The sequence below is a fragment of the Vibrio sp. Isolate25 genome (genome assembly GCF_022398025.1).
GTDB classification, from domain to species: Bacteria; Pseudomonadota; Gammaproteobacteria; order Enterobacterales; family Vibrionaceae; genus Vibrio; species Vibrio coralliilyticus_A.
On record NZ_JAKEUT010000016.1, the window covers coordinates 1 to 57671 of the forward strand.

A 57671-nucleotide genomic window follows, 5' to 3' on the forward strand; every position below is an offset into this window, starting at 1 on the left:
ATTTGCGAGCAAATTGATAAAGAATTTGCTTGGCGACCATAGCGTTGTGGACCCACCTGATTCCATGCCGAACTCAGAAGTGAAACGCAATAGCGCCGATGGTAGTGTGGGGCTTCCCCATGTGAGAGTAGGACATCGCCAGGCTTTAAATTTTGGAAACTTGCATTAGCGAGTGTGCCACTGCGGAGTGGTAGTTCAGTTGGTTAGAATACCGGCCTGTCACGCCGGGGGTCGCGGGTTCGAGTCCCGTCCACTCCGCCACTTATTAGAGAGTCGTCTCATTAAACACGAGATAGGGGTGTAGCTCCAATTGGCAGAGCAGCGGATTCCAAATCCGCGTGTTGGGAGTTCGAATCTCTCCACCCCTGCCATATTTAAGGCTCTAGTCGAAAGACTAGAGCCTTTTTCATTTCTCGTTTGTCTTCAGTCTAACCAATAGCCACCTTTACCAATGATGGATTTATATCTATCACAAAACAATTTCCTGTGAATCTACTACCTAAAGCTCTTACTTTACTGTGTTAGCATGGTAGCAGGATTGGATGATATGAGAGGGAATGGATCACTTGCAAAGGGTTAGACAGCTTCAACTCTATTTAGAGGAGAACTGCTCTGAGCGACTTAATTTAGATAAGGCCTCAAAGGTCACCAATCTCTCACCTTTCCTCTTATACCTGTTGATAAGTGTCGAACAGATATCGCTTTGCAAGTACCTGAAGGTACGGCTGGTGGGAGTGGCGTTGCTATCGAGGTGATCCCAGCGGGGAGCTATGCAGTATTACGTAAAACTGTTGAAGATAAACAGCAATATGAAAAATACTGGAATCAGTTGATTGAGGAAATCATTGTGAAAGAGTTTGAGCTGGATCAGCGCCCATGTTTCGAACTGTATCATTCTTATGATGAGAAAACGGGTAAGGCTGATGTGAGTTTTTGTGAAGCTATCAAAATCTAATTAAACAAAAAGCCCACTCGTTGTAGAGTGGGCTAAGAATTTCAGCTGTGACGGAGCTTTTGGTTATTTTAGGAGTGCTTCATTGCCATTTTCACGGATGTGCTTAAGAATACCTTTTACACCACGTGCACTTGAAGCAACAAGGTTACCAGATTTTATATAATCCGTACCACCAGCGAAGTCGGTGACAATAGCGCCAGCTTCGCGAGCAATCAATTCACCTGCAGCGATGTCCCAAGGCTTTAGGCCAAGTTCGAAGAATCCATCAACACGCCCAGCTGCTAAATAACATAAGTCTAGGGCGGCAGAGCCCGTACGACGGAAGTCTGAACAATCAACAAAGAGTGAAGACATGATCTTGAAGTAAGACTCAGAGTGTTGCTTCTGTTTGAATGGGAAACCTGTCGCTAGAACAGTGCCTTGAAGATCTTTTAGTTGCTTAACACGAATGCGAGCATTGTTAAGTTGAGCCCCTGAACCACGTTGAGCCGTGAAGAGCTCGTTGAGCATAGGGTCATAAACACAAGCGACTTCTGTTTTGCCCTTGATGCGTACAGCAATCGATACAGAAAAATGAGGCAGACCTTTTACAAAGTTTGTTGTGCCATCCAGTGGGTCGATGATCCATTGCACTTCGTCATCTTTACCTTGAATAAGGCCTGATTCTTCACCAACAACAGTGTGATCAGGGTAAGACGCTTTGATCGTATCGATGATGATAGCTTCTGCTTCTTTGTCTACGTTAGTAACAAAGTCATTGATGCCTTTTTGAGTCGATTCAATCTTCTCAGCATTTTCTAAAGATTTAGCAATATGATTGCCTGCTTTTCGTGCAGCACGAATAGCAATATTAAGCATTGGATGCATACTAATTTCCCAACGGATGTTAAAGAACAGAAAAACGGGCAGCAGTATACCAGATAAACCTCCAAATGGAAGTGGTTAATTTTTGCACTTTTGAGTTAATTCCGTGAAAGGGTCTGACCATTTTACTCAGGTATATGATAATATCGCGCAGTTCAAAATTCTGTCTTGGAAAACACCAATGCTAAACAATGTCAAAGTAGTACTGGTTGGCACATCTCACTCAGGAAATATCGGCTCTGCAGCTCGTGCTATGAAGGTGATGGGATTGTCTAACCTAGTTCTGGTTGAACCTCAATGTGAGATCGATGATCAGGCTATTGCACTCGCGGCTGGGGCTGCTGACATTGTACAGCAGGCTACTATTGCAGAGACTTTGAATGATGCCGTTGCGGATTGCAGTTTGGTCGTTGGCTCCAGCGCACGTTCGCGCACCTTAGAATGGCCAATGCTAGAGCCTCGTGAATGCGGTAAGAAATTCGTGGAACAAGGCTCTGTGGCTCCTGTTGCCTTGGTATTTGGTCGTGAACGAACAGGGTTAACGAATGAGGAATTACAGACTTGTCATTATCACGTATGTATTCCAGCCAACCCCGAATACAGTTCGTTGAACTTAGCGATGGCAGTACAAACACTTAGCTACGAAGTTCGTATGGCTTACTTAGATAAAGAACAAAGCCAATATCAACCCGTTACGACTGAGGAATACCCTAGGCACAAAGAACTCGAATTGTTTTTCCTGCACCTTGAAAAAGTGGCTAAGTTAACCCAATTCATTAGTGATGATCATCCAGGTAAGGTTATGAACAAGCTACGTCGTTTGTTCAATCGGGCCCGACCTGAAGCTCAAGAACTGAATATTCTGCGCGGGATTTTGACCTCTGTTGAGAAGAAAATGAGTCGTTGATTTATCCTCCTTTTATGTGGGGTTGAATACTTGAGTAAAATAGTCAATTATATACTTGACCAAATTACTCAAGTATGAAAAACTCTATACCACATAAACGATGTGGATATGGTGTTATATGAGACTTACATCTAAAGGAAGATACGCAGTTACAGCCATGTTAGATGTGGCTCTGCACTCACAGCAAAACCCAGTACCGTTGGCGGACATTTCTGAACGTCAAGGTATCTCGCTTTCTTATCTGGAGCAGTTGTTTTCCAAGCTACGTAAAGCGGGGTTAGTCTCCAGCGTTCGTGGTCCTGGTGGTGGTTACCGATTGGGAGCTGAAGCGAATACCATTGCTATCGGCACCGTTATCGCTGCTGTTGATGAGTCTGTGGATGCAACTAAGTGTCACGGTAAAGCCGACTGTCAAGGTGGAACGCGCTGCCTGACGCACACTCTTTGGCGTGATTTGAGCTCACGCATTAGTGACTTCTTAAACAACATCACCTTGGGTGAGTTGATGACGGATAATGAAGTCCTTGAAATTTCAGACCGACAAGACCTAGATCTTGCGGTAAATCATGGGTTTTCTAACAAGAATTCTAACACCGCGCCCATCGGTGTAAATGTCCGCTCTTAAGCGGTTTGCCTGTTACATTGGAGTAGAGAATGAAACTGCCTATTTATCTAGATTATTCAGCGACTTGTCCTGTAGACCCTCGTGTGGCTGAAAAAATGGTTCAGTACATGACAATGGACGGTACGTTTGGTAACCCAGCATCTCGTTCACATCGATACGGCTGGCAGGCAGAAGAAGCGGTTGATACTGCTCGTGAGCAAATTGCTGATCTACTGAATGCCGACCCTCGCGAAATTGTTTTCACTTCTGGCGCGACAGAATCAGATAACCTTGCAATCAAAGGTGCAGCTCATTTCTATTCGAAGAAAGGTAAACACGTTATCACGTGCAAAACTGAGCACAAAGCTGTCCTAGATCCTTGTCGTCAATTAGAACGCGAAGGCTTCGAGGTGACATACCTTGAGCCAGAATCGAATGGTTTGATCGATCTTAAAAAGCTTGAATCAGCGATGCGTGAAGACACGGTATTGGTTTCTATCATGCATGTGAATAACGAAATCGGTGTTATCCAAGATATCGCTTCAATTGGCGAATTATGCCGTGAGCGCAAAGTTGTTTTCCATGTGGATGCAGCGCAATCAGCTGGTAAGCTTCCAATTGATGTGCAAGAAATGAAAGTCGATTTGATTTCACTATCTGCGCACAAGGCATACGGTCCTAAGGGTATTGGCGCATTGTATGTACGTCGTAAGCCTCGTATCCGTCTAGAAGCTCAGATGCACGGTGGTGGTCATGAACGTGGTTTCCGTTCTGGCACATTGGCGACACACCAAATTGTTGGTATGGGTGAAGCTTTCCGCATTGCTAAAGAAGATATGCAGAAAGATTATGACCATGCAATGGCACTGCGTAATCGCCTTTATGATGGAGTTAAGGATCTTGAAGCCGTTACTGTAAACGGTTCATTTGAACAGCGCGTACCGCATAACCTAAACATTAGCTTTGCTTTCGTAGAAGGTGAATCACTGCTGATGTCTCTTAAAGATCTTGCCGTCTCTTCTGGCAGTGCATGTACATCTGCAAGTCTAGAGCCTTCGTATGTTCTTCGCGCTCTAGGTTTAGATGATGAGCTGGCACACAGTTCTGTACGTTTCTCTTTCGGTCGCTTTACTACTGAAGAAGAAGTGGATTACGCAATTGAACAAATCCGCGTAGCCGTTACTAAGCTGCGCGACATGTCTCCTCTATGGGATATGTACAAAGAGGGAGTGGATTTAAGTACTGTTGAGTGGGCACACCACTAATCAGTAACTAAAGCTCCAAGGATAGTAATAGAGGATTCGAGGTAAATAACATGGCATATAGCGAAAAAGTAATTGATCACTACGAGAACCCACGCAACGTTGGTTCATTCGATAAAGAAGACCCAGCGGTAGGTAGCGGCATGGTAGGAGCCCCTGCTTGTGGTGACGTAATGAAACTTCAAATCAAGGTAACACCGGAAGGTATTATTGAAGATGCAAAGTTTAAGACGTACGGTTGCGGTAGCGCGATTGCATCAAGTTCACTGGTAACTGAGTGGGTTAAAGGTAAGAGTATTGATGAAGCAGCAGCGATTAAGAATGCTGAAATTGCTGAAGAACTTGAATTACCGCCAGTAAAAGTACACTGCTCAATTCTTGCAGAGGATGCAATCAAAGCAGCTGTTGCTGACTATAAGAAAAAACACCAAGACTAAGTAATCAGTATATAATGGGAGCCTAAAGCTCCCATTCCGTTCGCAAATCAACACACAAGGTGCAGTATGGCCATCACAATGACAGAAACCGCGGCAAGTCGCGTTAGAACATTCTTAGAAAACCGAGGAAAAGGTATCGGTTTACGCTTAGGTGTCAAGACGACTGGCTGTTCTGGTATGGCTTATGTGCTTGAATTTGTTGATGAACTTAACGAAGAAGACTCGGTATTCGAACACGAAGGTGTTAAGGTCATTATCGATCAAAAGAGCCTAGTGTACTTAGATGGTACAGAGCTTGACTATGTTAAAGAAGGGTTGAATGAAGGCTTTGAATTCAATAACCCGAATGCTAAAAGTGAATGTGGTTGTGGTGAAAGCTTCAACGTATAATTGATAGCACCTGCAAGCCTCACTTGCAGGTTGATTACCAAGGGCCGAATTCTCCATGAATTACTTTGAATTATTTGGGCTACCAAGTCAGTTTCAGCTGGATGGTAGCCTTCTTTCTTCACAATTCCGTGATCTTCAAAAACGCTTCCATCCAGACAACTTTGCCAATGGATCCGAGCGTGATCGCCTAATGGCGGTGCAAAAAGCATCAGAGATTAACGATGCTTATCAAGTCTTAAAAAGCCCTCTCTCTCGTGCAGAGTACATTCTTGCTGAAAATGGTGTGGATATTCGTGGCGAACAGCAAACGATGAGTGATCCCATGTTTCTAATGGAGCAAATGGAGCTGCGTGAAGAGCTTGAAGCGATCTCGACTCAGTCTGATCCAGAAGACGCGCTATTCGACTTTGATAGCAAGGTGAGCAAAATGTACAAGCAGCATCTTCAGTCTGTTGAGCAGGAACTGAATGATGGTCTTTGGCTGCAAGCCGCTGAGCGTGTACGTAAGCTAAAATTTATCGCCAAATTAAAAAATGAAATCGAGCTAGTGGAAGAGAAACTCCTCGGCTAGTTATAGATAAGGAACCACCATGGCATTACTTCAAATCGCAGAACCGGGTCAAAGCTCGGCGCCACATGAGCATAAACTGGCTGCGGGCATCGATCTTGGCACGACAAATTCACTTGTTGCGTCTGTTCGCAGCGGCGATGCTGCAACGCTAAAAGATAAGCAAGGGCGTAGCATCCTGCCATCAATCGTCCACTATGATGGTGAGCAAACTGAAGTAGGTTATGACGCGAAAGCGCAAGCCGAAGTTGACCCACAGAACACTGTGATTTCAGTGAAGCGGTTAATTGGCCGCTCACTTGAAGATATTCAGGCTCGCTATCCAAATCTACCTTATCAATTTAAAGCGAGTGATAACGGTCTTCCTGTTCTTCAGACCGCATCCGGCGATAAAAACCCAATTGAAGTCTCAGCCGATATTTTGAAAGCGTTAGGACAGCGTGCTGAGGAAACGCTCGGGGGAGATTTAGCGGGTGTAGTGATTACTGTACCAGCATATTTTGATGATGCTCAGCGAGCCGGAACTAAGGATGCAGCTAAACTTGCGGGCCTTCATGTGCTTCGTCTTTTGAACGAGCCTACGGCGGCGGCGATCGCATATGGTCTAGACTCTGGTCAGGAAGGCATTATTGCTGTGTATGACCTCGGTGGTGGTACGTTTGATATCTCAATACTTCGTTTATCAAAAGGTGTATTCGAAGTACTGGCTACTGGTGGCGACTCAGCATTAGGTGGCGACGACTTTGATCATCTCCTCGCTGAATTCTTGATTGAAAAGGCTGGAGTTCACACCGCACTTACGGCCGAGCAAAACCGCAAGGTGCTCAATATCGCGACGGAAACAAAAATTGCATTTTCTGAGCAAGATAGTGTCGACGTTGACATCCTTGGTTGGAAAGGTTGTGTGACGCGAGAGGAATTTGAATCTTTAATTCAGCCTCTTGTAAAGAAAACCCTGATGTCTTGTCGCCGAGCACTGAAAGATGCAGACGTTGATGCGGATGATGTACTTGAAGTTGTCATGGTTGGCGGCTCAACTCGTACACTACTTGTCCGCGAAATGGTTGGCGACTTTTTTGGCAGAACGCCGCTCACTAGCATCAACCCTGATGAAGTGGTTGCCATTGGTGCAGGTATTCAAGCGGATATTTTAGTGGGTAACAAGCCTGACTCAGAAATGCTGCTACTCGATGTTATTCCACTTTCGCTCGGTATTGAAACCATGGGTGGGTTGGTTGAGAAAATTATCCCACGCAACACCACGATTCCAGTTGCACGAGCACAAGAATTTACCACGTTTAAGGATGGTCAGACGGCCATGAGTGTTCATATTGTGCAAGGTGAACGTGAAATGGTGGATGATTGCCGCTCGCTCGCTCGCTTTTCACTCAAAGGTATTCCGCCGATGGCTGCGGGCGCCGCACATATCCGAGTGACATACCAAGTGGATGCGGACGGTTTACTCTCTGTGACTGCGATGGAAAAGAGCACGGGTGTTCAGTCTGAAATTCAAGTGAAGCCTTCTTATGGCTTGAGTGATGACGAAGTCGCAAACATGCTTCGAGAGTCGATGACTTATGCGAAAGAAGATATGAAGGCGCGAGCTTTGGCAGAGCAACGTGTTGAGGCTGACCGAGTGATTGAAGGTTTGCTAGCTGCAATGCAAGCTGATGGTGACGAGTTACTGTCTACAGCTGAAAGAGAAGTGTTGATTAAAGCTATTGAGTCTTTGATTGAACTTCGTAATGGTGAAAATGCAGAGGCTATTGAGCAGGGAATCAAGGATACAGACAAAGCAAGCCAAGAATTTGCTTCACGCCGTATGGATAAATCGATTCGAGCTGCACTGTCAGGTCAATCGGTAGATGATATTTAAGAGATAAGAAGTTATGCCTAAAATTATAGTATTACCACACGAAGATTTATGCCCAGAAGGTGCTGTACTGGAAGCAAATACGGGTGAAACTGTACTGGATGTGGCTCTGAAAAATGGTATTGGTATTGAGCATGCGTGTGAAAAATCGTGTGCCTGTACGACTTGTCATGTTGTTATCCGCGAAGGGTTTGATTCCTTGGAAGAGAGCGATGAACTTGAAGATGACATGCTAGATAAAGCATGGGGCTTAGAGCCTGAGTCTCGTTTGGGCTGCCAAGCGAGAGTTTCTGACGAAGACCTAGTAGTTGAAATCCCTAAGTACACATTAAACCACGCATCAGAAGATCACTAATCTACGTATCATCATATAGGACGTGTAATCATGAAATGGACAGACTCCCGCGACATTGCGATTGAATTGTGCGATAAATTTCCAGAAGTGGATCCAAAGACAGTACGTTTTACCGATCTACACCAATGGATCATGGAACTGGATGACTTTGATGACGAGCCTAATCGTTCAAATGAGAAGATTCTTGAAGCTGTGATCCTATGTTGGATGGATGAAATGGATTGATACTGCTGAAAAAGTCTTTCCAGTTAACAAATTTTACTAAAAATAACGGGCCTCAGTGCCCGTTTTTTTATCGAATTGACATTTTAACCCTACAAAATGCTAACATCCGAACGTTAAGCAAAATGGCGTAGGCAACGCTAATAAAAGGACAAGGAGAAACCATGTCTACACAGATGTCAGTATTTTTGAGTCAAGAGCCCGCTGCACCGCACTGGGGGGAAAAAGCGATCCTTTCTTTCACTGAGAATGGTGCCACCATTCACCTCGGTGAAGGCCATGATCTTGGCGCTGTCCAACGCGCAGCGCGTAAATTGGATTCACAAGGTATTGCGGCTGTCTCTCTAGAAGGCGCAGGTTGGGACCTAGAAAGTGTATGGGCATTTCACCAAGGCTATCGTGGACCAAAGAAAAACAACACATTAGCTTTACCTGAGTTAGTGGAAGCAGCTCAGAGTGAGTTGGAAGCGCGCATTAAAGCGACCGAATTTACTCGAGACATTATTAACAAGCCTGCTGAAGAAGTGGCACCACGTCAGCTCGCGACCATGGCTGCTGAGTTTATCAAGTCGGTCGCGCCAGAAGGTATGGTTAAAGCTCGAATCGTGAAAGATAAAGACTTGCTAGCGGAAGGCTGGGAAGGCATCTATGCGGTAGGTCGAGGCTCTGAACGTACATCGGCGATGCTCCAATTAGACTTTAACCCAACTGGTGACGAAGACGCACCAGTGTGGGCATGTTTGGTCGGTAAAGGTATTACCTTCGACTCCGGTGGTTACAGCATTAAACCATCTGGCTTTATGACGGCGATGAAAGCGGATATGGGCGGCTCAGGTACTATTACTGGCGGCTTAGGTCTCGCGATTATGCGTGGGTTGAACAAGCGTGTGAAACTGATCCTTTGCTGTGCAGAGAATATGATTTCTGGGCGTGCACTTAAGCTGGGTGACATCATTACCTATAAAAATGGCAAAACCGTTGAGATCATGAATACCGATGCGGAAGGCCGCCTTGTTCTTGCCGATGGCCTTATTTATGCGAGTGAACAAAACCCTGAGCTGATCATTGATTGCGCGACTCTAACGGGCGCAGCCAAAAATGCATTGGGTAACGATTACCACGCACTGATGAGTTTTGATGAAGAGCTCTCTCAACAAGCGCAATCGGCAGCAAGAGAAGAAAAGGAAGGCCTTTGGCCTCTACCTTTAGCGGATTTCCATCGTGGGATGTTACCGTCAAACTTTGCGGACTTATCCAACATCAGCAGCGGTGATTATTCTCCAGGTGCAAGTACCGCTGCCGCTTTCCTCTCTTACTTTGTGGAAGACTATAAGAAAGGTTGGTTACATTTCGACTGTGCTGCAACTTACCGTAAGTCTGCCACCGACAAGTGGGCAGCTGGTGCGACAGGTGTTGGCGTGCGTACTCTTGCAGGCCTACTCATTCAGCAAGCAAACAAATAAATCCAAGAAACAGCTAGCTGTTTCTTGAAGTAAAACAAAGAAAATAAAAGGATACCCTATGGCTCTAGAAAGAACCTTTTCGATCATTAAGCCCGATGCAGTAGAACGCAACCTCATCGGTGAGATCTATCATCGTATTGAAAAAGCGGGTTTACAGATTATTGCAGCGAAAATGGTACGTTTGACTGAAGCGCAAGCGAGCGGATTTTACGCTGAACATGAAGGCAAGCCATTCTTTGAAGATCTCAAAGCATTTATGACTTCAGGCCCTATTATGGTTCAGGTTCTTGAAGGCGAAAATGCTATTGCTCGCTATCGGGAGCTAATGGGTAAAACCAACCCGGAAGAAGCGGCATGTGGTACGATTCGCGCTGATTACGCACTCAGCATGCGCCATAACTCTGTTCATGGCTCAGATAGCCCAGAGTCCGCAGCGCGTGAAATTGAGTTCTTCTTCCCTCAAGCTGAAATCTGCCCACGCGGATAAGCCGTGGCTTAAGTAACACAAAGGTGCTGCGAATAATGATATGAGCAGCCCTTTTTCTCTATATAAGCTCGTATAACGGGCTTAGATTGATCATAAAAACTCATCATTTACTGCTAGTATTGGTGAGAAAAGTTTTTTTTATTCACATAGGCACGCAAAGCTATCAGTCTTGACAGATTGTGATATACTCTGCGCGCAATTTATACCTTATTAACAGAGTAAGACAATGGCAGATTTATCAAAGTACAGAAACATTGGTATTTTCGCGCACGTTGATGCGGGTAAAACTACCACCACTGAGCGTATCCTTAAGCTTACTGGTAAAATCCACAAAACTGGTGAAGTACATGACGGTGAGTCTACAACTGACTTCATGGAGCAGGAAGCTGAGCGTGGTATCACAATCCAGTCTGCTGCCGTAACTTGTGAGTGGAATGGCCACCGCCTGAACGTTATCGATACTCCAGGACACGTTGACTTTACAGTAGAAGTTTACCGTTCACTTAAAGTTCTTGACGGTGGTATCGGTGTATTCTGTGGTTCTGGTGGTGTTGAGCCTCAGTCAGAAACTAACTGGCGCTACGCGAACGATTCAGAAGTATCTCGTCTGATCTTCGTAAACAAACTAGACCGTATGGGTGCAGACTTCTTCCGCGTTGTTGACCAAGTGAAGAACGTTCTAGGTGCAAACCCACTAGTAATGACTCTGCCTATCGGTCGTGAAGACGATTTCGTTGGTGTTGTAGACGTACTGACTCGTAAAGCGTACGTATGGGATGACTCAGGTCTTCCAGAAAACTACGAAGTTCAAGACGTTCCAGCTGACATGGTTGACGATCTAGAACAGTACCGTGAAGAGCTAGTTGAGACTGCTGTAGAGCAAGACGACGACCTAATGGAAGCTTACATGGAAGGTGAAGAGCCTTCTATTGAAGACCTTAAGCGTTGTATCCGTAAAGGTACACGTGACCTAGCATTCTTCCCAACATTCTGTGGTTCTGCGTTCAAGAACAAGGGTGTTCAGCTAGTACTAGACGCTGTTGTAGATTACCTACCAGCGCCAACTGAAGTTGATCCTCAGCCTCTAACTGATCCAGAAACTGGCGAGCCAACTGGTGAAGTTGCAACTGTATCAGCAGACGAGCCATTAAAAGCGCTAGCATTTAAGATCATGGACGACCGTTTCGGTGCACTAACGTTCATCCGTATCTACTCTGGTCGCATGAAGAAGGGTGACACTATCCTTAACTCTGCAACTGGTAAGACTGAGCGTATCGGTCGTATGTGTGAGATGCAAGCAGACGAGCGTAACGAACTTACTGAAGCACAAGCGGGTGACATCATCGCTGTAGTAGGTATGAAGAACGTTCAAACTGGTCACACTCTATGTGATCCTAAGCACGAATGTACTCTTGAAGCTATGATCTTCCCAGAACCAGTAATCTCTATCGCTGTTTCTCCGAAGGACAAAGGTTCTACTGAGAAAATGGGTATCGCGATCGGTAAGATGGTTGCAGAAGATCCATCTTTCCAAGTTGAGACTGATGAAGATTCAGGTGAGACTATCCTGAAAGGTATGGGTGAACTTCACCTAGACATCAAGGTAGACATCCTTAAGCGTACTTACGGCGTTGAGCTAGAAGTAGGTGCTCCACAGGTAGCTTACCGTGAAACTATCACTCAACCAGTTGAAGATAGCTACACGCACAAGAAGCAGTCTGGTGGTTCTGGTCAGTTCGCGAAAATCGACTACCGCATCAAACCAGGTGAGCCAAACTCTGGCTTTACGTTCTCTTCAACAGTTGTTGGTGGTAACGTACCTAAAGAATTCTGGCCTGCAGTTGAGAAAGGCTTCCAAGGCATGATGGAAACTGGTGTTCTAGCTGGCTTCCCAACTCTAGACGTAGAAGTTGAACTATTCGACGGTGGTTTCCACGCAGTTGACTCTTCAGCTATCGCTTACGAAATCGCTGCTAAAGGCGCATTCCGTCAGTCTATGCCTAAAGCGGGTGCACAACTTCTAGAGCCAATCATGAACGTTGACGTATTCACTCCAGAAGACAACGTTGGTGACGTAATCGGTGACCTTAACCGTCGTCGTGGTATGATCAAAGACCAACAAGCTGGTACTACAGGCGTTCGTATTAAAGCAGACGTTCCTCTATCAGAAATGTTTGGCTACATCGGTCACCTACGTACTATCACTTCTGGTCGTGGTCAGTTCTCTATGGAGTTCGCACACTACGCACCTTGTCCAGCAAACGTTGCTGAGCAAGTAATCGCAGAAGTTAAAGAGCGTAACGAGAAGAAGTAATTCTTTACGTTAGCTAGATAGCTTTAAAACCCCTGAAGTGAAAGCTTCAGGGGTTTTCTTTTGGGCCGTAAAGGGGCTGTTTTGAAGTACGAGTGGGACTGAACATGGCTCGCTGTATTTCTGGCTATCATTACGTTCACTATAGGCTTCGAGTATCAATAATCTCCAAACCACTAGGGTGTTCCTTTCTACACTCTTCAACTTGACCGAAAATCCAATCGCAGAATTGTTGAATTTTTTCACGTCTAAAATAGGCACTCGGAGCACAAAGGAAGTAATTGTAATCCGTTCTTTGTGCTAAATTGCCAATGCGCACCAATTTCCCTTCTTCAATGTATCTTTGTGCTAACGTATGTTTTGCTAGGGCAACGCCTTGCACCGCTAGAGCGCCTTCCAAAACAAAATGTGAGCCATTGTATTTTAAACTTGGCTTTGAAGCTTTATGGCCGACATTGCTGAGCCAAACTCCCCAATCTATGTCTCGCCAGTAATCTTCAATTAAATCTGCGCCTGTCAGATCGCTCAACTCGTAAATACTATGCTGTTTTTGATAGATAGGGTGACAAACCGGATAAAGCAGCTCCTCCATCAGTAACTCTGAGGCGATATTGGGGTAATTTCCGGGACCATAGCGAATACATAAGTCGAGACTGGAGGTCTGAAAATTGGCTAGCTCGCTAGTGGGTTCAATCATGAGCTCAAGATCGGGGTTTTGTTGCCTGAAATGACCAATTCTAGGCACCAGCCAGTGCTGTGCGAAAGAAGGTAAGGTTGAGATGGATAGCTGATTAGGATTCGGGTCTTGGTTGATTTGTCTAATACCACGATGAAGATGTTCAAACCCTCGCTGGGCTTGGTCGAATAGTATCTCACCTTCCATCGTTAAAGTGACTTTACGATGCTGTCGTAGGAAAAGCTCGGTACCCAAAAAGTCTTCCAATTGCCGAATCTGTTGGCTGATTGCAGCAGCCGTTACGTAGAGTTCTTGAGCCGCAAGTTTGAAACTGCCGAGTTTTGCTGCGGTGTAGAAGTAATAAATACCTTGTAAAGGAGGTAGTCGATCTTTCACTTTAGTTTTCCTTAACTGATGGTCAATCTGTATCGTTTGAGGAAGGTATCAATATAGTTAATTATTTACTCAGTAAAGACAATATCGGAGAGTAAATATGGAAACTTCAGAATATGGCTATAAGCAAAGAATATCTGACACTTTGGTTTGGGACAAAAAAATCTTAACTAAAATTACACGCTGGTGGCGTAATCATACAACACGTAAACAACTGGAACATCTGCCAGATCACCTGCTTGATGATCTAGGTTTAACAAAAGAGCAATCGCATGGAGAAAGCATTCGACGATTCTGGGATGAGTAATCCGTAAAAGGGTTACTCTGCAATTTCACTGTGCAGCCAGTTGGTAAATGCAGCGATGCGTTGTCGGCGAGGGGATTCCTTGTCATAAAAGAGGTTGAACTGAATGCCCGGCGTCATACCAATATCAAAAGGCTTAATGAGTAAGCCTCGCTCAACATAATCATTGGCCAGTGAATCAGAGGCGAGACAAGCCCCGTGTCCAGACATCACCGCTTTCATGGCATGATCGAATGTGCTGACTTCCATCCAGCGAACAGAGTTCTTGCTCATTCGGACACCTGCTTGAGCAAACCATGACTCCCAAGGATAACCGCCGGATTCATAATGGATTAACCAACAAGCTTGAAGCTGAGAAGGTTTTTTTAAATTAATGGATTTTGCTAGGTGAGGAGAGCAAAAAGGGTAAATGGTCTCTTCGAACAGGAACTCTTTGTGGAAAGCTTTATTATTTTCTATATCGAGCTGCTCGCCTTGCCAAATCGCTAGATCGGCATCACCTTGTTTTAAGTTTGGTGCGTCGCAACTGGTTAGGATACGAATAGGGATGTTGGGATGCTGAATTGAGAACTTCCAAAGCCGAGGGAGTAGCCACCTAGATGCAAACGAAGGGGTTGAATTGACACAAAGTAAGCCTTCAACCGGTTCGCTCTGAATTTGGTTTAGGCCAGTGATGATGTTTTCAAGCCCCAAAGAGACATGCTTGAAAAGGATTTTCCCTTGTTCCGTAAGGCGCATTTCTCGCCCGTCTCGGATAAAGAGTTTACAGCCTAATCCGTCCTCGAGTTGACGTATCTTTTGACTCACCGCGGCTTGGCTGACAAACAGCTCTTCTGCCGCTCGGCTATAGCTGTTCAGCCTAGCGGCGACTTCAAAATAGCGTAAACCAGGTAGATGATGCAGTCTTGCATCCATAGAGATTCCCTTCAATAAGCTCCATTGTGGCTATGCATCATAATGACAAATGATAAAAAAGCAAAAAGGAGAGCTTTCGCTCTCCTTGGTTTAGTCTTCCCAGACGACAAGCTGTCCTTTCGGCCAGTTGTGGCCGATGTCATGATATTTCTGTTCTAGGACATGACGTTTGATCTTTAACGTCGGAGTAAGAATGCCATTCTCAATACTCCATGGCTCTTTTATCATCAGAACACCTTTGATTTGCTCATGAGATTCCAGCTCCGCGTTCATTCTCTTGATCACTTTGTTTGTTGTTCTTTCATAGCGCTCACGATCAAAATTAGGGAAGTCATGCGGTACAACCAATAGGATTGGTGCCGGTAATCCAAGGCCAATCAAGCACATCATTTCTACACGACTGTACTCAAAGAGTTTTTTCTCGATAGGGACTGGCGCAACAAACTTCCCTTTTGCGGTCTTGAAGGTATCTTTTTTGCGGCCCTGAATGGTTAAGTAGCCGTCACTGTCAATGGAGCCAATATCACCAGTGTGCAGCCAACCTTCAGAGTCAAACGACTCCTGTGTCGCAATGTCGTTCTTGTAATAGCCGGAGAAAAGGCCCTTACCGCGCACCATGATCTCATCATCATCAGCGATTTTTAGCTCGATACCAGGCCCTGCATTACCGACAGAGCCAATCTTGTCGGCTCTAAATGGGTAGTTAAGCGTGCTGTAAGCGAATGATTCCGTCATTCCCCAAGCTTCTGTGATGTTGAGTCCGACGCTGTGATACCAGTTAAGTAGTGCTGGTGAGACTGGAGCAGAACCACAGCCCAGAACACGAGCTTGATCTAGGCCAAGGCCATCAGCCAGTTTCTTCTTAATCAATGAGTTAATGAAAGGTATTTTGAGCAGGATATTGAGTTTCTTCTGAGGTAGCTTGTCTTGAATTCGCTGCTGGAACAGTGTCCATAAACGTGGAACTGAGATGAACAGCGTTGGCCTTTGCATTTTTACATCTTCAATGAAGGTGTCTAGCGATTCTGGGAAAGCGGTTGGAACGCCACCCATGATAGAAGAACCAAAGATATATACTCGCTCAGTAATGTGGGCGAGTGGTAAATAAGAGAATAGGCGGTCATTTTCTTGGATACCAATATGATCGATCAATTGTTGTACTGACCAGCTAAAGGCTCCGTAGGTGAGCATCGCACCTTTTGGTAAACCTGATGTACCTGATGTATAAACCAGCGACATTAACTTATCATCGTAATGCTCAGGTCTTGCCGTACTGGGCTGAGACTGAGCGATTAAATCATTAAAGCTGTGCTGACACTTTGGAGCGGTATCGTAGGGAAGTGCAATACTGATCAGGTTTGGCATTGAATCCAGCACTTGCTGGGTTGCTGCTGCGTCATCGAGCTTGCCTCCTATCAAGGCTTTACTTTCGCTATGAGTGACACAGTACTCAATTGTGTCCGCGCCTGCTGTTGGAAAAATCGGTACACTGACAAAATCACCAAGCATCATCGCTAAATCACAAATAAACCATTCAGCGCAGTTTTTCGAGACTAAAGCAACTTTGTCCCGAGGCTGCAAGCCTAATTCCTGCAACGCAGAAACCAGCTTAAGCGCTTTATCGGCAACTTCTGCGTAGGTAAATTCAACGAATTGACGGTTAATTATTTGTTTTAGATACACTTCATTCGGGCGTTCCTCTGCCCAGCGAAGGATCATTTCATTTGGTGGTGGGAGAGCACAAGTTGTTTTGCTTAACTCGTTAGGCTGAATCATTTTCTAACTCCATGTTATTGGCAAAGTTATGATATTTTTATTGTTAACAGCTTGTTAACTTTAGCACGCAGGGTGAAAGAGAGGGAAGCATAAGAGGATAGTTGAACAGGAACTTGTGACCGTGATGTGAAAACTAGTGAAGTTGCCGATAAATAGCCGGACTGAAGCCCGTTTTCTTTTTAAAAATACGCGCAAAGTAAGACACATCATTGTAGCCACATTGAAAGGCGATGAAGGAAATTTTCTCTTTTCGCTTTTCACTAAGCAGTTGCTTTGCAAGGCTTATTCTTTTTAGTGTTAAATAGTCTCTGAAGCTGACTCCTATCGACTTATGAAAGAACTTAGAAAAATAGGTTACTGAGTAATGACAGTATTCAGCTATATCTTCTTCGCGAATGGTGCGTGATAGGTTTTTATCAATGTATCTAAGAATCTCAACCAGATCTTTACTGATTTTCTTTTGTTCTGCTATAGCGGGAAGTTTATGGATCTCTAAGATCTCTTGGTGCTTGTTAAACTGATAGTGAACTTGCTTACTTAGCTCTTCGACCCAAGGTTTGATTGACTTATCGTTAAGATCGAGTGTTGAAAAGACAACTTCTAATTGCTCGACTTCGGGATCCAAGTGATCGCGATATAACAGAACAAGGTGTTTGTGTAGGTTTTGACAGATCTTTGCTGTAGTCAGAAACAGCGACTCAAAATTCTCTTCGTAGAAAAAAAAACAAAAATCGATGTCTGGCTCACTCAATACTGAAACGTCATAACCATAGTCAAGAAGGTGAAAAAATCTCTCTAATTCTCTCACCGTATCTTTATGAACGTAACTTATTGATTGGCCAAGCCAATATCCCTTATGCAATACATCCACTGAAAGTGCATTCCTAGGTTGTTGTTTTGTGTTCTGTTAATAAGATTAGGTGAGGTCCTGATAATCTCAACTAAGACTTTCCTATCATTTTCACCCTTAACACTATGCCCATTGAGTGTCTTTATTGAGTCTTGTGTATTTTGTTTTTGGGTTTTATGGGATCTGGATCTCCATTTTGTTTTTGTTGGATCTTGTCAAGTATCAAAGTTGATACATGGAAAAAATAAATTTCTGCTCTCGTTTGGGTTTTATCTCTATGGAAAAATTAACTTTATAAAACAATATATTGTGAGGTGTTTTTTTAAATTTATATTAGGGTAAATAATCTAAATTATGACCTAAGTATTATTTTTATTCGCTTTTATTGCTTTTTATTAAGCAAATTTATAGCAAAAAAGTAACAAAGATGAATAAAAAAATCCTAACTCTTATTCGATCAAGTATCTAAATTAAAGATTAAGCGAGGCAGCTTACATGTACTTTTAGAAAGGAGACTGGTCATGAATAAAGTACTAACCAATATCAAAGCATTTCTTAAGGATGAAGAAGGTTTAACGGTCGTTGAATACGTTGTCGGTGCAGGCCTTCTTGTTGCGGGTTTAACGGGGATTTTTACCACCTTTAGTGACACGCTAACAACTCAGCTTGGCACTATCTTTACTGCAGAAGAATAGTCTGAGCATATTGATGATTACGACCCATGGCTTTAGCCGTGGGTTATTTGTGCGTTTGTCGAAGGAGAATGGCATCGTGAACAATATAAAACGCTTTTTAGAAGATGAAGAAGGCCTGACTGTGGTGGAATATGTGGTTGGGGCTGGCCTTATTGTGGTGGGATTTGCTGGTTTGTTTGTTGCATTTAGAGGAATACTTACCACTGAGTTTGCGTCACTATTTAGTTAGTGGATGAGATCGCAGGAGCGGTTAAATGAATTTACTTATATGGATTGTATTATTTGCTGTAGCCGTCTCCGATGCGAAAGAACATCGTATACCTAATGCTTTGTTATTAGCTATTATTGGCTTGGTTTTTATCAACAAAGCTTTTTTCCTTCAAGATATTTCCCTTCTATTTTGGTCATTTATTACTGGTATTACTTGCTTTACTTGTGCGCTACTTCTTTACTTTTTAAAAGTGATGGCGCCTGGAGATGTAAAACTTTTGGGTGTGGTTGGTTTCTGGTTAGGAAGCGAACATATTACTCAGGCGATATTTTGGATTGCAGTGTCAAGCGTAGTGGTGGGTGCTTTCTATGCGTTATTGCGAATAGCGGAATCCCCAGAAAAAGCGAAGGCCATATTTAATAAATACTCTCTTCTTGCTATGTATGGTGAATCTGGTTCGAAAGTTGTAGGTGGCTCGTTCAAAAGGAAGATGAGCGACCATTACAGAATGCCATTTGCTCCAGTCGTTGTGTTAGGAATTGCAATTTATTTTTATTTTTTGAATTAATGACAAGGAGTCATTATGGTTCAGGTTACGTCTCCAATACGACATAGAACTGAGCTCACTCCGCAAGCTCCGGAGCCTCCGGTCCCAACCACTTTCGACGACTTGGGAATACCTAAAGCTGTGGTCGAAAACCTTGTTATCAAGCATATCGCTGCCTACCCCAAATCAGACATTCTTCAACTCACGAAACTCCTGTGTATCAACAGTCATTTGATTGAAGATATGATCGCATCTCTGAGAGCGAAATCTTTGGTTGAAGTGTTTCAGGCAGCCTCTAGCTCTTTTTCGGTTCAGACCAGTGGTCATGTGCGCTATGGCTTATCCGAAGCGGGGATGCAAGAAGCAGATACCGCTTTCGTTAAGGACGCATACTTGGGGCCGGTTCCAGTATCGCTGAATGCATACAGTGAGATGGTCACTGCCCAGGATGTAAGAGCGCAGATGGTCAATCGGGATGATGTCGAATACGCGCTATCCGATGTGCTGGGTGCTCACCGAATGGTTGGAGTATTAGGCCCAGCGATCAATTCTGGTCGTGCACTGCTTCTCTATGGCAGTGCGGGTTCTGGTAAAACGTTTGTCGCGACGAAGATTCTCAACTCTTTGAATACCTCTATTTATGTACCTTACTCGGTGTTTGCTGCAGGTAACATCATCAAAGTATTCTCGCCGCAACATCACAAACGCGTTCGCAGTGATGAAATTCATTCCATTACTTTCAAAGAGCATTTTGATCGCCGTTGGGCATTGTGTGAGAGGCCAAGTATCCAAGTCGGTGGTGAACTGACCATGGATATGCTGGAGGTCAATCACAGTGAACACAACAAAGTTTGGATGGCACCATTACAAATGATGGCAAACAACGGCATCTTTATTATCGATGATTTAGGTCGCCAGCCTATGCCTGTTGATACCTTGCTCAACCGTTGGATCGTGCCAATGGAATATTTTTATGACTACCTCAATCTTCCTAATGGTCAGCAGATCAGTATTCCATTTATCCTCACTCTGGCATTTTCTACGAACTTGGATCCGGAAAAGATCAGTGACCCGGCATTTTTACGTCGCTTAGGGTACAAAATCCAATTTGGGCCGTTATTAGAAGAGGAATACAGAGAGCTGTGGGGAATCATTTCTAAATCGAAAGATCTGTCCATTGGGGATGGATGCTTTGACACATTATTTGACTTACATCGTCAGCATAACGTGGGCTTTTATCCTTGTTTGCCCAAGGACATAGTCGGTATCAGCCGAGATATCATCATTTTTGAAGAAGTAGAACCCGTTATCTCCCCTGAAATAGTAAGCCGCGCGTGGGAAGTGTATTTCACTGCTGATGGCAAGGGAGGAGGTGATCGATGAGTCGCAATCAGGTGATTTTACTTTTTTTACTCTCTATTGCATTTGGTTTAGGCGCCGTATTTTTTGCTAAACAGTGGATGGATAGACAAATGCAACCTCAGACAGAAGTCGAGGTGGTGGAAAGGGAGCCGGTGATTGTCAGTACGCAGGAAATTTTAGCGGGGAGTGTGATTGAAGAACAACACATCACCACCAAGCTGCTTGAGAAAGCATGGCGTGATGAGTTCCAGTTTTCTAACGCAGAAGATTTAGTTGGCCAAGTGGTGGCCACCAATATCTACCCGGGAGAGATTGTAACTACTCACCGTTTGGCTAGGCCTGGAGAAGGGTCAACCTTAGCGTCGTTAATCCCAGAGAATAAACGAGCCGTGACCATTCGAGTGAATGATGTTATCGGTGTGGCTGGGTTCCTACTGCCAGGGAATAAAGTCGATGTACTGAACACGATCAAATACAGTTCGACATCGGCCTCGACGGTGACGGTTCTGAAAGAGATTAAGGTGTTGGCTGTTGACCAGACAGCAAAAACCAAAGAGAACAAGCCGATTATTGTTCGCGCGGTGACGTTAGAAGTGTCACCAAGAGAAGCAGAGAAACTACTCTCTGCTCAGAGTAAAGGCGAAATTCAGCTTGCTCTACGTAATCCTCACGAAGAAGAAAAAGTCGTCAAACGCTACGTTGCACCCAGTGTCACCATTATCAAAGGCACCGAATCTCGCAACATCAGAGTCAAGGACTGAGGTGAACCATGCGAAATCTAATAATTCTAATCTCCTTATTGTGTTTTAGTGCAGCTGGTACCCATGCGGCAACCCAGTCAAGTAAGGCTGTTCTAGTTCCGCATCATAAATCTACTCACGTGACGTTAGCCGGAAAAGCTAAGCGAGTGTCGTTGGGTGATCCGGAAGTACTGGATATCGTGATGCTGAAATCTGATGAAGTGTTCTTGATTGGTAAAAAGCTCGGCTCAACCAACTTAATGGCTTGGGATAGCCGAGGACGGTTGATCGAATCGATTAATATTGAGGTGACGCATGATCTCAATAGCTTGAAAGCGAAGCTGTTTGAGTTTTTACCGGATGAAGAGATCAAAGTGCACAGTGCTCAAAACCGTCTGATCTTAAGTGGGCAAATCAGCAATCAAGCGGCAATGAACATTGCATTGAGAGTGGCGGAAACTTACGCTGCGGGTGAAGAAGTTGACAAACAGACGGTCTCATTAAGCAAACAAGTGGATAAAACGGGTGTCATCAACCTAATGACTATTGGTGGTGCTCAGCAAGTCATGCTGGAAGTCACCGTCGCTGAAGTTCAAAGAAGCTTAGTACGTAAGTTTGATGCGAATTTTCACTTCTTTCAACAAAGCGGTGACTTCGGTTGGGGAGGAACCTCTGCTGGTGGGAGTATTGGTGATACTGGCAGCGGCGTGATTGGTCCCATTCTGAATAACCCCGCAATCGATAGTACGGGTTTATTGGGCACTTTCATTGATGGCAATACCTTATTCACTTTTGCCCTTGATATTGCCAAGCAAAACGGGACGGCGAAAGTGTTAGCTGAACCAAACTTGACTGCATTAAGTGGTGCTAAAGCCGAGTTCCTAGCGGGGGGAGAGTTCCCAATCCCTGTACCAGATGATGATGGTATTACTATTGAATACAAAGAGTATGGGGTTGGGCTGAAGTTTATTCCGACCGTACTCACAGACAAGAAAATTAACCTCAACCTTGCTATTGATGTCAGCGAAATTGCTAATACATCCTCGTTAACACTCAGCCCAGACCTGACTAATACCACCTACGTTATTCCTCCGATTACGAGACGAAGCGCCTCTTCGACACTGGAATTAGCGGATGGTCAAACCATAGGTATTGCAGGCCTTATTAGTGAAAACGTCAGAGATATTGTCGGAGAAATGCCCGGCTTTAGTGATATTCCCATCCTAGGCCAAATGTTTAACAGTCAAGAGTATATTTCGGGTGAAACTGAACTGGTTATTTTAGTCACCCCAAGGCTGGCAAGGCCGGTGGACCGTAATAAAGTGTCGCTACCCACAGACTCCTTTGTGGAGCCGAACGACTTTGAGTATTACTTGCTAGGTCGCGGTGCATATATTTCTCCAGATAGCCCTCACCAGACCCACCAAGTCAATGATGAAAGTTTTATTGATCACTCAAAAGGTGGCACTGAAGGCATATTTGGTCACAGCTTATAGGGACGATTAGCATGAATAATAATCTATTAATCATTAGTGTTTTTTGCTCATCATTATTGCTCTTAGGTTGTGTTAATAATGCTGAAAGGTTAGGGGCTCATGTTGCGAAATTGCAAACGGAGCAAACCTATAATTTGAATGCCACCCGAGACAACTTGGGTGTGATTCCAACGGGCAGTGGTGAACGAATGGAAGGTGCCTATCAGGTTTATACCGGTAAGCAGGATATGGATCTGGAAGGTACCGACAGTCAATTTGTTGAAGAAGGGCAAAGTAAGTAGCCCTTGAGGAAACCACTATGAATTTGGCAAGGCGATGCCGGGGAACGCCAAACCGGCAAAGAGGCTTAGTATTAGTCATGGTGACTGTTGCAATGCTCGCTTTGATGGGAGTTGCAGCTTTATCTATAGATGTGAACCACGCGATTCTAAACAAGACACGCTTACAAAATAGTGTTGACGCAGCAGCGCTGGCCGCCGCAATTGTGATGGATAGCGAAGGGACTAACGCCGATGCCACATCAGCTGCGAATACTACTCTGAGTAATATGGCTGGAGCGACCGGTAACGATGAGATGGATTTCTCCTCTGCCAGTGTTTCGATTGAATATTCTAATGATCCCGCTATTTTTCCTCAGGCAAGCTACAACGCTAACTTAGATACCTATGTCCGTGTCACAATCAGCACTTACCCACTCGACAACTTTTTTGCCAGTATTTTTGGGGTTAATAAGCAACTCGGAGCGAGCGCGGTTGCAGGACCTAGCCCAGGAGCAGATGCTGTCAATGTTGTGCCTATGGCGGTATGTGAAGGTGATGATGGCGGCTCATCGGGCTATACGTCAGGAGATTTGTATGCTCTCAAGTTGGCTGATCAAAAACTAAGCTCCATGGGGAGTGGTAATTATCAACTTTTGGACTTTGGTTCAGGTGCAAGCACAGTAAGAGAAGGATTAGCTGGAAAGTATGTGGGAAGCGTTGCCATCGGCGATACTGTGACAACCAAGCCGGGTAATTCTGTCGGGCCTGTCGGGCAAGGTTTGAATACGCGTTTGGGGATTTATAGTGGGGGGGGTGTTTCTTCAAGTGATTACCCACCTGATATATATGTCAGAGAGCCAGCAACACCAGCAACTGCAGACAGTGATGGCAATATTACTTATACCGATACCAGCGGCGCAGGCGGGACGCCATGGGGCTATGAGGATTATCAAGATGCTCTTCCTGACTGTACAGGGGATGCTGACTGTCGAATCGCGTCTGGAGGTCAGCATGACAGAAGAATACTGGTTGTTCCTATAGTTGACTGCTCTTCTGCAAGTGGTGGTACAAGCTCATTTACGGTCACTGCCCTTGGGTGCTTTTTTATGCTTCAAGAAGCACCATCAAACAATGGTAGTAAACAGCCAGTGATTGGTGAATATCTTGAAGACTGTTCTGCCAGAGGAGGCAATCCAGGTCAGAACTCTAGTAGTGATGGGCCTTACCTCATTGTGTTGTATAAAGATCCGAGTGGGGAGGAGTCATGATGCATCCCAACTACTCGACGAAAAAACTGAGACAAAGGGGCTTAGCAGCCGTCGAGATGCTGATTGCCGTCCCTGTCTTGATGATGGTCTTAATGTCGATTACCGAGTTCGGTAACGCATTTATCCAATACGCAACGCTAAATAAGATGGCGCAGAGTGGCGTTCGCTATGCAACAGCAGGAGTGACTGGGACGGCGACCTACGACCAAATCGCTGATGTTGATGAGATAAAAAATATGGTCGTGTACGGCCATACAGGAACGGGTTCCATATCGTTGATGTCTGGTATCAGCACGTCAGATGTTGTCGTTAATCACTCTAGTGGTTATGTCACTATTACGATCAATCATACCTATACCCCGATTATCTCTGGCTTTAGTTCCACCATTAACTTTAATGTGCCGCTTAATGCCTCAGCCATGATGAGGACGGCGCCATGAAGCTGCAAAAAGGGGTCACCATCATAGAGTTTACCTTAGTGTCGACGACGTTATTACTGCTCATTTTTGCTGTAATTGAAGTCGGGCGCTATGTCTATTCACTACAAGTGATGAATGATATGACTCGGGTCGCGGCGAGACTGGCAGTGGTATGCCGAGTTCAAGACCAAAATGATATTCCAGCTTTAGCTTTATCTGACAATGCCCCTGTGGGGTTCACCGCCGCTAACTTAACGGTGGAGTATCTTGATGCTTCGGGAAATGTCGTGACAGGAACTCTGACAGATAACGATGTGTTTTCTACAATTGAATATGTAAGAGCAAGAGTTGTCGATTTTGATTATCAATTTACGGGCTTGCTGAGCTTTGTCAGCTTAACGGGGTTGTTAGCCGTACCAGAATTCGAGACAACACGTCCAAGAGAAAACTTAGGTCATCATCGAGAGACGCCGACAAATCCAACCAATAGCACGGATTGTTAGGAGAGGCTTATATGGGAGAGGCGGTTAAGCTAACACCGAATGGAGATAGTCCAATCCGATTAAAAACGAGCTTAACAGTTTGGGTATTTTATTCGTCTGATGCTTTTCATCTACACATCAGTCACGAGCTATCAAAATGCCAAAGCATCAGTTTCGAAATGATTTCATTTCATGGGTTGGTGGTGAGCAATTTGTCTCATTTTGCACCGCCGGACCTTATTTTTGTCGAGACTGGGCCTAACTGGGCGCAGAAAATTGTTGAGCTACAGCAGTTTGAAGCACCTGAATCCCATGATACTGGGCATGATGCATCGCTGATCGTTTTTGGTAATGAGAGTGACAATGGAGCCTTGAAAATCGCTTTGCGAATAGGCGCCACAGACTTTATGTCTGACAAAGCCACGCTTGAAGAACTTGTACCGCTTTTAAAAAATATCGCTGAAGAAAAAGTGGCCAGCCGCCACTTAGGTGAATTACTGGTGTTTATGAATACCAAAGGGGGCGCTGGTGCCTCTATGCTGGCACTCAATACGGCGATTACGATAGCGAAAAGGCACCCAGATGAAGTGTTACTACTCGATCTTGATATGCAGTTTGGTGTGATTGAAGATTACCTGAATGTTAATAGCACTTATGGCCTCGCTGATGCCATCGCCAATGTGTCTGACTTGGATGAAGTCTCCTTAGGTAGCTTAGTCACCAAGCATGAATCTGGTTTGCATGTAATTGGTTTCAAAAGAGAAAGTAGTCACGATAATTTTGAAAAAGCCCATCATATGAATAAGCTCATTCCGCTATTGAGAGAGCGTTATCCTTATGTGATTGTGGATTTATCTCGAGGTTTAGACCGATTGTTTGCTTCGGTGATCTCCCCAGCAACAAAGATATTTTTGATTACCCAGCAAAATTTAGTCGCGATTAAAAATACCACTCAAATTCTGAAATTACTGACATTCGAATTTGGTGTATCCAAGGAACAGATGGAAGTAGTAGTTAATCGATATGAGAAGCGTCAGTCAATCAAACTCAAAGATGTTAAAGATACCGTAGGTAATATAGAAGTTCATACCGTACCTAATGAGTTTAAGGTGGCTATCGAAAGTGCCAATCTTGGTCGCCCATTTATTCAAGCTAAGAAAAGCAGCTCAATCGCTAAGTCTGTCAGAAAATTCGCCAACACCTTATTACCCGACCAAGACGTCAAAAAAGGTTGGTTTAAAAAGCTATTTTCATAGTTGGCATTGTGCATAAAAGGGACGCTTTATGTTTTTTAAAAGAAAAAATATAAACCCAGAACTACAGCAAAAAGTTGCCGAAGCAGAAGAAACGCAGAAACCACTGCAACAAGAACTTACCCCAACGGTCACTGTAGACGTTCAGGTAAATACGGAAGTGGCCGAAACCTTTCAAGAAAGACGAAAGTTAGAAGCTGAAGCGAAAGAACATGCTGTTGAAGAGGCGAAGAAGCAACTTGAGCAAGAATTAGCGGTTAAGCACTATTATCATCAAAGGTTGCTTGAAACTCTCGACTTAGGACTATTGGCAAGCCTTGAAAAAGACAGAGCCAGAAGAGAGCTCCACGATGCCATTGTTCAGTTAATGGCGGACGATCAAACGCATGCTTTAAGTGCCGAAGGCCGTAAGCGTGTGATACAGCAAATTGAAGATGAGGTGTTTGGTTTGGGTCCTTTGGAGCCACTGCTCAAGGATCCAACCGTTTCCGATATTTTGGTCAATGGCCCTAAACATGTCTTTGTTGAACGAAGGGGTAAGCTTGAGTTAACGCCCTATACGTTTCTCGATGAGCGTCATTTGAGAAACATCATTGACCGAGTAGTCAGTCAGGTTGGTCGACGTATCGATGAAGCTTCCCCTATGGTCGATGCTCGTTTAATTGATGGCTCTCGTGTGAATGCCATTATCCCGCCATTAGCGCTTGACGGTTCATCCGTCTCCATACGCCGCTTTGCGGTGGAAAAGCTCAATATGGACAACCTGCTGAACTTTAATTCTCTATCACCGGAAATGGCCAAATTTGTCGAAGCCGCTGTCCGAGGGGCGATGAATGTACTCATCTCAGGTGGTACCGGTTCAGGAAAAACCACCACACTAAACATCTTCTCTAATTTCATTCCATCTGATGACCGTATTGTGACTATTGAAGATTCCGCGGAGCTACAGCTTCAACAGCCACATGTGGTGCGGTTAGAAACGCGACCTGCCAACCTGGAAGGTAAAGGTGAGATTACTCAGCGAGATTTGGTAAAAAACTCCTTACGTATGAGACCAGATAGAATTGTGCTTGGGGAGGTGCGGGGAGCGGAAGCGGTAGACATGCTAGCGGCCATGAATACTGGTCACGATGGCTCTTTGGCAACCATTCACGCTAACACTCCTCGCGATGCCCTTTCTCGGGTTGAAAATATGTTTGCGATGGCAGGCTGGAATATGTCTGCCAAGAACCTCAGATCTCAGATTGCTTCTGCGATTCATCTTGTCGTTCAAATGGAGCGTCAGGAGGATGGTAAACGTCGTATGGTCAGTATTTGTGAAATCAATGGCATGGAAGGCGAGATTATTACCATGTCTGAAATCTTTAAATTCCAGCGAAAAGGGATGGACGAAGAAGGCAACGTCATTGGTTACTTTACGGCCACTGGCGTTGTTCCTCAATGCCACGACCAATTGGCTAAAAAAGGGATGCACTTGCCGTTTGATATTTTTAATGAGTCTTACTCATAAGGAGGGGAGTCATGACGCAGGATGCCACGTTATTTTTCATACTATTATTCTTTGCGGTTGTTTTCATATCGCAGGCACTGATCCTTCCCGCTGCGGGGAGTAAGGCGAAACATAAGGAACTTTCAGACCGACTGAGGGAATCGCAGTCAAAGCTGGATGAAGAAGCACGTTCCTTACTTCAGGAGCACTATCTCAAGAGTTTGACCCCACTTGATAGAAAGCTCGTTAAAGTCGAAGTGTTTTCCTCGCTTAAGAAGATGATTGAGCTTTCAGGCTATGACTGGAGTTTAACTCAAACCTTAATGGTGACGTCGATTTTGTCGGTGTGTGCTTTTTTTATCGTCTTGCTAATTGGTCAGCCCATTTACGTTGGTGCCGCGGCAATTGTGGGGGTTTGGGTGTGTCTTTACTTTTGGCTCAACAAGAAGATTTCAGATCGACTCGCTGCGTTTGAGGAGCAACTCCCTGAAGCTCTAGATATTATGAGGCGTATGTTGCAAGCCGGTCAGCCCGTGACGCAGGCATTCAGTGAGGTTGGGAACGAGATGCCAGCCCCGATTGGTATTGAGTTTAAGAATACCTTTAACCTTCTTAATTATGGCTATGACATGCGTATGGCGATCATGCAGATGGCAGAACGGACACCTACGGTTTCCATGTTGGCATTTTCCAGTGCGGTGTTATTACAGAAGGAAACTGGGGGGAACCTGTCGGAAAACCTTGAAAAAGTATCCAAAGTGCTACGTTCTCGGTTTAAATTGCAGCGAAAAATTAAAACTTTGTCAGCAGAAAGCCGACTGTCTGCTTGGATTTTGGTGTTGTCTCCCTTTGTGTTGTTTATCTTTCTTAGCTTTATCAACCCGGGGTATGTCGAGCCTTTATACACTGATCCAAGAGGCATGACTTTAGTAAGCGGTGGCGTTGTCAGTTTGTTTTTTGGTTCTTTATGGATCCGCAACATCATTAATTTTGAGGTGTAGCATGGAGAACATTTTTGAACAATTCACCACTTATAATCTGGATGAACAAACGGTATTTCTTGGCCTTATTCTTCTTGCGACCATATTGATAGTATTCACTTTGTCTCTGCTGCTTGTAGGGTCTAAATCACCACTGAGAGCCAAGTTAGAGCAGCTCAGAGATTCTACTCGTGCCGACAAACTGAAAAAAGGACGCAAGTTTGATAACACGCTTGAGTCGTTAGCCCCGATGATGAAGCCTTCTAACTCGAAAGAGAGTGAAAGTATTCGTCAAAAGCTGATGCATGCGGGGTATCACGATGCCAACGCACTCACCATTTTTTATGCTTTTAAAGGGATGTCCTTGGTGGTTGGCCTTGGGATGGCGGCTGGTTTTTATTTCCTCGCTCCTGATATGTCGATGTTGAATCTAGCAATGGCGATTAGCGTAGGGGTGGGGTTGTATGCACCCAATATGGCGCTCAACTACAAAGTGGAAAAGCGGCAGAAAAGAATTCGTGGCGGTATCGCTGATGCGCTGGATTTGCTGGTGGTATGTACGGAGTCTGGGCTAGGTTTTAATTCTGCACTGAGAAGAGTCGCTGACGAACTCACTATCTCTCATCCAGACTTTGCCGATGAATTGGATACCGTATGCGTCAAGATCAATGCGGGGATTGAAATGTCAGATGCGTTTGAAGACCTGATTGAACGCACTGGTCTGACTGAAATTGCAGGCTTGGTCACTATGTTGGCTCACGCTTCACGTATCGGTGGTAGCTTGTCGCAAACATTACGTGAATATACGGAAGACTATCGAGATAAAAGAAATCAGGAAGTCGAAGAAATTGCAGCGAAAATCCCAACAAAAATGATTTTCCCATTATTGCTATTTATCTGGCCATGCTTCTTTATTGTTGCGATTGGTCCATCTATGTTGCTGTTCACGTCGACTTTAGGTAACGGGTAATTAAGGAACCAGTTATGAAAGGACTTCATTTTATAATGCTCATTCTGTCTATGATGTTTTTGACCGCTTGTGCATCCAATGAACCAGGTATCGATACCTCGTTATACGAAGGTAAACCGATTGATACGTTATCCTCAGATGAGCCACCAAAAACGGAGCAAGAAGCAATTACGCGCGGTGATACGGCGTTAAGTGCGGGGAACAGTGACTTGGCCCTCTACGAATACATTCGCTCATTATCTTTCGAAAATGGCCAGTATAAGGACAGATCGCTATACAATATCGGCCGAATTCATCAGTCGAGAGGCAATCTGCCTTTAGCGGAAAAAGCATTCTTACTCGCAATCAATGAAAACCCGAATAATATCGAAGTGTTGGAGCAACTTGGCACCATCTACAGCAAGTCGGGTGACTTAGAGTTGGGTAAGAGTTATTTCCTTCGCTCAATTAACGCGGATCAGATCCGCTTCAAGAGCAATAAAACACTGAATGAAAAAGATTTGGTTAAGCCTCAGGAAGTGATTGAGCTTAACGTTGACCAATACTCTCCGGAATACGCTTATATGGGGCTTGGAGTGATTGCGGATTTAGATGCGGAACACAAACTCGCTCAGGCGTTTTATAAACAAGCATTGAGTATAAAGCCAGACTCGATTAAGACGTTGATTAATGTCAGTTACTCTTTTTATATGTCGGGAGATTATCGTAAAGCTCAGCGCTTCGTATTACAGGCATTAAAGCAAGACTCAAGTAACGAGAAAGCATTGAATAACCTCGCACTGATTTATTTGGGGAAAGGGGAGATCACTCGTGCCGTCAATGTATTCTCCAAGCATATGGACAAACCGGAAGCTCTCAACAATGTCGGTTATTTTCTGATCTTACAGGGTAAGCCTGACCAAGCCATTCCCTACTTACAACAAGCCATAGACAGCAAAACCTCCTATTACAAGGTAGCTAATGAAAACCTTGAACGGGCGTTGGCTATGGTCAGAGAAGAAAAGGCGGCAGAAGGGCTTGCTGCGTCAGAATAGTCATAGGGAGAGTTTTCTCTCCCTACTTGGTAAACGAGTGAGCTGGTTTTAAGTGAGGTATCCGCCAGCTACACCCACAATCATGAAGAAGATGACCATCCAAACAATAGGCAGTTTCATCTGCTTGAGTAGATAAAAGCCAACCAGAACCAGTGAAATATCCAGAGGGCTCATAACCGCGCTGGTAAAGACGGGCTGATAGAGAGCAGCGATCAGCAAGCCCACAACGGCAGCATTGACACCGCTTACCGCACCAGACACCTTCGGCATTTGCGATAGCGATTGCCAGTTTTTTAGCACGCCAAGTAGCAGCAAGAAGCCTGGTAAAAATACCCCCAGAGTGGCAATTAATGCGCCTGCCACTGGTGTTTTTGGTAACAACTCATAACCAATGTAGGTTGCAAAGGTAAACATCGGCCCCGGTACGGCTTGAGCAGCAGCGTAGCCTGTAAGGAAAGCATCTTGAGTGATCTGGTCTCCTACCATATTTTGTAGTAAGGGTAAGACAACATGGCCGCCGCCAAATACCAAACTCCCTGCTTGGAAAAAATCGTTGAAGAGCGCGAGGGCTGGCATAATGTGGGTGATGAAAGGCAAGCCCATAAGCAAAGCCACAAAGAGAGCCAGAGGAAGGACAGATGGTTCAAAGCGCTTTGGGACTGTTTGATCTTGTTTTCTGAGGCACATCATACCAATCAATGCGGCAACAAGCAGAATCAATACTTGGGTTGCAATACCGGGTAAGAGTAAAAGGGAAATTGCAGTCACTAAACAGAGGGTTACCGAGACTCTTTCTTTACAGAAGTTTTTGTACATTCCCCATGTCGCATCCGCGACGACAACCACTGCTAAAAGCTTCAGGCCATGAACGATATTTTGGAATAAGGTTGTCTCAGTTAACTGGCTGCTGAGTAGCGCTAGAGTCAGCATGATAAGCACCGATGGTAGCGTAAACCCCAGAAACGCCAAACAGGCGCCGCTCAAGCCACCACGTTTGTAACCGAGAGCAAAGCCAACTTGACTGGAGCCCGGGCCTGGAAGAAATTGACTCAATGCGACAATTTGTGCGTATTCTTCATCGTCGAGCCAATTGAGCTTTTCAACAAAGGTATGACGAAAGTAGCCTATATGAGCAGCCGGACCGCCAAAGCTGATCCAACCTAGCCAGAAAAAGGTTTTAAAAATAGACAACATGGTCTGATTACTCTTAGAACAAATACTGCAGACACTTTAAGAAATGTACTAAAATGACTCAAATTAATAGTTTTAATATTATCTATGAATCAAATGGGATTGAGTGTTAAAGAGTTTAACTGGAAGGGGGTAGACCTCAATCTTTTGGTAGCTTTCCAAGCCTTATATCACAAGCAGAGTGTCAGCCTTGCAGCGCAAGATTGTTATATTAGTCAGTCAGCGATGAGTCATACACTTCAGCGAATGCGGGCATTATTTGATGATCCTTTATTTGAACGTGTAGGGACATGCATGGAACCCACACAGCGAGCCCATGATATGGCTCCAGTTGTTGATCAACTCTTAGCGTGCATTAAAAACGATTTATTGAGTAAGAAAGGCTTTGAAGCTGAAAATTATCAAGGGGTGTGGAAAATCGGACTGACGGATTATGCTGAGCAGCTCTTTGCACCTCGATTATACGATGCGATAAAGAAGGGTTCGCCTCACTCACAGATCAGCTTTTTTAACGTTAACCGGAGCAACTACCAAACCATAGCAGACAGCGAACAGCTTGATGTCATCATTGGCAGTATTGAGAATCCTAATCGTCGTTTCGTATCTCACTATCTCTACTCTGAGCAGCATGTATGCCTGTTTGACCCTATGCCGTTTGACGAGCAAGAGTCTCTCACATTGGAGCAATTTGTTTCTGTGGAACATGCGTTAGTTAGCCCAGATGGTCGACTGGACACCCAGATCGATAAAACGCTGGCTAAAATGGGCCATGAACGAAGAGTGGGCGTGGCATCGAGACACTTTTTGACCATAAGAAGGCTACTGATTGGGCGTAAGATGCTCTGTATTGTGCCGAAAAGGTTTGCTGAATTAGACATAGACAACCACAGATTAAAAGCGGTGCCAGCTCCTTTGGAGGTCCCAGACTTCGACATTAAGCTATTGTTTCTTAGTGCCAATCAACATGAGGAGAAAAGTATTTGGCTGCGTAGCATCGTTACACGTGTTGTGAAGTAGTGCTTTGTTGATGTCGGTTTTGTAGCCACCCAATCAGCTTCCAAATTACGATTGTCAAAATAAAGCTCAGGTATCCGTCGATGGCGTAATGCCACGCGAGATGGACTGAGCCAATTTGTATGGCTAACGCATAGCTCCACATGACGACCCCTAGTTTCCTATTGTATCGATAAGCGGCCAGCGCCATGGCGACAGCGATGGCCACATGCATACTCGGCATTGCAGAGATCCCACCACCGATCCCCGGTGTATCGCTTGAGTACATTTGCCAAAGTGTGTCTTGCACATTCAATGCCCATAAGCCGAACCAGCCACTTTGAATCAGTTGTTGATGTTGCATCTCAAGCTTTTGCATCAATGGCTCATATTGCAATGCGCTTGGATCCAGCAAATGAAGATAGCAAGGCCCTGCAGAAGAAAGAAGAATCGCCCCTACTCCCCCAATGAGCAGCCAACTGGTCAGAAACGTAATAAGAAACTGAGTCCGTAACTGTGCTAAATCGCGCCGAACGATGAAAAACAGTACGGCTCCCCACATTAGCAGAAACCAAAGGTGGTACAGAAAATTCAGCAGACTTGTTGCAAGTGCGCTACTGAAGATAGTGTGTGTCAGTTCCCAAGGGGAGTAACCGAAGTGAAGCCACTTGTCGATCTGATAGAAAAGCACATCGTATTGAAAGGGGTTAATGTCGGGAATGAGTGGTTTTAGAAAGGTATAACTAGAGAACGTCAAGTTCAGTGCCAACACCAACAACATAAAACTGACGGCTTTAGATAAAGGTTGGAATAACCCTTTAATGGCTTGGAGAAAGTGAACCAAAGGATGTGGTGCTTTCCGGTAAAGCAGAATGACAAAATAAATGCTTGCCCAAACTAAAAAGGAGACATAGCAGACTTGGAGTAATGTCGCGAGGTAGATGAAAGGATTGAAGTCAAACTTGGCGTCACTACCGAGCAAAAAAGACAGCGCGTATAAAAGTAGGGTTGTGACAAATACATACCCATAAAGCACTCTATCCTGATGAAGAGTCGTTTTGATATGCTGCCATTGTGAATGGGGAGAAGTCTGAGTCAAAGGTTTCATTAAAATGAAGGTCTTATTGCTCCTACACTTAAGTGTAGAGCAACTCTCTCAGAGGTGAATGAGATCTCCGCTGTCTGTTTATCTTTCTATATTACGGCTTATTGTTAGCGGCCTCTTTCCATCACACGCCCCTTTTTCCAATTGGTTGATGGGGTTGGCATCCTTCCATCCCCAGCGATGATCTTCGCGACTGAGCTTACGATACTGGGTCGGTGTGACTTCCATATAACGGCGAAAGGTATCATAAAAGCGGCTGATCGAGTTGAAGCCGACCGTCAGAGAAATATCGAGAATGGTACGTTCGGTGTCGCTGAGTAAGGCGCGAGCATGGTTAATGCGCATGGCCGTGATGTACTGCTTTATCGTCATTTGCATGGTGCGCTGAAAGATGGTCATGGCGTAATTGGCGTGCAAGCCAGCATAATCAGCGACTTTCTGAGCGGTGAGGGGAGTGTTGTGATGTGTTGCGATGTATTCCAGCATTTGGCTGACATAAAACTGTGAGTGTTTAGAAGTGCCGCTTTTCGTCGCTTTGTCTGCTCGGCTCGTTAAAATTTGTTGCCAGCCATCAAGACATACTCGTTTTAGCATCAGGCCGATCTCATCCGTCACGAGTTGTTGACGACTCTCTGATGGATGTTGATTTTCATCCACCCAACGAGCTATCTCGAACTCACTAATTAAACAGCAGGAGTCAGACTGTAATACCGCTCCATGTGTCAGTTGATTGACCAGAACCCGACTCAAAGGCCACGACATAAAGTGATGGACGGGAATGTTGATGATTGCCATGTTGTGGCTTATTCCGGGGTTGGTTAAGCGGTGGGGAACCGAAGCCCAAAACAAACCAATACTGCCATTGCGTAGTGTAATGGGAGTACCATTTATCATGTATTCGACGTTGTCACCAAATGGGATGTTCACTTCAATTTGGCCATGCCAGTGATACCCGGGCATGGCATGAGGAGCGCGTAGTTCTACGTCAATCCTCTCATGAGAAGAGTAAAGTGATAAAGGGCTAACAGAGACACATTCTGAAGAGTATCTCTCTTGCGGTGCGACAGATAATAAGTCATCAGATTGTGGCATCTTGACTCCTTACGAAATGGTAGTGAGCTGTTTGTAACAGAGCAGAGTTTGGTAAAAAGAGAGGTAGCTCAAACGTTGATAAAATAGCGAATTTCATATTTAAGAACGGAACCTAGCTAACATTTCTCTGTTATTGCTGGCCGCATTAGGATTGGAGAGCTCAATTAATCCGGAAAATACCTAAAAGAATCCTACTTCGTTAGTTTTTGTTAACTCGGTTGATAAATATTAGGAATTGAGAGAGTGATGTGTTGAACCGAGACGACTTAGTTATAGATGAGTCAGTAATGTGTGCTCATAACTAAGACCTAGCAATAAGGATCCTACGAGCATGAACAGTCCAAAAATCACTTTCATTGGTGCCGGTTCCACCATCTTTGTCAAAAACATTCTTGGTGATGTTTTTCATAAGCCCGCTTTAAGAAATGCACACGTTGCATTAATGGATATTGACGAAATTCGCCTTGAAGAATCGCATCTCGTCGTCAGTAAGTTGATGAATTCTGTAGGTGCCACGGGCACCATCTCTTGTCACCTTAATCAGAAAGAAGCATTGCAAGACGCTGACTTTGTTGTCATCGCATTTCAGATTGGGGGGTATGAGCCTTGTACCGTGACAGATTTTGAAGTGTGTAAGCGCCACGGGTTAGAGCAAACTATCGCTGACACCTTAGGGCCAGGCGGAATTATGCGTTCATTGCGGACTATTCCTCACTTGTGGAGTGTGTGTGAAGACATGAAACAAGTCTGCCCGGATGCCACCATGCTCAACTATGTCAACCCAATGGCGATGAATACCTGGGCTATGTACGAAAAGTACCCAGAGATTAAGCAGGTCGGCCTGTGTCACTCCGTGCAGGGGACGGCGGAAGAGCTAGCTCGCGATCTGGATTTGGATTACGCTGACTTGCGTTATACCTGTGCCGGTATCAACCATATGGCCTACTACCTGACTTTGGAGAAGAAGGACGAGCAAGGTAATTATGTTGATATCTATCCGGAGTTGTTGGCCGCCTTTGAACGAGGAGACGCACCTAAACCGAGCCTGCATCATGGTGGTCGCTGTACCAATTTAGTTCGCTACGAAATGTTTAAGAAGTTGGGCTATTTTGTCACGGAATCTTCAGAACATTTTGCCGAATACACACCTTACTTTATCAAACCCAATCGACCAGATCTGATTGAACGTTACAAAGTGCCTATTGATGAGTATCCAAAACGTTGTGTAGAACAAATTGCCGCGTGGAAACAAGATCTGGATGACTATAGACAAGCCGAGAATATCACGGTGAAAGAATCTCAAGAGTACGCGAGTACCATTATGAACTCTATTTGGACCGGCACGCCAAGCGTGATTTATGGCAACGTTAAAAATGAAGGCTTAATTGATAACCTGCCGCAAGGGTGTTGTGTCGAAGTCGCGTGTTTGGTCGATGCGAATGGCATCCAGCCAACCAAAGCAGGGCGCTTACCAAGCCACTTAGCCGCCTTGATGCAGACCAATATCAATGTTCAGACTTTGCTGACAGAGGCGATTTTAACGGAAAATCGTGAACGCATTTACCATGCAGCGATGTTAGATCCACATACTGCAGCCGTGTTAGGGATTGATGAGATCTATGCGCTGGTGGATGACTTAATCACTGCGCATCAGGGCTGGCTCCCTGAATGGATTTATCAATAAAAATAAGAATATCCCCTTCAATAACGTGAATCATACACGCTCCCAGTGATGGGAGCGTTAAGGAGCAAACATGAGTATTTCGATGAGCACCAAACTCAGCTATGGGTTTGGTGCATATGGTAAGGACTTCGCCATCACAATTGTCTACATGTATCTGATGTTTTACTACACAGATGTGGTCGGTATCTCGGCTGGTATTGTAGGCACTATCTTCTTGGTGGCTCGGATCTGGGATGCGGTGAATGATCCCATCATGGGTTGGATTGTGAATAACACGCGCAGTCGCTGGGGGAAATTTAAACCTTGGATTCTGATTGGCACTTTAGCCAACTCTGTGGTGTTGTATATGGTGTTCAGTGCTCATTTAATTGACGGTCCATGGCTTATCGCTTACGCCGCTATCACCTATATTCTTTGGGGGATGACCTACACCCTAATGGACATTCCATTCTGGTCCTTGGTCCCGACGCTCACTATTGACAAGCGAGAACGTGAAGAGCTAGTACCTTTCCCAAGGTTCTTTGCCAGCTTAGCATGGACAGTGACCGCTGCGATCGCCATGCCATTCATTAACTATGTTGGTGGCGATGATAACAAAGGCTTTGGTTTTCAGATGTTCACCTTGCTATTGATCGTTTGTTTCCTGATTTCCACTTTTGTTACGCTACGTAATGTTAAAGAGCGTTATTCAAGCACTCAGCTTAATAACGCTCAGCCTGAGAAAAAAGTCTCACTGAAGAAAATGTTGTCGTTGATCTATAAGAATGATCAACTCAGTAGTCTGCTTTGTATGGCACTTTCGTACAATTTAGCCGCCAACATTATTACAGCTTTTGCTGTGTACTACTTTACCTATGTCATTGGTGATGAAAGCTTATTTCCTTACTATATGGCATACGCCAGTATTGCTAATTTGATTACTCTTGTCTTGTTCCCTAAATTAGCTCAGTGGTTCTCCCGCCGTGTACTTTGGGCCTGTGCATCTGGCTTCCCAATCATTGGTAGTGCTGTACTCATCTATATTGGAATGAACGATACTCAAAGTGTATGGCTTATCTCAACGGCAGGTGTCTTCCTGCAAATTGGTACTGCGCTGTTCTGGGTACTTAACGTCATCATGGTGGCAGATACAGTGGATTACGGTGAAGTGAAGTTAGGGGTACGCTGTGAGAGCATTGCTTATGCCGTGCAAACTCTGGTTGTGAAAGCGGGTTCAGCATTTGCTGCGTTTTTCATCGGTATTGCTTTAACTGCTGTGCATTACGTGCCCAATGTTGAACAGACGCCAGAGACCATTTTTGGTATGCAGTGCATCATGATTGGATTACCAAGCTTGTTCTTCGCGATTGCCCTGATCATGTATTTCCGCTACTACAAGCTTAATGGGTCATATCAGCAGCAAATTCAGCAGCAGTTGATGGAAAAATACGAGGGGCTCGATAAAGAAGAGTCCGGTGAAGCTCTGCCTTCCTCTCATCAGCCCAAGCCTATTCAGGCGTAATGGATTCAGCCCTTTGACTCGAAGGGCTGCTTCTCTAATTTTTACTATCCCATTGCAATAGGGAGATTTACAAGATGAAACACACTGTAGTTGCCAGCATGATCCTAGGATCTTTGGTCAGCGGAATTGTGGCTGCGAATCCTCACTCTACAGCTATCCTGACTTCGACGAAAAGCCAAAACATCCTCGTTAACTCAGGCTTTGAAGATAACGGCTTAGGTTAGCATTACTGGTTTGCCAACATCAAAGATGACCAAGCGTTCGATGGCCAGTATCGAGGCAGAATCGCCATTGGTGCAGGGCATAGCATCAGCCAGACCGTCACTATACCTGAAACTGGCGTTTATCAGTTATCGGTCCAGGCTATTAGCCCATCCAACGATGCTCGCGTAGAACTGACTAACCTTGCTGATGAGCCTTTTTTGAGCAAAAAACTGAAAAAAAGCCATGACTATAAACACAATAAGGTTAACCAAATTCCGCTTGAGAAAGGCGAACGGATAAAGCTGCGCTTTACTGGTACGGACGCAGGCAGTGTCAGTATTGATCAGGTTGAACTGGTAAAAAGCAATACGTCTAAGCCGCCACACTTTAACCAAGTTATTGATTTTGAAACGCAAGGGCAGGTGGGTGAGAGCATAATCGACAAAGAACTTAAAACCATAGAGTTTGAATTGCCGTACGCGAGTGACTTGTCCAGCGTGGTCATTACTAAATTAGGTGTCTCTCAAGGCTCTCAATCGTCAGTCGAACCAGGGGATGTATTGGATTTTACCCAGCCAGTAGACATCGAACTTAGCGACGAAAAAGGACAGGTAGAAAAATGGCAAGTGCAGGCACGGGTGAAAGCCAAGCAAGTGATGGTTTCTTCTTCCAATACCAAGTTGCAGGAGTCATTTGATTGGGCGATGGAGAAAACACGTCAGTTTGTGATGACAGGGCAGCACGACTTGATCAACCGTGATGAAAATAATAACGATGGTACGGGCAGTGCCGATTATTTGCCTTCCTACTGGGCGGGTTATTTTGACCGTACCGCTTTCTACTCACGCGATTTTCTCCATCAGTCAGCAGGCGCCAAGCTAGCAGGGCTGGAACGAGAAAATTTTGCCATGTTCAAAACCTTCGCTAAGCACTCTACTGAGTCGAGAAAGTGGTACACCCTATGGGCGATCAACTTTGATGGCAGCCCACACTTGATTGATTACGAAGATGACGACTGGTTTGTGCGAGAAGTTCCGGCCCAGTTTGAATTTCTTGAGAAAGCTTGGGAGCAATATCTGTGGACGGGAGACCGACGTTATATTGAAGATAAAGACTTGTGGCGCTTTTACACTAAAGTGATGACGGACTATATCGCATTGCATGATGATCAGGATCCGAATGGGATTGCGGAAGGTTATGGTGGCATCTTTGAAGGGTCGGCGACCTATAACGAACGGGGAGAATTCCCGATTGAAGCGGGAGATGGGATTGGTTCTCAGTATCAAGCAACCGTCGCTTATGCGGCGATGCTCAATGCCAGAGACGAATACAACGCATCTCGTGAGTGGCAGCAAAAAGCACAACAATTAAAAGACTTCTTTAATCAGCAGTGGAGTATTGCTGATCCAGAAAAGCCTTTAGATAACTACGTCAATATCGTGCAAAAGGATGGATTGAGACTGAATGATTTCGGCAAAGAAAACAGTTGGTTTATGCCGATGAAGTTGATTACGGAGCCGGGTGAGCGTAATGACCGCTATTTAGACTTTATCGCGCAAAGTCTTGGAGATGGAATTGGTTCAACACCGGATGCACCAAACAACATTGAAGCCTACAGTTACATTCCAGAGACCTATTTTCCATACAATCGTAATGAGGAAGCATGGAAGTGGATGCAGTACATTATGGACATGAAGGACTTGCCTCACGAACGCCCTACTCAAGGCACTAATGGGGACTATCCAGAGATCTCGTTTACGTTTATTGCCAATACCATTGAGGGGCTCATGGGCGTGAAACCAAATGCGGCAGATAGCCATGTGATCACGGCGTCTCATCTAACTGAGGATATTGATTGGCTAGCGGTGGACTATTTGCCTATCGGTGAGCATGAAGTAGCTCTGCGTCATGTTGGTACGAACAAGTCGACACTGACAAATAACAACCATAAGCCGCTTACATGGGAAGCGTGGTTCTATGGTGAGCACTCCACCTTGCTGGTTAATGGCAAACCCGTTCAAGCAAAGCACAAAGTAGTGAATGGCTTGCAGGTGAGTTATGTACAGGTCGAGGTCTTGGGGAAAGAATCTCATACCGTGTCTAAAGGTCGTTAAGTGAATGACCTACTGAATGTAAGGGCGCTCTTGAGCGCCTTTTTTAGTTATCCCCTTGGCGAAAAAGATCAAACTCTCATGCCGAGGTTGTTATCAAATAATGGCTATATGATGACAGGGGAAATATGTGAGTAAAATTTTTTAAACTACACTTGTGATAACGTTTACCTAAAATTGGCCGCTGTGTCCTGTTTGTCGCTATACACTGCGACGAAGTGATGTTGTTGCTTTTTCGACAGAATGGATTTTTTTGATCTGCTGGCTTGGTATTCGAGCTTCTCTGCAATTTCCAGAATTCTATGTCTGGTTTCTTTTTTGACGTTTAAGGTTGGATAATCATTCTGGACTCAGGAAACAGTCGCCAGTGAGACACCTGATTAAACCGCAATATCTTGTAATGTAGTTATGTGTTGTGTTCCATTGGCATGCCCAGTTTCCTTGGGATGTCATCTGTTTTGTTCGGTTGTAAACAACCCTTAGAGTGTTGTAATAATTTTTAGTAGAAAACTCAGTGTGTGTCTGCTGATGGTCTTTGCGTAGCGAAGATTGATTATCTTATTGATAGTTAAACGCTTATAGATTTTGCTTTTGTTTTTACTTTCATTTGTCATGATCTCTCAAAATACCTTTTTTGTGGAAACGTTTACACAATGAGGAGTGGATCACGGAAAACGATCCTGATTGATTGCTAGACTTTTTAGCGAGCTAGAGATCCAACACGGCGAATTGAGACAGAGAGGCGACATTGAAAGTACTAGTAACAGGTGGAATGGGGTATATCGGTAGTCATACTTGCATACAGATGATCGAAGCGGGTATTGAACCGATCATCATCGATAACTTGTGTAACTCAAAACAGGAAGTGCTGCATCGAATTGAAGCATTGACTGGTCAACAGCCTTGTTTCCATCAAGGTGATATTCGTGACGCAGCTTTTTTGGATGGTATTTTTGAGCAGCATCAGATCACGTCAGTGATTCACTTCGCGGGCTTAAAGGCGGTGGGCGAATCGGTGCAAAAACCGCTTGAGTACTTTGACAATAACGTCAATGGTTCTTTGGTACTCGCTCGTGCAATGCGAAAAGCAGGGGTTAAAAGCATGGTCTTTAGCTCATCCGCTACTGTGTATGGCGACCCTGAAGTCGTTCCAATTACCGAGGATTCACCTACGGGCGCGACAACCAACCCCTATGGCCGCAGTAAATTCATGGTGGAAAAGTTTTTCTCTGATTTATTCAGTGCTGAGCCTGATTGGAGTATCACACTACTGCGTTACTTTAACCCTGTAGGTGCACACCCTTCGGGCACTCTGGGGGAAGATCCGCAAGGCATGCCAAATAACTTGATGCCCTTTATCGCGCAAGTGGCGGTCGGACGTCGAGAAAAGTTATCGGTATTTGGCAATGATTACCCAACGCCCGATGGTACCGGTGTTCGCGATTATATTCATGTGATGGATCTGGCAGATGGTCATATTGCCGCATTGAAATCGGTTGGTGAGAAAGCGGGCTTACATATTTATAACTTAGGGACAGGTAAAGGTTCGAGCGTGCTGGAAATGGTTGAAGCCTTTGGCCACGCTTGTGGCAAACCTATCCCATACGAATTGTGCCCTCGCCGCCCTGGTGACATCGCTGAATGTTGGGCAAGTACTCAAAAAGCGGAAAAAGAATTGGGTTGGAAAGCGACACGCAGTGTTGCAGAGATGAGTGCCGATACTTGGCGCTGGCAATCTAACAACCCTAAGGGGTATTCCCCTGAGTCGTGACGGCTAAGCTGTATTTTTGAGCTCTAGAGAGCATGTAATGATTTTAAAGTTGAGTAATTGAGATGTCGAATATTGAGTTTAACCCTGTGGATCACCCGCATCGTCGCTACAACCCTCTGACTGGGCAATGGATATTAGTGTCCCCTCATCGTGCTAAGCGCCCTTGGAGTGGGGCAGATGAAAATCCATCAGTTGATGAGCATCCTAGTTATGATGAGCAGTGTTTTCTTTGTCCGACCAACGAGAGAATCTCGGGGGATATCAACCCGGACTATCAAGGCACCTATGTTTTCTCTAATGATTTTGCTGCTCTGATGACAGATTCACCAGATGCTCCAGAATCGAATAATCCTCTGTTCCAAACTCAAGGGGTGCGTGGCTTAAGTCGAGTGATTTGTTTTTCCCCAGATCACAGCAAGACTTTGCCGGAACTGCCAGTCAGCCAAATTCGTGGTGTTATTGACACTTGGAACGAGCAAATTGAAGAGTTGGGCAAAGAATTTATCTGGGTTCAGGCGTTTGAAAATAAAGGTGAAACTATGGGCTGCTCTCAGCCTCACCCCCATGGACAAATTTGGGCCAACAGCTTTTTACCCAATGAAATTGAGCGCAAAGAACATCACTTAAAAACTTATTATCAAGATCAAGGTTCGAACCTGTTGGTCGATTACGTGGAAGCTGAAATAAAAGATGGCTCGCGTATTGTGGTCGAAACCGAACATTGGGTGGCACTGGTTCCATATTGGGCTGCTTGGCCATTTGAGACCATGTTGCTGCCGAAAAGCCATATTCGCCGTATGAGTGAACTGAGTGGTGAGCAACGTGATGATCTTGCTGTCGCGATCAAAAAACTGACCAGTCGTTATGACAACCTGTTCCAGTGCTCTTTTCCGTACTCTATGGGCTGGCACTACGCGCCTTTCTTTGAACAGGGAACGGATATTGAGCACTGGCAATTACATGCCTTGTTTTATCCACCTCTGTTACGGAGTGCCAGCGTGCGTAAATTTATGGTGGGCTACGAGATGCTGGCAGAAAGTCAGCGCGACCTAACCGCCGAGCAGGCGGCACAGCGCCTGCGTGAGCTCAGCGATATTCACTACAAAGAGCAGAAATAATTACCCAATCTATTGATTCCTGAGTTTTGTCTTGGGCATCACAACCTATTTTGAGTGTGAGATGGAAACATGTCTGAACTAATTCAAGCAGTAAAGAGCTCCTTTGAGCAGGTGTTGGGGTACCAACCAAGCCACATTATTCAAGCCCCCGGACGAGTGAACTTGATCGGTGAACATACGGATTACAATGATGGTTTTGTGTTGCCTTGTGCAATTGACTACCAAACCGTAGTCGCAGCCTCCAAACGTGATGACAACATTGTGCGCGTCATTTCGGTTGATTATGGCAATGATGTGGATGAATTTGATGTCACACAAGAGATTGAATTTCAAGAAAACAAGATGTGGGCTAATTACATCCGTGGTGTGGTCAAATGCCTTAGAGCTCGTGGCTATCTATTTAGCGGAGCAGATATATCAGTCAGTGGCAATGTACCTCAAGGTGCCGGGCTTAGCTCATCGGCGGCCCTTGAAGTGGTTATTGGCCAAACATTCAAGGTGCTTTATAGCCTAGAGATCTCTCAGGCTGAAATCGCCCTGAATGGTCAACAAGCTGAGAATGAGTTTGTTGGATGTAACTGCGGCATTATGGATCAGATGATTTCAGCAGAAGGTAAAGAGAATCACGCACTACTGCTTGATTGTCGTAGCTTAGAAACACAGGCGGTCTCTATGCCTGAGGAGATGTCCGTCGTGATCATCAACTCAAACAAAAAGCGTGGATTAGTGGATAGTGAATACAACACACGCCGTGAGCAGTGTGAAGAAGCAGCGCGCATTTTTGGTGTCAAAGCACTGCGTGATGTCAGCATTGAACAGTTCAATGACAAAGTTTCTCTGCTTGATGAGGTAGTGGCTAAACGTGCTCGCCATGTGATTACTGAAAATGCTCGCACTGTTGAAGCTGCCAATGCATTGCGCCATCACAATATGGAGCGTATTGGTGAGTTGATGGCTCAGTCTCATGCATCTATGCGTGATGACTTTGAAATCACGGTCAAAGAGATTGACACCTTAGTCGACATCGTCAAGCAAGTGATCGGTGAGCAAGGGGGCGTTCGTATGACTGGTGGTGGTTTCGGTGGCTGCATTGTCGCGGTGATGCCTCCTGAACTGGTAGAGCCTGTTAAAGCCGCGGTTGAAGCGCAATATCAAGTTTCAACAGGCTTGAAAGCGTCCATTTATGTATGCCAAGCCAAACAAGGGGCGGGCTTGGTTGAGACACTATAAGGATTGGAATGCAAACTTATCTAGAATCACTAGAGCGGACAATGGGGCAAGCCCCTTCATTTGATGGTAAACCCGCTCAACTTATCCAGTTAACCAACCGCTTCGGTATGAGTGTCGTCTTTATGGATATCGGAGCTACTTGGTTGAGCTGTACATTACCAATCAATGGTGAGTCACGTGAAGTACTATTGCGCTCACCTAATATGGCAGAGCACATGCAGCAGAGCGCGTATTTTGGCTCGATTGTTGGTCGATTTGCTAACCGTATTGGTAAAGGTCAATTTGATATTAATGAGCAGTCTTTTCAGTTGGGTATCAACAATGGTGAGAATTCCTTACATGGTGGGTTAGATGGTTTCGATAAACGTCGCTGGGCGGTGGCCGAGTACGATGGTCAACATGTTGTATTCAGCTTGCATTCGCCCGATGGCGATCAAGGCTATCCGGGTAATCTTGATGTAAAAGTAACCTATACCTTGACGGATGATAACGAGCTGGTTATTGCCTATGCTGCCAGTACTGATCAAGCTTGCCCTGTGAATTTAACTAACCACGCCTATTTTAATTTGGCGGGAGAGGCGAGTGCGTTTAAGAGTTTAGATCATCACCTTAAGTTGAATGCCAACGCTTATCTGCCTACTGACAGTGGCTTGATTCCTACAGGGGAAATCCAAGCTGTCGAGGGAACTAGTTTTGACTTTACTCAATCCAAGAAGATTGGTAGTGAATTCTTAACTGAGCCTGATCAGAAAATGGCTGGTGGTTATGATCATGCGTTTGTATTTCGGTCTGATGTGACTGATGGGAGCGAGATTGCTGCGGAGTTGGTGGCCCCTGAAAAAGACGTTGTGATGAAGATAAAAACGACCAAGCCGGCCGTGCAGTTTTATTCGGGTAATTTTCTTGCTGGTACCCCGGGGGCGAGTAAAACTTATCAATTGTATGACGGCCTTGCATTAGAAACTCAATTCTTTCCTGATGGGCCAAATAAACCAGAATGGGGAGTTAGCCGTGGGGTGTTAACTCCTAGGGGAAGCTATCAGCACCGAACTGTTTATCAGTTTGAGTTCTAGGTAGCCTTTAGGTGGGCAGCAAGCCCACCTTTTTTTATTTGCTTGATGAAGCACGAACGACCAGTTCTCCTTCGACTTTACGCCGTTTCGAAACCAAAGGCTGACCTTCCATCTGTGTTACTAAAGATTCTATAGCCAGTTTACCCATCTCAGAGTAGGGTAACTCCACTGAGGTTAAAGCAGGGAAGCTTTCCGATGCGATTTGCTGGTTATCGTAGCCGACAACTGCGACATCATCTGGGATTTTTAAGCCAAGCTCTGCGAGGGCTTGATAACATCCCATCGCCATATAATCACTGCTGCAGAAAATGGCTTCTGGCGGTTGAGCTAAATTGAATAATGCCAGTGTTTGTTGGTGCGCTTCCTTTAATGACCAATTTGCTTCACGTAGGTAATCCGGATTGGGGATGATATCGGCATCAATTAAAGCTTGGCGGTAACCTTCTGTACGTTGTTTACTGGCTTGCATCCAGTTTTCACCGCAGAGCATGGCAATATAGCGATAACCTTGTGCGGTTAAATGAGAGACAGCTTTGTAAGCCCCGATCATATCTGCGGGCAGTATACTCGGGATTTGATCATCGGCCTGATTGGTACAGTTGAGTAATATCGTGGGCAGGAAAGTGTTGACTCGTTGCTGTTTCAGCTCTCTTGTCATACTTGACGCATATACCAAACCTACATAATCCCCACCATTAATTTCAGATTCAATCTTATTTGCCATCACTGCGTCATGGCTGTAGTTAAAGGTCACTAAAATATAGTCATTGGCCCAAGCCTCTTCGCGAGCGGAGTTGATGGCATCAATGAAAGGGTCATAACTGGTGAGCCCATTGATGACGAAAGCCATTTTTTTTGGTCGACCTAAGGCATGGGCGACTTTTTTGTTGTTGTATCCAAGGGACTCAGCGGTGTCGATCACTTTGCGCTTTGTCGCGTCTGCAATTTTTACCGACGTTGAACCGTTCAGTACTAAGGATACGGTTGATTGAGACACGCCTGCTGCTGCAGCAATGTCACTCATCGTAATTTTTCTAGCCATCTTAAAAATCAACTTAACTCAGTGAGCTAAAGATATTAGCTAATTATTAAATCTTGATCATCTGTTAAAGATTAAGATCACAAAATCTTGTGCTAAAAGTCGGATTGTTGTGATTGTCCGCTCAATTTCATTTCTACCTTATGGTCTAAACGGTATTAATAAATATATTAGCTAATATTATTAGTTAATAGTTTAGTTTTGAAGGTTGAGTAAGATGGAAAGATGGTCTGAAGATAAGGCGTGGCAGTGGCAAAAGCAGCAGGGGTGGTTGCGTGGATTTAATTACTTACCAAGGACAGCTGTCAACTGGAATGAAATGTGGCAAGAAGACACGTTTGCCCCTGAAATTATCGAAGAAGAATTGGAATGGGCGAAGCAAGTGGGTTACAACACCTTGCGTACCAATCTCCCTTTTATCGTGTGGCAGGCAGATCGTGATGGTTTACATACACGCATCGACCGTTTCTTAGATATTTGTGAACGTAACGACATCAAAGTCATGCTAACACCTATGGATGACTGTGGGTTTTCTGGTGATCACCCATTCTTGGGCGAGCAGAAAGCGCCTGTGCCGGATCTGCATAACAGCCAAGCAGCGGCGAGCCCAGGTCGAAATGTAGTGATGGACAAAGCGCAGTGGGGAGAAGTTGAAGCTTATGTTCGCGATATTCTCTCGACCTACAAAGATGATCCGCGCATTGTCATTTGGGATCTTTACAACGAACCTACGAATCGAATGATTTTTACCCCAACAGGTGAGGTCGCTTATGACGAAGAGATGGAAGTGTTTAGTCATGAGCTGATGGAAAAAGCTTTCGAGTGGGCGCGTGAAATCAATCCTAGTCAGCCATTGACGGTTGGAGCGTGGCACTGTCCAAGTATTCTAGATCGTAGCTTACCTATTTTTGAGCACCCAACCGATCGCCGTGCCTTTGAGCTATCGGACATTATTACCTTTCACGCTTACTTACCACTTGACCTTTTTCACCAAGCATTAGAGGTTGTAGAGGCGCATAATCGTCCGATGATGTGCACTGAGTGGCTCGCTCGTCATGCACAATCCTACTTACATGAACAACTACCGATTTTTAAAGATAAGAACATCGGTTGTTACCAGTGGGGGTTAGTCAAAGGCAAAACCCAAACGCACCTTCCTTGGCCTGAAATTAAACGTAACGACGTTAACTATGCCCGTCAATGGTTCCATGACCTGCTTGACGAGCAAGGCCAGCCCTATGATGCAAGTGAAGTGCAGTTAATTAAAACACTCACAGAAGTGGAATAACTGTCCGTGCTCCGGCCTTGAGAAATAGGTCGGTTTCTTACCTACAATTAAATCAATCGAGACGTGAACAATGACAACTGTACAAAATAGATTGAATAATAGAGAGCTGATGTCTTATTTCGGCTACGGAGTAGGCCAGTGCTTTAGCTTTGGTTTAGTCGGCTCTTTTATCTTATATTTCTATACCGATATTCTTGGTATTTCGCCAATAGCGGCGAGTACCATCTTTTTAATCGCTCGAGTGTGGGATGCGGTCAACGATCCTCTGATTGCCGGATATATGGACACATTGGAATCTCGTTTTGGCAAATTCCGTCCATATATGTTGTTTACGCCGTTTCTAATTGTTTTGGTCACGGTGGCAGCGTTTTACAATATGGATGCAGATACGTCGACTAAGGTTATCTATGCGGGTGTGACCTATATCCTTTGGGGCACTTTATACACGATTTCAGATGTTCCATTCTGGTCCATGTCATCTGTAATGACTGATGAACCCCAAGAGCGCGCTAAAGCGGCAACCTGTGCCATGTTAGGGGTTAATGCCGGTATTGGTGCGACCTTGGTCATTTTTCCTAAGTTAAGTGCCTACTTTGCTGATGGACGCGCAGACCAAGGCTACTTACCAGCGGTAATTGTGCTGATGATTGCAGGGTTGTTATTTATGCTTAATGGTTTTTACAACACTAGAGAGCGTATTTCGACTGCGAGTTGTGAAAAAGTCACGTTGAAGCAAACCTTCCAAGCTGTACGCAAAAACAAGCCTCTGTTTTTCATTTTGGCAGCCTTCTTTATGAATGTATTTTTTAACCTCGTCAATGGCTTGTACATTTTCTTCTTCACCTACAACATGGGAGATGCTGGGTTAGTTTCCTTGATTGGTACCATTACTTTGGTCAGCGCCATTGCGTGTTTGGCAACTCCTGTATTAACGAAACGTTTCAAAAAGAGAGACATCTTTATTGCTCTATGTGTGTTAGAGATCATTGCTCGTATCGGTTTCTACCTCACGGGTTACGACAACCCAACGGCTGTGATGGCATGGCTTGCAGTGATCACGGGCATATTTATGATGACCAATCCACTCATCTCAGCCATGATTGCCGATACTGTTGAATACTCTTATTACCACAGTGGTAAACGCACTGCTGCGATCACTTTCTCTGGGCAAACTTTCACAGGTAAACTTTCTGTGGCGGTTGCTGGGGGGCTGACAGGGTTGATTCTTACAGCGATCGGCTATGTACCCAATGCAGAGCAAACTGAAACCGCATTAAGTGGTATGTTCTTCTGTATCGCACTGCTGCCTGCTCTGGGGGCTTTGGTACGTATCTTTATTATGTCTCGCTATACTTTTACGGAAGACCAACATGCGATTTTGCGTGAAAAACTCCAACGTGGTGAATTTGCAGAAGGAGTTGAGGTTGCACCACTTAAAGCAAACCAAGTCTTGAACTGATCGCTTTTTGATATCATCGCCCTCTCAAGTTGAGAGGGCTGATGTGTTTAGGAAGAAACGATGAGATGAAAGGAGTGGTAAAGAGCATGAAGTTATGATGGCCAAAAACAAGGTCATATCACATTAATTACAGTAGCTTAGGTCATCTTATTTCTGCCGAAAATCGATAACATTGAGTGCCGGTGTGTTTTGGGCTAGCCAAAAATCTTGACTTTGCGGTTTGCCAAAATAATAGCCTTGTTGCATTGGGCAGTGCATTTTGCTCAATAAATCAGCTTGTTCTTGAGTTTCAACGCCTTCAGCGACGGTGGTCATTCCAAGCGTTTCTGCCATAGTGATGATGGCATTGACAAAAACGTTGTCTTGGGAATCAACGGCTAAATCACGAACAAACTCTTTATCAATTTTCACGATATCGATGGGGAAGCGTTTTAAGTAGCTTAGGCTCGAGTAACCTGTGCCAAAGTCATCCACAGCAAGTAAAATACCTTGCTGTTTTAGCTTGTTGAGAACGGATAGGTTTTGTTGCCAGTTTTCCATTAAGACGGACTCCGTAATTTCAAAGATAAAGCTGGAAGCGGCAACGCCTTTTTCTTTTAATAATTGCTTTACTTTGTCGCCAAATTTTTTATCTAACAATTGGGCAGCGCTGATATTAACCGACAGCCTTGCATCATGGTTTGCATAGCTGACTTGTTTTATAAAGTCGCAAGCTTGGTTTAAAGTTTCCATCCCTAATTCGTTGATTAACCCCATCTCTTCTAGTTGCGGAATGAAGTCCGATGGCGGAATATCATCCCCTTCATGATTCCAACGGCACAGCGCTTCCCAATAGAGAATCTGATAATCAATACTGGTCACAATAGGTTGAAAATGAAGGTAGAACTCTTTATTTGTAAGCCCAAGACGCAGTTTCTTCTCGCTTTCAATTCTATTCTCTACATCTCGCTCAATATCGGAACAATAGAATTGAAAACGGTTTCTGCCATTTTCTTTGGCTCTGTACATTGCAAAATCTGCCCGTTTTAGCAGCGATTCCACATCGCTTCCGTCTTCAGGACACAGGGTAATACCAATGCTGGGTGTCATTTGAACGTTTTGACCTTCAAGTAAGATGGGATGAGCGATTTCTTCAATCAGTTTTGAGGTAAAAGTCGCCACATCTAGCTTGGAGGTAAAAGCATCAAGCAAAACCACAAACTCGTCACCACCGACACGAGAAACGGTATCCACTTTTCTTGTGAAATCGTCTAGCCTTTTTGCCACTATCTTTAACAGCTCATCTCCCGCATGGTGCCCAAGAGAATCGTTAATGGTTTTAAAGTTGTCTAAATCGATGTAAAGAAGAGTAAAGCCCACTTTCTTTCGTTGGTAATTCAGGCAAGCAATGGAGATTCTATCAGTCAAAAGCAGTCGATTAGGCAGTTCCGTGAGCGCATCATGCTGAGCAAGATATGAGAGCTTCTGTGATAGGGTTCTTGCTTCGGTGACATCTTGAAAGATCATGACTGAGCCGTGTAAGTTGCCTTGATGGTCAGTAATGGGCGTCACTGAGCCCTGAATCGAAAAAACGGAGCCACTCATATTTTTGAGTGCAGTGGTCTCAGGTAAAGCAAAAGTGATGTGGTTTCTTAGCACTTTGCTTAACGGGTTTTCTAGGTATGTCCCTGTTTTTTCATTGATCATAAAAATGGTATTCATAAACTGACGACCTTTCACAAGGTCTGCGTTGATGTCTAAGATCGCTGAAGCTACAGGGTTAATGAAGGTGATTTTCTGGTTGATATCTGTGGTGACCACACCATCGCCGATCGAAGTCAGCGTGACTTCCAACAGTTCTTTTTCTTTTGCCAATGAGCGAGCCAGAGCGTATTCCTTGGTTTTATCTTTCAAGACCGCCATGGATCGATCAGACGTTTCTTCATTCCCTTTTTCTAAAAAGCCGGATAACTCGACATCAATAACGTCTCCTGATTTGCATATCATCTGGTAGTGAATGTTCGAAATTTTCCCAGTCTTAAAAAAAATCGGCAGAATGACTTCTCTTGCAAGTTTTGCACTGGCCTCTGTTAAAAAATCCGTTGAGGGCCGCCCAATCACTTCATGTCTTTCGTAGCCTAACAACTTTAGCCATTCGTCACTGACGGACACCAGTTTTCCATCATGCCCGATGGAATGCATAGCGGAAGGCGTTTTTTCATACAAATTAATGTAACTTTGCTTGGCTTGTTTCAATAATGCATTCGCGTGTTGAGTCACTTCAACACTGACTGAGAGAAAACTAGGGGTAATAAATGTCAATAACATCGGCACGTAAAAGAAGAAGGCTTTATTGTCATAGTCGTGAGTAATGGGGTGATAGACGCCATTGGAGGTGATATAGGTCGTGAGTACGCCAGTGAGAGCGATTGCAACGCTGAGTGTAGAGAAGCGAGAAAAGATAGCGGCGAAAGATAAGAAAGCACAAAGGTAAGCGTATGGGTATGGTAGGAACATAAAACTACCATAGGTGACAAAGATACTGAGCCCTATAATGGCTAATTCCTTTGGCTCTGAGAGTTCACGCCATGAATTAATCGTAGCCTTAGATAACAAGAGCAAGCATAAAGGGAAAAAAGTGATGGCACCGACCATGCTTCCCAAGATCCAAACATGCCAATACTCCATCACGGATTGTTCATAACGAATACTCAAGGATATCGCACCGAATAATGAAGCAAAAAAAGCAGGGACTATACAGGTGGAAGTAAGGCATCTTATGAATGCTGACAAGTTTTTTAGGCTGTGAGCCATATCTTTTGATTGCCTGATCATCCAAGCAATCAAGAACACCTCACACATATTGGCGGGAACAAATATAAGTGATGAGACTAAGCTGTTGCTAAAGGGGTAATCGGCGGCGACATTAGCGACTAGGGTGATAACAAGGCACGCCAGCCATGTTCTTACTGGCAACTGAGCAATAATAAATCCTGCAACAATGTTTGGATACCAAACCGTTGCCAAAGCGCCTTCTCCACGACTGAGCACAAGAGAAAACATGGCGAGCAAAAAGTAACTGACAAAAAGGCATAAGTAAGTAGGTAGAGTATTGATAGGTGTTTTTTTTGTCATGTTGGTTAGCCTGCACACAATGATGGCACCATTGCCCAGACAAAGTATAGATTATGCTTATGCAATTTGTTTTTTTGTATGATGCGGCTAATGGTTTTATTTAGCCTGTTAGGTGGCTTTCTCTACCGAGTTTCTTCGCACTACAGTAGGTGAGAAGATCATTGTGCCACTCTCTAAAGGGTCTTGACTCGCCAAAGACAATGCAAGACGAGCGGCTTTATCGGCCATCATTTGAATCGGGTAACGTACAGTTGTGAGGTGAGGATGTACATAGCGCGCAATTAAGCCATCATCGAAGCCCATCATCGACACCTGCTGCGGTACTTGAATACCATTTGCATCAAGAACCGATAGTGCACCTGCTGCCATGTAATCGTTGTAAGCGATTATCCCACTGATTTCTAGTGACTTAGTCAGCAAATTGGTCATGGCAACTTCACCACCATCGTTATTCGGCTCTCCGTATTCGATATAGCTGGTTGGCAACTCAATATCATGATCTCTCAATGCAGCAAGGTATCCTTCAATGCGTTGCTGTGAGTCTTCGATGGCATGGTTAGAGGCAACACAGGCAATCTTGGTATGACCGTGACGAATCAAGTATTCCGTTGCTAGGTAAGCCCCTTTATGGTTGTCGAGCGAGATACAACGTTCCGCCAACTGAGGTATATGACGATTGATGATGACCATACCTTTGACTTCTTTGGCGTAGCCAATCAATTCTTCATCGGACAGGCCTTTAGCATGGATGACGAGGGCATCACAGCGATTATTAATCAGAAGCTCGATCGCTTTTCGCTCTTGCTCCGCGTCGTGATAACCATTGCCAATCAAAATATGTTTACCATGTTCATGAGCAACAGTGTCGACGGCTTTAACTAAAGTGCCAAAAAACGGATCGGAGACATCACTAACCAGCACACCCATGGTATTGGTACTTTGACTGACTAATGCGCGCGCAGCAGCATTGGGACGATAGCCAAGCTTTTTCATTGCTTTGGTGACGGAGTCAATGGACGACTGGCTAGCTTTCGGGGATTTGTTGATTACGCGAGAAACTGTTGCGACAGAAACGCCCGCTTCTTTTGCTACGTCCTTGATCGTTGCCATCTTTTTACCTCATAAATTGAACCTGAACATTAAACACTGTTTGTGAAAGTGAAGCAATTTGAGACATTTTTTACTGTGATAGATACAATTTTTACCACCTTTGATAGTAAGATCTAAGCTTTAGTGTAAACGTTATCTTTTGGTGAAATTTATTTAGGCTTTATTATGGATACGATTCGCTTATACTGATTTTTCAAAACAGGAGAGGCGTACAGGCAAGCGCATTGAAGTTGTCCGTCATCAGAATGCGGACAAACTGTCATGGTTCAAATCAATGTAGGGGAAGGCGACTGTAGGCCGTGACAAGCCTAGTGCCTATTACACTGAACAAGAGCTGATGAGCAAAGAAGTGGTGAGGTTATGTAATTCCACTAAGCCAAGGGCGAGGTAAAAGCTCTAAATGTTTGTTGCTGTGTTCTTAAATCAGTGACGAGTGTTATTTAGCCAAGAGTTGCCCTCTACACTTTGTGAGTAAATCCAGTCTTGTTATTTATTTAGTGGATGTGATTTGGTTCACTATATGAAATATTGATGGTTTTATTTTTTAGCAATATACCTATATTCACCCGCTGGCTTTTTCTCAAGCCGTATACAGAAATAGGAATTAGAATGAATAAACAATTATTAGCGGCTCTAATAGCGGCCGTGTCATTTCAGGCAGTTGGTGCGGAAAGCGTAGAGACACAGCAAGCTGGACGTGGTCACCTTGCAAATGGCTGGTATTTAGGCGCAGATATCATTGATACTGATCTGAATACCAAGAATTGGGATGGCGTGAGCTCTACTGGTGAAGTGTCATCTACGAGCGCTGCTTTGGCGATTGGTTATAACTTCCACATTGCTGACACATTTGTTGTTGGTTTCGAAGGTGAGTACGCTTATTACGGCTCTTTTGATGTGGTATTAAATAATAGTAGTACGGTGAGGAATCTGAATTTTTCTGCTTTTAATTTGAACGTAAAACCTCAATTCTATTTTGGTAACTCCGGTTTCTACCTAGGAGGAATCTTTGGTATCGGTGGTGTTGGTGCTGAAAACGAGTCCAATGGTTCTACGGCTTCGGGCTCTTCAGTGCTTTACGGTGTAGAAGCTGGATATGCATTCAATAACCATTGGAGCATTAACGCTGGATACCGTACAACAACGGCAGAATACGATAATGCTGACTTCGATATGGACACAATGTTCTTAGGTCTTGACTACAAATTCTGATCGTCATTCTAGCGAATAGAGGAAGGGAGCATTACGCTCCCTTTATTAGTTTATCAATCACCGGATAATGGTGTTCTTTTACGCCGGCGAGGTTGCCATACTTAGGTGCATGCCGGTCGTCTTCTCGTGGGAAGTGCCAGCCGATGGTGTGCTGAATAAATTGTTTGGCAAATTGTTCGGAAATCTCCAGACACCCTGCTAATACGGTATCGACATAGGTTTGCATGATAGGGCTCAGGCTACATGGTGGCTCTGGGTTGTCTTTGATATACACCCAAACCTGATCATTGGCATGAAATGGGTTATCGCACTCAAGCTGTGAATGGGGGATTTCCACTCGATGGTAGCCTCGCTCGCGAACATCAAATTCACTTAGCTCATCTTCGCTGATTTCGAGTAATACGCCATTAACTAAACCTTCGCCTTTATTTACGACCAGCGGCGAAAGGATATAACTGTCATCCACTTTACCCCAGTAGCGTTTGAAGCCGTGAGCGATGGCAGGTAAAGCTTGGGCGGTTTTTCCTGTCAGTTGTCTCGATGCGGAGTTCATTAAACTGCCGTAGCCAAAGATGTAAATTGCCATGTATTTTCCCTCTGTGTTCAACAAACAACCTAAAGGTTTTTATCACAAAAGAAAAGACCCCGTAAAAACGGGGTCTGAATAGCGCGCAAAATAGGGGGGATGGCGCTTAAGGCGCTTAAACAATTAAGCGGTTGCTAGCTGTGCTTTCGCTTTACGCATCTTCTTAAGTGAAATACAGGTTAGGGCGGTCACGACGGTACCTGCCGCCATACAAACCAGTGCCATCAATGGTAGGTTCATAGCGCCAAGTAGTGCGACAACCGGGCCACCGTGTGCGACGCTGTTGGTGATGCCAAATGAGAATGCCATTACGGCTGCTACCATAGAGCCAAGCACGTTAGCAGGAATCACAGACATTGGGTCTTGTGCGGCAAAGGGAATTGCGCCTTCAGAAATACCGACTAGGCCCATGGCGCCAGCCGCTTTACCAGCTTCGATTTCTGATTCTTCAAATAGATTGAATTTACGACCAAGGAAAGTGGCTAGACCCATACCAAGAGGTGCTACAGGAATCGCACACGCCATAGCGCCCATAAATTGCGTCTGACCACTGGCGATCATGCCGACAGAGAATAAGAACGCGACTTTGTTGAACGGCCCGCCCATATCAAAGCCAGCCATACCACCTAAGACAATTCCCAATAGAATGACACTGCCGGTACTCATGCTGACTAACATCGCATTCAGGCCGTCCATTAAGCTTGCAATGGGGGCACCGATGACGAAGATGAACAGGCTGGAGATAAACAAAGATCCTAGGATTGGTGCAATCATAATAGGCACCAATGGCTGAATAAATTTATGGTAGTTGATGCTCGTCAGCCATTTGACAAAATAGCCGACCAGTAAGCCTGCAACGATGGCTCCGATAAAGCCTGTGCCAGCTTCCGCACCATAGAAAGAACCATTGTTCGCAATCCAGCCACCGATTAATCCTGGTGCGAGACCTGGACGATCTGCAATCGCATAGGCGATATAACCGGCTAAGATAGGGATCATCAAGGTGAATGAAACCACACCGACATCCAGGACCTTTTGCCATATGCTGCCTTCAGGAATCGCCATTCCTGCAGATGTTGGCTCGCCACCAATGGCCAGTGCAAGTGCGATCAGCAGACCACCTGTGACCACAAATGGAATCATGTGCGAAACACCATTCATCAGGTAGCGGTATAAATCACTGCGTGTACTCGAAGCTGTTGCTTCTACGCTTTGGCTCTCTTCTTTGGCTGTAAAGTGTGGTGCTTGCAGCGCTTTTCCTATCAATCCCTTGGCATCGCTGATTGGGGCTTTGACGTTGGTTATGATGACTTTTTTCCCAGTGAAACGATTCATATCAACCTGTTTATCGCAGGCGACAATGATAGCATCAGCTTGAGCTATCTCTTCTGCACTCGGCGTGTTTTTTACCCCTATAGAACCATTGGTTTCAACTTTGATTTTATAGCCAAGTTCAGCGGCACCTTTCTCTAAGGCTTCGGCAGCTAAGTAAGTGTGCGCGACCCCTGCTGGGCAGCCGGTAACACCGATTAAAAAGCCTTGATCAGTTTCAGGGGTATCTTGCTGACTTCGTGGTTTGGCGAGCAGTAATTCCAATGCCTCTCCAGCAGAGCTAGCCTGCATAAATTGCTCGATAAATCCGTCTTCGATCAGTTTTGAAGAGAGTTCAGCCAGCACCTCGATATGATGATCGGCACCACCATCAGGAGAGGCAATCATAAAGAATAGTTTACTCGGTAGACCGTCTTCCGCGCCGTACTCTATCCCTTGGCGGCTAATACCAATCGCGACAGCGGGCTTGGAAACCGCGGCACTTTTGGCATGTGGTAGTGCGACGCCGTCTTCAAAACCAGTATTACCAACATCTTCTCGAGCCATAATGTCGTTGAGGAATTGAGTTTTGTCACTGATGCGGTGGTTGCTACTTAGTAGGTTGATCAGTTCTTCGAACACTTCCTGTTTGGTTGTTGCC

52 protein-coding genes, 2 tRNA genes, 1 rRNA gene and 2 pseudogenes (1 of these 57 running past the window's edge) are annotated in these 57671 nt (G+C 44.8%); 43 read left to right on the top strand and 14 right to left on the bottom strand.

The window, feature by feature from the left end; all coding sequences use genetic code 11:
* Positions 1-28 precede the first annotated feature (28 nt).
* The 4 genes from rrf to L1D15_RS19125 all read left to right on the top strand — a co-directional run bounded on the left by rrf (position 29) and on the right by L1D15_RS19125 (position 955).
* Positions 29-144 (top strand): 5S ribosomal RNA (rrf, locus tag L1D15_RS19110).
* 40 nt (positions 145-184) lie between these two features.
* A tRNA-Asp gene (locus tag L1D15_RS19115) sits at positions 185-261 on the top strand.
* 33 nt (positions 262-294) lie between these two features.
* Positions 295-371, top strand: a tRNA-Trp gene (locus tag L1D15_RS19120).
* Between the two features lie 299 nt (positions 372-670).
* Positions 671-955 carry a GyrI-like domain-containing protein gene (locus L1D15_RS19125; RefSeq protein ID WP_345779272.1) on the top strand — a complete coding sequence of 95 codons (285 nt, stop codon included), beginning with the start codon at positions 671-673 and terminating at the stop codon, positions 953-955.
* A gap of 63 nt (positions 956-1018) precedes the next feature.
* Here the strand turns inward: L1D15_RS19125 and suhB are convergent, their stop codons facing one another.
* A complete protein-coding gene (gene suhB, locus L1D15_RS19130) occupies positions 1019-1822 on the bottom strand; it encodes an inositol-1-monophosphatase (protein WP_239871436.1) in 804 nt (267 codons plus the stop codon).
* A 178-nt stretch (positions 1823-2000) separates the two neighbouring features.
* Between suhB and trmJ the strand changes: the two genes are divergently transcribed.
* The 12 genes from trmJ (at position 2001) to fusA (ending at position 12701) form a co-directional block, all read left to right on the top strand.
* Positions 2001-2726, top strand: a complete 726-nt coding sequence (gene trmJ, locus L1D15_RS19135) for a tRNA (cytosine(32)/uridine(32)-2'-O)-methyltransferase TrmJ (RefSeq protein ID WP_239876711.1) — start codon at positions 2001-2003, stop codon at positions 2724-2726.
* Positions 2727-2844: 118 nt separating this feature from the next.
* Positions 2845-3351: a Fe-S cluster assembly transcriptional regulator IscR gene (iscR, locus tag L1D15_RS19140; protein WP_239837387.1), complete on the top strand. Its 507-nt coding sequence runs from the start codon at positions 2845-2847 to the stop codon at positions 3349-3351.
* A 29-nt stretch (positions 3352-3380) separates the two neighbouring features.
* On the top strand, positions 3381-4595 hold the full coding sequence (locus tag L1D15_RS19145) for an IscS subfamily cysteine desulfurase (RefSeq protein ID WP_239837388.1): 1215 nt from the start codon (positions 3381-3383) through the stop codon (positions 4593-4595).
* Positions 4596-4645: 50 nt separating this feature from the next.
* The gene (iscU, locus tag L1D15_RS19150) at positions 4646-5029 is read left to right on the top strand and encodes a Fe-S cluster assembly scaffold IscU (RefSeq protein WP_239837389.1); all 384 of its coding nucleotides are present in this window, start codon (positions 4646-4648) and stop codon (positions 5027-5029) included.
* A 66-nt stretch (positions 5030-5095) separates the two neighbouring features.
* Positions 5096-5419, top strand: a complete 324-nt coding sequence (gene iscA / locus L1D15_RS19155; protein WP_004747799.1) for an iron-sulfur cluster assembly protein IscA — start codon at positions 5096-5098, stop codon at positions 5417-5419.
* A 55-nt stretch (positions 5420-5474) separates the two neighbouring features.
* On the top strand, positions 5475-5990 hold the full coding sequence (gene hscB / locus L1D15_RS19160; RefSeq protein ID WP_239871442.1) for a co-chaperone HscB: 516 nt from the start codon (positions 5475-5477) through the stop codon (positions 5988-5990).
* A gap of 19 nt (positions 5991-6009) precedes the next feature.
* Positions 6010-7863, top strand: coding sequence for a Fe-S protein assembly chaperone HscA (gene hscA / locus L1D15_RS19165; protein WP_239871445.1), 1854 nt, complete (start codon positions 6010-6012; stop codon positions 7861-7863).
* 13 nt (positions 7864-7876) lie between these two features.
* Positions 7877-8215, top strand: a complete 339-nt coding sequence (gene fdx / locus L1D15_RS19170) for an ISC system 2Fe-2S type ferredoxin (RefSeq protein ID WP_239837392.1) — start codon at positions 7877-7879, stop codon at positions 8213-8215.
* Positions 8216-8245: 30 nt separating this feature from the next.
* Positions 8246-8440 carry a Fe-S cluster assembly protein IscX gene (iscX, locus tag L1D15_RS19175; RefSeq protein WP_239837393.1) on the top strand — a complete coding sequence of 65 codons (195 nt, stop codon included), beginning with the start codon at positions 8246-8248 and terminating at the stop codon, positions 8438-8440.
* 161 nt (positions 8441-8601) lie between these two features.
* Positions 8602-9900 (top strand): aminopeptidase PepB, encoded by a 1299-nt coding sequence (pepB, locus tag L1D15_RS19180; RefSeq protein WP_239876712.1) that lies wholly within the window; start codon positions 8602-8604, stop codon positions 9898-9900.
* A gap of 58 nt (positions 9901-9958) precedes the next feature.
* The gene (ndk, locus tag L1D15_RS19185; RefSeq protein ID WP_239871451.1) at positions 9959-10387 is read left to right on the top strand and encodes a nucleoside-diphosphate kinase; all 429 of its coding nucleotides are present in this window, start codon (positions 9959-9961) and stop codon (positions 10385-10387) included.
* Between the two features lie 226 nt (positions 10388-10613).
* The gene (fusA, locus tag L1D15_RS19190) at positions 10614-12701 is read left to right on the top strand and encodes an elongation factor G (RefSeq protein ID WP_239871454.1); all 2088 of its coding nucleotides are present in this window, start codon (positions 10614-10616) and stop codon (positions 12699-12701) included.
* Between the two features lie 139 nt (positions 12702-12840).
* Here the strand turns inward: fusA and L1D15_RS19195 are convergent, their stop codons facing one another.
* Entirely contained in the window at positions 12841-13770 is a 930-nt protein-coding gene (locus L1D15_RS19195; protein WP_239876713.1) for a LysR substrate-binding domain-containing protein, read from the bottom strand.
* A 97-nt stretch (positions 13771-13867) separates the two neighbouring features.
* Between L1D15_RS19195 and L1D15_RS19200 the strand changes: the two genes are divergently transcribed.
* Positions 13868-14074, top strand: coding sequence for a DUF1127 domain-containing protein (locus L1D15_RS19200; protein ID WP_239876714.1), 207 nt, complete (start codon positions 13868-13870; stop codon positions 14072-14074).
* Positions 14075-14086: 12 nt separating this feature from the next.
* On the opposite strand, the gene L1D15_RS19205 is transcribed toward L1D15_RS19200, so the two are convergent.
* The 3 genes from L1D15_RS19205 to L1D15_RS19215 form a co-directional block, all read right to left on the bottom strand.
* Positions 14087-14986 (bottom strand): LysR substrate-binding domain-containing protein, encoded by a 900-nt coding sequence (locus L1D15_RS19205; RefSeq protein WP_239876715.1) that lies wholly within the window; start codon positions 14984-14986, stop codon positions 14087-14089.
* A gap of 90 nt (positions 14987-15076) precedes the next feature.
* Positions 15077-16762, bottom strand: coding sequence for an AMP-binding protein (locus L1D15_RS19210; protein WP_239876716.1), 1686 nt, complete (start codon positions 16760-16762; stop codon positions 15077-15079).
* 133 nt (positions 16763-16895) lie between these two features.
* Entirely contained in the window at positions 16896-17633 is a 738-nt protein-coding gene (locus L1D15_RS19215; protein ID WP_239837401.1) for an AraC family transcriptional regulator, read from the bottom strand.
* A 500-nt stretch (positions 17634-18133) separates the two neighbouring features.
* Here L1D15_RS19215 and L1D15_RS19220 point away from each other — a divergent pair, with 500 nt between their 5' ends.
* From L1D15_RS19220 to L1D15_RS19290, 15 genes are all read left to right on the top strand, one after another.
* Complete coding sequence (locus tag L1D15_RS19220) at positions 18134-18307, top strand: Flp family type IVb pilin (protein WP_239876717.1); 174 nt, start codon at positions 18134-18136, stop codon at positions 18305-18307.
* 76 nt (positions 18308-18383) lie between these two features.
* On the top strand, positions 18384-18536 hold the full coding sequence (locus L1D15_RS19225; protein ID WP_239837403.1) for a hypothetical protein: 153 nt from the start codon (positions 18384-18386) through the stop codon (positions 18534-18536).
* Between the two features lie 25 nt (positions 18537-18561).
* A complete protein-coding gene (locus tag L1D15_RS19230) occupies positions 18562-19086 on the top strand; it encodes an A24 family peptidase (protein WP_239876718.1) in 525 nt (174 codons plus the stop codon).
* Between the two features lie 15 nt (positions 19087-19101).
* Entirely contained in the window at positions 19102-20448 is a 1347-nt protein-coding gene (locus tag L1D15_RS19235) for an AAA family ATPase (RefSeq protein WP_239876719.1), read from the top strand.
* Positions 20445-21188, top strand: coding sequence for a Flp pilus assembly protein CpaB (gene cpaB, locus L1D15_RS19240; RefSeq protein WP_239837406.1), 744 nt, complete (start codon positions 20445-20447; stop codon positions 21186-21188). The genes L1D15_RS19235 and cpaB overlap by 4 nt, the downstream gene beginning before the upstream one ends.
* An 8-nt stretch (positions 21189-21196) precedes the next feature.
* Entirely contained in the window at positions 21197-22663 is a 1467-nt protein-coding gene (locus tag L1D15_RS19245; RefSeq protein WP_239876720.1) for a type II and III secretion system protein family protein, read from the top strand.
* 11 nt (positions 22664-22674) lie between these two features.
* Complete coding sequence (locus L1D15_RS19250; RefSeq protein WP_239837408.1) at positions 22675-22944, top strand: hypothetical protein; 270 nt, start codon at positions 22675-22677, stop codon at positions 22942-22944.
* Positions 22945-22961: 17 nt separating this feature from the next.
* Positions 22962-24191, top strand: coding sequence for a Tad domain-containing protein (locus L1D15_RS19255; RefSeq protein WP_239876721.1), 1230 nt, complete (start codon positions 22962-22964; stop codon positions 24189-24191).
* Positions 24188-24631, top strand: coding sequence for a TadE family protein (locus L1D15_RS19260; RefSeq protein WP_239876722.1), 444 nt, complete (start codon positions 24188-24190; stop codon positions 24629-24631). The genes L1D15_RS19255 and L1D15_RS19260 overlap by 4 nt, the downstream gene beginning before the upstream one ends.
* Positions 24628-25113: a TadE/TadG family type IV pilus assembly protein gene (locus L1D15_RS19265; RefSeq protein ID WP_239876723.1), complete on the top strand. Its 486-nt coding sequence runs from the start codon at positions 24628-24630 to the stop codon at positions 25111-25113. The genes L1D15_RS19260 and L1D15_RS19265 overlap by 4 nt, the downstream gene beginning before the upstream one ends.
* Positions 25114-25124: 11 nt before the next feature.
* Entirely contained in the window at positions 25125-26348 is a 1224-nt protein-coding gene (locus L1D15_RS19270) for an AAA family ATPase (RefSeq protein WP_239876724.1), read from the top strand.
* A 28-nt stretch (positions 26349-26376) separates the two neighbouring features.
* Entirely contained in the window at positions 26377-27855 is a 1479-nt protein-coding gene (locus tag L1D15_RS19275; protein WP_239876725.1) for an ATPase, T2SS/T4P/T4SS family, read from the top strand.
* A gap of 11 nt (positions 27856-27866) precedes the next feature.
* Positions 27867-28835 carry a type II secretion system F family protein gene (locus L1D15_RS19280; RefSeq protein WP_239837414.1) on the top strand — a complete coding sequence of 323 codons (969 nt, stop codon included), beginning with the start codon at positions 27867-27869 and terminating at the stop codon, positions 28833-28835.
* 1 nt (position 28836) lies between these two features.
* Entirely contained in the window at positions 28837-29784 is a 948-nt protein-coding gene (locus L1D15_RS19285; protein ID WP_239876726.1) for a type II secretion system F family protein, read from the top strand.
* Between the two features lie 14 nt (positions 29785-29798).
* Positions 29799-30818 carry a tetratricopeptide repeat protein gene (locus L1D15_RS19290; RefSeq protein WP_239876727.1) on the top strand — a complete coding sequence of 340 codons (1020 nt, stop codon included), beginning with the start codon at positions 29799-29801 and terminating at the stop codon, positions 30816-30818.
* A gap of 48 nt (positions 30819-30866) precedes the next feature.
* Here L1D15_RS19290 and chrA read toward each other — a convergent pair whose 3' ends face one another.
* Complete coding sequence (gene chrA, locus L1D15_RS19295; protein ID WP_239876728.1) at positions 30867-32012, bottom strand: chromate efflux transporter; 1146 nt, start codon at positions 32010-32012, stop codon at positions 30867-30869.
* Between the two features lie 93 nt (positions 32013-32105).
* Between chrA and L1D15_RS19300 the strand changes: the two genes are divergently transcribed.
* Positions 32106-33026: a LysR family transcriptional regulator gene (locus L1D15_RS19300; RefSeq protein WP_239876729.1), complete on the top strand. Its 921-nt coding sequence runs from the start codon at positions 32106-32108 to the stop codon at positions 33024-33026.
* Here L1D15_RS19300 and L1D15_RS19305 read toward each other — a convergent pair.
* Both L1D15_RS19305 and melR read right to left on the bottom strand, forming a co-directional pair.
* The gene (locus L1D15_RS19305; protein ID WP_239876730.1) at positions 33007-34110 is read right to left on the bottom strand and encodes a phosphatase PAP2 family protein; all 1104 of its coding nucleotides are present in this window, start codon (positions 34108-34110) and stop codon (positions 33007-33009) included. The two genes, L1D15_RS19300 and L1D15_RS19305, sit on opposite strands and share 20 nt — an antisense overlap.
* Before the next feature lie 78 nt (positions 34111-34188).
* A complete protein-coding gene (gene melR, locus L1D15_RS19310) occupies positions 34189-35199 on the bottom strand; it encodes a transcriptional regulator MelR (RefSeq protein WP_239876731.1) in 1011 nt (336 codons plus the stop codon).
* A 331-nt stretch (positions 35200-35530) separates the two neighbouring features.
* Between melR and L1D15_RS19315 the strand changes: the two genes are divergently transcribed.
* The 3 genes and pseudogenes from L1D15_RS19315 (at position 35531) to L1D15_RS19325 (ending at position 40702) form a co-directional block, all read left to right on the top strand.
* A complete protein-coding gene (locus tag L1D15_RS19315) occupies positions 35531-36883 on the top strand; it encodes an alpha-glucosidase/alpha-galactosidase (protein WP_239876732.1) in 1353 nt (450 codons plus the stop codon).
* Positions 36884-36953: 70 nt separating this feature from the next.
* Entirely contained in the window at positions 36954-38384 is a 1431-nt protein-coding gene (melB, locus tag L1D15_RS19320; protein WP_239876733.1) for a melibiose:sodium transporter MelB, read from the top strand.
* A 74-nt stretch (positions 38385-38458) separates the two neighbouring features.
* Positions 38459-40702 (top strand): annotated as a pseudogene (locus tag L1D15_RS19325) (hypothetical protein).
* A gap of 185 nt (positions 40703-40887) precedes the next feature.
* Here the strand turns inward: L1D15_RS19325 and L1D15_RS19330 are convergent.
* Positions 40888-41067: pseudogene (locus L1D15_RS19330) on the bottom strand (LacI family DNA-binding transcriptional regulator); the annotation flags it as partial.
* Between the two features lie 380 nt (positions 41068-41447).
* Here L1D15_RS19330 and galE point away from each other — a divergent pair.
* The 4 genes from galE (at position 41448) to galM (ending at position 45891) form a co-directional block, all read left to right on the top strand.
* Complete coding sequence (gene galE, locus L1D15_RS19335; RefSeq protein WP_239876734.1) at positions 41448-42470, top strand: UDP-glucose 4-epimerase GalE; 1023 nt, start codon at positions 41448-41450, stop codon at positions 42468-42470.
* 62 nt (positions 42471-42532) lie between these two features.
* On the top strand, positions 42533-43588 hold the full coding sequence (locus L1D15_RS19340) for a UDP-glucose--hexose-1-phosphate uridylyltransferase (protein ID WP_239876735.1): 1056 nt from the start codon (positions 42533-42535) through the stop codon (positions 43586-43588).
* Positions 43589-43657: 69 nt separating this feature from the next.
* Complete coding sequence (gene galK, locus L1D15_RS19345) at positions 43658-44818, top strand: galactokinase (RefSeq protein WP_239876736.1); 1161 nt, start codon at positions 43658-43660, stop codon at positions 44816-44818.
* 8 nt (positions 44819-44826) lie between these two features.
* Entirely contained in the window at positions 44827-45891 is a 1065-nt protein-coding gene (gene galM, locus L1D15_RS19350; RefSeq protein WP_239876737.1) for a galactose-1-epimerase, read from the top strand.
* 34 nt (positions 45892-45925) lie between these two features.
* Here the strand turns inward: galM and L1D15_RS19355 are convergent, their stop codons facing one another.
* Positions 45926-46933: a LacI family DNA-binding transcriptional regulator gene (locus tag L1D15_RS19355; RefSeq protein ID WP_239871516.1), complete on the bottom strand. Its 1008-nt coding sequence runs from the start codon at positions 46931-46933 to the stop codon at positions 45926-45928.
* 214 nt (positions 46934-47147) lie between these two features.
* Between L1D15_RS19355 and L1D15_RS19360 the strand changes: the two genes are divergently transcribed.
* The gene (locus tag L1D15_RS19360) at positions 47148-48218 is read left to right on the top strand and encodes a cellulase family glycosylhydrolase (protein ID WP_239876738.1); all 1071 of its coding nucleotides are present in this window, start codon (positions 47148-47150) and stop codon (positions 48216-48218) included.
* A gap of 109 nt (positions 48219-48327) precedes the next feature.
* Complete coding sequence (locus L1D15_RS19365) at positions 48328-49677, top strand: MFS transporter (RefSeq protein WP_239876739.1); 1350 nt, start codon at positions 48328-48330, stop codon at positions 49675-49677.
* Between the two features lie 147 nt (positions 49678-49824).
* Here L1D15_RS19365 and L1D15_RS19370 read toward each other — a convergent pair whose 3' ends face one another.
* Positions 49825-52791: an EAL domain-containing protein gene (locus L1D15_RS19370; RefSeq protein WP_239876740.1), complete on the bottom strand. Its 2967-nt coding sequence runs from the start codon at positions 52789-52791 to the stop codon at positions 49825-49827.
* 108 nt (positions 52792-52899) lie between these two features.
* Positions 52900-53901 (bottom strand): substrate-binding domain-containing protein, encoded by a 1002-nt coding sequence (locus tag L1D15_RS19375; protein ID WP_239876741.1) that lies wholly within the window; start codon positions 53899-53901, stop codon positions 52900-52902.
* Between the two features lie 609 nt (positions 53902-54510).
* On the opposite strand from L1D15_RS19375, the gene L1D15_RS19380 reads away from it, so the two are divergent.
* Positions 54511-55113: an outer membrane beta-barrel protein gene (locus L1D15_RS19380; RefSeq protein ID WP_239876742.1), complete on the top strand. Its 603-nt coding sequence runs from the start codon at positions 54511-54513 to the stop codon at positions 55111-55113.
* Between the two features lie 31 nt (positions 55114-55144).
* Here L1D15_RS19380 and L1D15_RS19385 read toward each other — a convergent pair whose 3' ends face one another.
* A complete protein-coding gene (locus tag L1D15_RS19385) occupies positions 55145-55699 on the bottom strand; it encodes a gamma-glutamylcyclotransferase family protein (RefSeq protein WP_239876743.1) in 555 nt (184 codons plus the stop codon).
* Between the two features lie 123 nt (positions 55700-55822).
* On the bottom strand, positions 55823-57671 hold the 3' portion of the coding sequence (locus tag L1D15_RS19390) for a fructose-specific PTS transporter subunit EIIC (protein ID WP_239876744.1). Its footprint extends 47 nt past the window's final position; the window shows 1849 of its 1896 coding nt (coding positions 48-1896); its start codon lies off the right edge, out of view — the gene reads right to left on this strand; the stop codon is at positions 55823-55825.

Excerpts from the sequence above, each read along its gene's own strand:
- suhB (WP_239871436.1), bottom strand. The coding sequence starts at position 1,822 with ATGCATCCAATGCTTAATATTGCTATTCGTGCTGCACGAAAAGCAGGC.
- trmJ (WP_239876711.1), top strand. The coding sequence starts at position 2,001 with ATGCTAAACAATGTCAAAGTAGTACTGGTTGGCACATCTCACTCAGGA.
- iscR (WP_239837387.1), top strand. The coding sequence starts at position 2,845 with ATGAGACTTACATCTAAAGGAAGATACGCAGTTACAGCCATGTTAGAT.
- L1D15_RS19145 (WP_239837388.1), top strand. The coding sequence starts at position 3,381 with ATGAAACTGCCTATTTATCTAGATTATTCAGCGACTTGTCCTGTAGAC.
- iscU (WP_239837389.1), top strand. The coding sequence starts at position 4,646 with ATGGCATATAGCGAAAAAGTAATTGATCACTACGAGAACCCACGCAAC.
- iscA (WP_004747799.1), top strand. The coding sequence starts at position 5,096 with ATGGCCATCACAATGACAGAAACCGCGGCAAGTCGCGTTAGAACATTC.
- hscB (WP_239871442.1), top strand. The coding sequence starts at position 5,475 with ATGAATTACTTTGAATTATTTGGGCTACCAAGTCAGTTTCAGCTGGAT.
- hscA (WP_239871445.1), top strand. The coding sequence starts at position 6,010 with ATGGCATTACTTCAAATCGCAGAACCGGGTCAAAGCTCGGCGCCACAT.
- fdx (WP_239837392.1), top strand. The coding sequence starts at position 7,877 with ATGCCTAAAATTATAGTATTACCACACGAAGATTTATGCCCAGAAGGT.
- iscX (WP_239837393.1), top strand. The coding sequence starts at position 8,246 with ATGAAATGGACAGACTCCCGCGACATTGCGATTGAATTGTGCGATAAA.
- pepB (WP_239876712.1), top strand. The coding sequence starts at position 8,602 with ATGTCTACACAGATGTCAGTATTTTTGAGTCAAGAGCCCGCTGCACCG.
- ndk (WP_239871451.1), top strand. The coding sequence starts at position 9,959 with ATGGCTCTAGAAAGAACCTTTTCGATCATTAAGCCCGATGCAGTAGAA.
- fusA (WP_239871454.1), top strand. The coding sequence starts at position 10,614 with ATGGCAGATTTATCAAAGTACAGAAACATTGGTATTTTCGCGCACGTT.
- L1D15_RS19200 (WP_239876714.1), top strand. The coding sequence starts at position 13,868 with ATGGAAACTTCAGAATATGGCTATAAGCAAAGAATATCTGACACTTTG.
- L1D15_RS19205 (WP_239876715.1), bottom strand. The coding sequence starts at position 14,986 with ATGGATGCAAGACTGCATCATCTACCTGGTTTACGCTATTTTGAAGTC.
- L1D15_RS19210 (WP_239876716.1), bottom strand. The coding sequence starts at position 16,762 with ATGATTCAGCCTAACGAGTTAAGCAAAACAACTTGTGCTCTCCCACCA.
- L1D15_RS19220 (WP_239876717.1), top strand. The coding sequence starts at position 18,134 with ATGAATAAAGTACTAACCAATATCAAAGCATTTCTTAAGGATGAAGAA.
- L1D15_RS19230 (WP_239876718.1), top strand. The coding sequence starts at position 18,562 with ATGAATTTACTTATATGGATTGTATTATTTGCTGTAGCCGTCTCCGAT.
- L1D15_RS19235 (WP_239876719.1), top strand. The coding sequence starts at position 19,102 with ATGGTTCAGGTTACGTCTCCAATACGACATAGAACTGAGCTCACTCCG.
- cpaB (WP_239837406.1), top strand. The coding sequence starts at position 20,445 with ATGAGTCGCAATCAGGTGATTTTACTTTTTTTACTCTCTATTGCATTT.
- L1D15_RS19245 (WP_239876720.1), top strand. The coding sequence starts at position 21,197 with ATGCGAAATCTAATAATTCTAATCTCCTTATTGTGTTTTAGTGCAGCT.
- L1D15_RS19250 (WP_239837408.1), top strand. The coding sequence starts at position 22,675 with ATGAATAATAATCTATTAATCATTAGTGTTTTTTGCTCATCATTATTG.
- L1D15_RS19255 (WP_239876721.1), top strand. The coding sequence starts at position 22,962 with ATGAATTTGGCAAGGCGATGCCGGGGAACGCCAAACCGGCAAAGAGGC.
- L1D15_RS19260 (WP_239876722.1), top strand. The coding sequence starts at position 24,188 with ATGATGCATCCCAACTACTCGACGAAAAAACTGAGACAAAGGGGCTTA.
- L1D15_RS19265 (WP_239876723.1), top strand. The coding sequence starts at position 24,628 with ATGAAGCTGCAAAAAGGGGTCACCATCATAGAGTTTACCTTAGTGTCG.
- L1D15_RS19270 (WP_239876724.1), top strand. The coding sequence starts at position 25,125 with ATGGGAGAGGCGGTTAAGCTAACACCGAATGGAGATAGTCCAATCCGA.
- L1D15_RS19275 (WP_239876725.1), top strand. The coding sequence starts at position 26,377 with ATGTTTTTTAAAAGAAAAAATATAAACCCAGAACTACAGCAAAAAGTT.
- L1D15_RS19280 (WP_239837414.1), top strand. The coding sequence starts at position 27,867 with ATGACGCAGGATGCCACGTTATTTTTCATACTATTATTCTTTGCGGTT.
- L1D15_RS19285 (WP_239876726.1), top strand. The coding sequence starts at position 28,837 with ATGGAGAACATTTTTGAACAATTCACCACTTATAATCTGGATGAACAA.
- L1D15_RS19290 (WP_239876727.1), top strand. The coding sequence starts at position 29,799 with ATGAAAGGACTTCATTTTATAATGCTCATTCTGTCTATGATGTTTTTG.
- chrA (WP_239876728.1), bottom strand. The coding sequence starts at position 32,012 with ATGTTGTCTATTTTTAAAACCTTTTTCTGGCTAGGTTGGATCAGCTTT.
- L1D15_RS19300 (WP_239876729.1), top strand. The coding sequence starts at position 32,106 with ATGGGATTGAGTGTTAAAGAGTTTAACTGGAAGGGGGTAGACCTCAAT.
- L1D15_RS19305 (WP_239876730.1), bottom strand. The coding sequence starts at position 34,110 with ATGAAACCTTTGACTCAGACTTCTCCCCATTCACAATGGCAGCATATC.
- melR (WP_239876731.1), bottom strand. The coding sequence starts at position 35,199 with ATGCCACAATCTGATGACTTATTATCTGTCGCACCGCAAGAGAGATAC.
- L1D15_RS19315 (WP_239876732.1), top strand. The coding sequence starts at position 35,531 with ATGAACAGTCCAAAAATCACTTTCATTGGTGCCGGTTCCACCATCTTT.
- melB (WP_239876733.1), top strand. The coding sequence starts at position 36,954 with ATGAGTATTTCGATGAGCACCAAACTCAGCTATGGGTTTGGTGCATAT.
- L1D15_RS19340 (WP_239876735.1), top strand. The coding sequence starts at position 42,533 with ATGTCGAATATTGAGTTTAACCCTGTGGATCACCCGCATCGTCGCTAC.
- galK (WP_239876736.1), top strand. The coding sequence starts at position 43,658 with ATGTCTGAACTAATTCAAGCAGTAAAGAGCTCCTTTGAGCAGGTGTTG.
- galM (WP_239876737.1), top strand. The coding sequence starts at position 44,827 with ATGCAAACTTATCTAGAATCACTAGAGCGGACAATGGGGCAAGCCCCT.
- L1D15_RS19355 (WP_239871516.1), bottom strand. The coding sequence starts at position 46,933 with ATGGCTAGAAAAATTACGATGAGTGACATTGCTGCAGCAGCAGGCGTG.
- L1D15_RS19360 (WP_239876738.1), top strand. The coding sequence starts at position 47,148 with ATGGAAAGATGGTCTGAAGATAAGGCGTGGCAGTGGCAAAAGCAGCAG.
- L1D15_RS19365 (WP_239876739.1), top strand. The coding sequence starts at position 48,328 with ATGTCTTATTTCGGCTACGGAGTAGGCCAGTGCTTTAGCTTTGGTTTA.
- L1D15_RS19370 (WP_239876740.1), bottom strand. The coding sequence starts at position 52,791 with ATGACAAAAAAAACACCTATCAATACTCTACCTACTTACTTATGCCTT.
- L1D15_RS19375 (WP_239876741.1), bottom strand. The coding sequence starts at position 53,901 with ATGGCAACGATCAAGGACGTAGCAAAAGAAGCGGGCGTTTCTGTCGCA.
- L1D15_RS19380 (WP_239876742.1), top strand. The coding sequence starts at position 54,511 with ATGAATAAACAATTATTAGCGGCTCTAATAGCGGCCGTGTCATTTCAG.
- L1D15_RS19385 (WP_239876743.1), bottom strand. The coding sequence starts at position 55,699 with ATGGCAATTTACATCTTTGGCTACGGCAGTTTAATGAACTCCGCATCG.